This is a genomic window from Pseudomonas taiwanensis DSM 21245 (assembly GCF_000425785.1).
Taxonomy (GTDB): Bacteria; Pseudomonadota; Gammaproteobacteria; order Pseudomonadales; family Pseudomonadaceae; genus Aquipseudomonas; species Aquipseudomonas taiwanensis.
Map to the genome: position 1 here is coordinate 113,489 of NZ_KE384450.1, position 56,064 is coordinate 169,552.

Sequence of the window (56,064 nt, forward strand, 5' to 3'; positions counted from 1 at the left end):
GTACTTCTGGATGTTCGGCGCCACTTTGCACAGTTGCGGCACCTTGCGGGACAGGCGATCGATGTCACGCAGGTCGAAGGCCACTTCGGCCTCCTGGGCCGCGGCCAGCAAGTGCAGGATGGTGTTGGTCGAACCCCCCATGGCGATGTCCAGCATCATGGCGTTCTCGAACGCCTTGAAGTTGGCGATGTTGCGCGGCAGTACCGAATCATCGTTCTCGCCGTAGTAACGCTTGCACAGCTCGACGATGGTGCGGCCAGCGGTGAGGAACAGCTGTTCGCGGTCGGAGTGGGTAGCCAGGGTCGAACCGTTGCCCGGCAGGGCCAAGCCCAGGGCTTCGGTCAGGCAGTTCATTGAGTTGGCGGTGAACATACCGGAGCAGGAACCGCAGGTCGGACAGGCGCTGCGTTCATATTCGGCGACTTTTTCGTCGCTGGCCGACGAGTCGGCGGCGATGACCATGGCGTCGACCAGGTCCAGGCCGTGGCTGGCGAGCTTGGTCTTGCCGGCTTCCATTGGGCCGCCGGAGACGAAGATCACCGGGATGTTGAGGCGCAGGGCGGCCATCAGCATGCCGGGGGTGATCTTGTCGCAGTTGGAAATACACACGATGGCATCGGCGCAGTGGGCGTTGACCATGTACTCCACGGCGTCGGCGATGATCTCGCGGCTCGGCAGCGAGTACAGCATGCCGTCGTGGCCCATGGCGATGCCGTCGTCGACCGCGATGGTGTTGAACTCCTTGGCCACGCCACCGGCGCGCTCGATTTCGCGGGCGACCAGCTGGCCCAGGTCCTTCAGGTGCACATGGCCCGGGACGAACTGGGTGAATGAGTTGGCGATGGCGATGATCGGTTTCTTGAAGTCTTCGTCTTTCATCCCGGTGGCGCGCCACAGGGCGCGGGCGCCGGCCATGTTGCGGCCTTGGGTGGATGTCTTGGAACGATAATCAGGCATGAAGCACTCCTGGCGGCTGAATCAGGTCACAAAAAGGGGAGTGAGCTTCTCTTGTCCTTTGCGCCGCAGGCCGGTTGCCACTGGCACGGATGAGGCCGAAGACACTGCGGGATCGCCGCATGTTCGACCAGAGCTCATAAACCCGCCGGGGATGACTGGCGATGAATAGGTCGATTCTACACCGCTGGCGCCGCGAGGGAATGGCGATGTGTCTGGGCGGTGACTTTGACCGAATGGCCGGTCGTTTGTAGGACCGTTCTGAAATGCCTCCGGAGGGGCTGACACACCCAGCCTGGCTACCTATGATCCGCCGCGCCGCATGTGCGGCTTCACGAGAAATGACCTCAATGGACCTTCCCAGTTTCAGTTCGTACAGAACCTGCAAATTGGCACTGAGCGCGCCGTCGCCAGGGCTGCCGAGGGCTTGAGTCCGTATGACTGAGGTCTGCGGGCGCCTGGCGCGGCGTCTGGAGAACCTCATGCAACATCCAATCGATAACGACACCCTGCACCTGGACACCCGTGCAGCCCTCGAAGCAGAGCGGCGCGAAGCGACCGAAGACATTCACAAAGGCGCGTCGATCACCAATCATGTCGGCAACCTGCGGGATGCAACCCTTGGGCTGCTCTACCGCAAGCGCGTGCTATGGCTGGTGGTGCTGGTTTTCGGAAACCTGTTTTCCGGGGCTGGCATCGCGGCCTTTGAAGAAACCATCGCTGCCAACATCGCCCTGGTGTTCTTCCTACCCCTGCTTGTGGACAGCGGCGGTAATGCGGGGGCCCAGTCTGCAACGCTGATAGTGCGGGGGCTGGCGACCGGCGAAGTGGTCATGCGCGACTGGTGGCGGATGCTGGTCCGTGAGCTTGGTGTCGCTTTGGCACTTGGATGCACCATGGCATTGGCGGTGGCGTCGTTGGGCTTGTTGCGCGGAGGGCCGCTGATTGCCCTGGTGGTGGCCAGCAGCATGGTCGTGATCGTGCTGGTCGGTAGTCTGATCGGTATGAGCTTGCCGTTCCTGCTCAGCCGCTTCAGGCTCGACCCGGCCACAGCGAGTGGGCCGCTCATCACATCAATTGCCGATGCGGTGGGGGTGATGGTGTATTTCGGGGTTGCTTCGTTCGTTCTGGGCGTCTGAGACGCAGCGACCGATTCTTGAAAGGTCACCCATGGGCCAGTTCGAGAGCTGGCCCATGGGTGACCTTGGTTCTTTCAGGCTTTCATCAGCTGTTGGGCAGCAACCGGCACGTAATGCTCTTGATATAGCGGGTTTCGGCAATGGCCGGATGCACCGGGTGGTCCGGGCCTTGGCCGCCGCGTTCGAGCAGCTGCATGTTGCGGTCCAGGTGGCGGGCGCTGGTCAACAGGATGTTGTGCAGGTCGTCCTCGGGCAGGTGCATCGAGCAGGAGGCGCTGACCAGGATGCCGTCCTTGGTCAGCATGCGCATGGCCTGTTCATTCAGGCGGCGGTAGGCCGCTTCGCCGTTTTTCAGGTCCTTCTTGCGCTTGATGAACGCGGGTGGGTCGGCAATGATCACGTCGAAGCGTTCTTCGGCGGCCTTGAGCTCACGCAATGCCTCGAAGACATCGCCTTCGATGCAGGTGAGTTTTTCGCTGATACCGTTGAGCGCGGCATTGCGCTCCACGCCATCCAGGGCGAAGCCCGAAGCATCGACGCAGAACACTTCGCTGGCGCCGAAAGCGCCGGCTTGCACACCCCAGCCTCCGATGTAGCTGAACAGGTCGAGCACGCGCTTGCCCTTCACGTAGGGGGCCAGGCGTGCACGGTTCATGCGATGGTCGTAGAACCAGCCGGTCTTCTGGCCTTCACGTACCGGGGCCTCGAACTTCACGCCGTTTTCTTCCAGCGGCACCCAGTCCGGAACTTCGCCGTAGACGGTCTCGACGTAGCGCTGCAGGTCTTCTGCATCACGCGCGGCGGAATCGTTCTTGAACAGGATGCCGCTGGGCTTGAGCACCTGGACCAGTGCCGCGATGACGTCATCCTTGTGCAGTTCCATGGTGGCCGACGCCAGCTGAACCACAAGGATGTCGAAGAAGCGGTCGACCACCAGGCCTGGCAGCATGTCGGAATCGCCATAGACCAGGCGGTAGCACGGTTGCTCGAACAGGCGCTCGCGCAACGACAGGGCGACGTTCAGGCGATGCACCAGCAACGACTTGTCCAGCGGCAGCTTGGCATCGCGCGACAGCAGGCGGGCGCAGATCAGGTTGTTGGGGCTCAGCGCGACGATGCCCAGCGGTTTGCCGTTGGCTGCCTCGAGGACGGCCTGCTGTCCGGCCTGCAAGCCTTGCAGCGGGGTCGCATTGACGTCGACTTCGTTGCTGTAGACCCACAGGTGGCCGGCGCGCAGGCGGCGGTCGGCATTGGCTTTGAGGCGAAGGCTGGGCAGGGACATGACGTCGCTCCGGGAAAAAAAGAGCGGGATTATATCCTTTTGCTACGGGATCCGGGGCCAGGCGCGACAAAGTGGCGGCTGTACCGACAGGAATACGCGGCGCCGGCACGGTTCATCTGGGTTAGAATCCCCTCGACCTTCACGAGTGTGCACGTATGTCCCAAGAACTCAGCGCCGAGCAGATCCAGCAAGCCTTGCAAGGCATCACCATTCCGCCGCAACCGCAGATCATGGTCGATTTGCAGTTCGAGCAGTACATGCCTGACCCGGACCTGGAAACCATCGCCAAGCTGATTTCCCAGGACCCAGGCCTTTCGGGCGCCTTGCTCAAACTGGTGAACTCCCCGCAGTTCGGCCTCTCCAACAAGATTGGCTCGATCCAACGTGCGGTGAACCTGCTGGGCAGCCGCTCGATCATCAACCTGATCAACGCCCAGTCGATCAAGGGTGAAATGAGCGACGAAACCATCGTTACCTTGAACCGCTTCTGGGACACCGCCCAGGATGTGGCCATGACCTGCCTGACGCTGGCCAAGCGTACCGGTATCCAGGCCGTGGACGAGGCCTACACGCTCGGGCTGTTCCACGATTGCGGCGTACCGCTGATGCTCAAGCGCTTCCCCAACTACATGGATGTGCTTGAAGAGGCCTACGCCCAAGCCGGTGAAGAAACCCGCGTGGTCGATACCGAAAACCGGGCCTTCAACACCAACCACTCGGTGGTCGGCTACTTCACCGCCAAGTCCTGGCGCCTGCCAGAGCACATCAGCGGGGCCATCGCCAACCACCACAACGCCTTGGCGGTGTTCCGCGACGAATCCTCGCGCAATGCCCAGACCCAGCTGAAGAACCTGCTCGCGGTGCTGAAGATGGCCGAGCATATCTGCGCCTCGTATCGCGTGCTGGGTAATCAGGCCGTCGACCATGAGTGGAATGCGCTCGGCCCGCTGGTCCTCGATTACATCGGGTTGTCGGAGTACGACTTCGAGAACCTCAAGCAGACCCTGCGCGAGTTGGGGCACTGATTCATGCCTGAGTTACCAGAAGTCGAGACAACCCGACGTGGCATCGAGCCCCATCTGGTTGGCCAGCGTGTCAGCCGGGTAGTCGTGCGTGATCGGCGGCTGCGCTGGCCAATCCCTGAGGATCTGGACATACGCCTTTCGGGCCAGCGCATCCTCAGCGTGGAGCGACGCGCCAAGTACCTGCTGATCAACGCAGAGGTTGGCACCTTGATCAGCCACCTTGGGATGTCGGGGAACTTGCGCCTGGTCGAATTGGGGGCGCCGGCGGCCAAGCATGAGCATGTCGACATCGAGCTGGAATCGGGGCTGATGCTGCGCTACACCGACCCGCGCCGCTTCGGCGCGATGCTCTGGAGCCTCGACCCGTTCAATCACGAATTGCTATTGCGCCTGGGGCCGGAGCCGCTGACCGACCTGTTCGATGGCGAGCGCCTGTTCCAGCTTTCCCGCGGGCGCTCGATGGCCGTGAAACCGTTCATCATGGACAACGCCGTGGTGGTAGGGGTGGGCAACATCTACGCCACCGAGGCGCTGTTCGCCGCCGGTATCGACCCACGCAGAGAGGCGGGCGGCATCTCGCGGGCCCGTTACTTGAAGCTGGCCATCGAGATCAAACGGGTGCTGGCCGCAGCCATCGAACAAGGTGGCACGACGCTGCGCGACTTCATCGGTGGCGACGGGCAGCCTGGGTACTTCCAGCAGGAGCTGTTCGTGTATGGCCGAGGCGAACTGCCGTGCAAGGTGTGCGGGACGACCTTGCGAGAGGTTAAGCTGGGACAGCGGGCCAGCGTGTACTGCCCGCGCTGCCAGCGCTGAATTCCAAGGCTAGATCGCCGGCAAGCCGGCGATGGCGGCATCACGCTTTACCGGTGATCCGCCGGTACTTGGCCATCAGCTCATCATGGGTTTCTGGATGGGCCTCATCCAGCGGAATGCAATCTACCGGGCAGACTTGCTGGCACTGCGGCTCGTCGTAGTGGCCGACGCACTGGGTGCACAGATTGGGGTCGATCACGTAGATCTCTTCGCCTTGGGAGATTGCCTCGTTCGGGCACTCGGGTTCGCAGACGTCGCAGTTGATGCAATCGTCGGTGATGATCAGGGACATTGGGACTCCGGCCGGGGCTCACAGCCCGGGCATGTTCAACGCGGTAGGCACAATTGTGCCGCATTCGCGCCCGCAGTGCACGCGGGCGCGATGGTCAGGCGATGAGGGTTACTTCTTGAAGCGTTCGGTCAGGGCGTCGGCCACCGCTGGGTGGACGAACTTGCTGATGTCCCCGCCCAGCGCTGCGATCTCCCGGACCAGCGTCGAAGAGATGAACGAATAACGCTCCGATGGCGTCAGGAACAGGCTCTCGACATCGGGTGCCAGTTGCCGGTTCATGTTCGCCAGCTGGAACTCGTATTCGAAGTCGGACACTGCACGCAGGCCACGCAGGAAGACGTTGGCGTTCTGTTCCTTGGCAAAATGCGCCAACAGGGTGGAGAAGCCGATGACTTCGACATTGGGCAGGTGCTTGGTGACCTCACGGGCCAGCTCTACCCGTTGTTCCAGTGGGAACAGGGGGTTTTTCTTGGGGCTGGCCGCCACCGCGATGATCACATGGTCGAACAGGCGCGAAGCGCGTTCGACCAGGTCGCCATGGCCCTTGGTAATGGGGTCGAAAGTACCCGGGTACAACACTCGGTTCATCGCGTCATCCTGGCTGGAGTGCGTTGGGGAGTCGGATGGTAGCGCAGCGACTGCGCCCGGCCAAGTCGCGCGGCCGGAAGTTGGCACTATAGACAGAGGGGGCGCAGGTTGTCATGCGCCCTGTGCCAGCCGGGTAATCAGGGCATCGGTGAGCTTGGCGCTAATGGCGTAGACCGATAGCTGCGGGTTGGCACCGATGCTGGTGGGAAACAGTGAACCGTCGTGAATCGACAGGTTTTCCAGCTGGTGATGTCGGCCCAGGCTGTCGCACACCGCTTGGCGCGGGTCCTCGCCCAGCGCGCAGCCGCCCATGACGTGGGCGCTGCCAAGGCGGGTACGGAAAAGCTCCAGGCGCAGGCCATCGATCAGGGTCAGGGCCTGTTGCGGGTTGTCGACATAGCGGGCATCGCTATGTACGGGGGCTACCTGTCTCGCTCCAGCGGCGAACTGGATCTGCGCCATGCTTCGATAGGCCCGCCGCAGGCCGTCGCGCAGGTAGTCGGTGACGGGGTAGTCGAGCACAGGCGAGCCGTCGCCCCGCAGTTCCACTTCTCCCCCTTGGCTCTGCGGATGAAAACCGTCACGCAGCAACGCCAGCATGACATGGGTGTGGGGCAGGTCAGCCATGCGCTGGGCGTTCTCGGCGCCATACCCGCCCAGCAAGGTGCTGGCCAGGGCCGGGTGCAACGGTGGTACCTCCAGTTTGTAGCCCACAGGGCCGTCGGTACCGTCCTGCCACTGGAAGTGGTCGCTATAGATGGATTGCGGGGCGCCGTAATAAGGGTCGATGCGCGCGTCGAAGCGTGCTGCGCTGAAGTTCACCAAGTGCAGGAAGGTGCGTTTGCCCAGGCGCTTGTGCGGGTCGGGGGCTTGCGAGCGCAGCAGCAGGGCGGGGCTGTTGATGCCGCCGCCGGCGAGAACGAAGTGTCGGGCACGAACCGTGATCTGCCGGCCGTTGGGGTGCACTCCCTGAGCGTCGAGCGCCTGGCAGTGCAGTTGCACGATGCGTTCTCCGTTGTGTTCCAAGCGCACGGCCCGCGCCAGGTAAAGCAGCTCGCCCCCGTTGTCGAGGGTGGCCGGGATATGGGTCACCAGCATCGACTGCTTGGCATTGACCGGGCAGCCCATGCCGCAGTAACCCAGGTTCCAGCAGCCGCGCACGTTGCGTGGGATCACCGCCCAGCGGTAGCCTAGGCTTTCGCAGCCACGGCGCAAGACGTCATTGTTGGCATTCGGGGGCACGGCCCAGGGGGTGATTCCCAGTTGTTGCTCCACACGCTCGAACCACGGCTTCAGCACGTCCTCGGCCAGCCCTTTCACGGCATGTTCCCTGGCCCAGTGCGCCAGGGTCTGGGGCGGCGTACGGAAGCTGGAAGTCCAGTTGACCAGCGTGGTACCGCCCACTGCACGGCCTTGGAGGATAGTGATGGCGCCATCCTTGCTCATTCGCCCCAACCCTTCCTGATACAGACTGGCGTAGGCCTCATCCTCCAGCAGGTGGAAGTCGCTGCTGGTCTTGAGCGGGCCTTCTTCGATCAGCAGTACCTTGAATCCGGCTTCGGCGAGCATGTGCGCGCTGGTAGCGCCGCCCGCGCCGCTGCCGATGATGGCGATATCGGCCTGCAGGCTCAGGTCGTGCTCCAGACGCGAGCCGTCGTGGGTGATCCAGCCGCGTTCGAGGCCTTGACGAAACGGGTCGATGACAGGCATTGGCGATGCTCTTGTTGGGGGGTCAAATGTTCGGGGGGCCTGGGTAGCCGCACGCGGCCCAGGCTTCGGGCCGTTCGTACCAGGCCATCAGCAGCAGTTGCAGCAAGGATGAGTGGCCCATGCGTAGCAGGTTCAGCGAACTGTCCTGCCAGCGTTGCAGAAAGGCATTCACCTGCTGGGCGTCGGCCTGTTCCCAGCTACCCCAGATGCCTGTCAGTGGGCCGCGGGTGAGGGGCAGGCTCAGCACATCGAACAGCTGCCGGGTGAGCTTGAGCATCTCTGGCGACAATGCCGCCAACGTGTGATCGAGGCTGTGCAGCACCAGCTCCCGTGACGCTCGTGTACCCGCCAGCACCACGGGAATCAGGGCCTGAAGCACAGGCACATCGTCGTCTCGCAGCACCTGGAAGCCCGCCGCGGGCAATTGGGACGTGCAGCCGACCAGGCTGGTGGTGGCCAGAAACGCACTGGCGCCCAGGCTGAAACGCAGCAGATCGCGGCGATGCATGGGCGGCCCTCAGCGGATGAACAGCTTGTAGATCAAGCGCTGCACGGCTTTGCCATAGGGCGGGTAGATCAGTCGAGCCGTGTTCAGGCGCTGTTTGGCCAGCACTGCCTTGGCCTTGCTGAAGGTCTGAAACCCCTCCAAACCATGGTAGTGCCCCATCCCCGAGGGCCCGATACCGCCGAAGGGCAGGTCGTCCTGAGCGACATGCAGCAAGGTGTCGTTCAGGCACACGCCGCCCGAGTGGCTATGGCGCAGGACGTGCTCCTGTTCGCTGCGCTCGTAACCGAAGTAGTAAAGCGACAGCGGGCGCGGGCGCTGGTTGATGTAGCTGAGGGCGTCGTCGAGGGTGTCATAGGGCACCACAGGTAGCAGCGGGCCGAAGATTTCGTCCTGCATCACGATCATGTCGTCGTTCACACCCAGCAACAGGTGCGGCGGCAGGCGTCGGCCCTGCCGGGTTTCGTCCGGATACAGGTCGATGACCTGTGCCCCTTTGTGCCGGGCATCGTCCAGCAAGCCTTGCAGGCGTTGCAGTTGTCGCGGGTTGATGATTGCGCTGTAGTCGCGGTTGTCGGCAATCGTGGGATAGAAGCGTCGAACGGCGCGGCGGTAGGCATCGCTGAAGCCATCGAGCCGATCACGGGGCACAAGGACGTAATCAGGGGCGACGCAGGTCTGGCCAGCATTGAGGGTCTTGCCGAAGGCGATACGCTCGGCAGCGGCATCCAGCGGGACCGTGGCCGAGACGATGGCCGGTGATTTGCCGCCCAGCTCAAGCGTTACCGGCGTCAGGTTGTGGGCCGCGGCCAGCATCACCTGTCGACCGATGCTGGTGGCACCGGTGAACAGCAGATGGTCGAACGGCAGGCGGGCAAAAGCCTGGGCGACCTCGACCTCTCCCAGTACCACGCTGACCAGGTCGCTGGGGAACACCCGTTCCAGCGTTGTCTTGAGGGCCAGTGCGCTGGCGGGTGTGGCCTCGCTGAGCTTGAGCATGACGCGGTTGCCCGCTGCCAGGGCGCAGGTGAGCGGCCCGATGGCAAGGAACAATGGGTAGTTCCACGGCACGATCACGCCCACTACGCCCAACGGCTGGTACAACACCTGGGCCTTGGCGGGCTGGAAGGCGAGTCCAACCTTTCGGCGGCTTGGGCGCATCCAGCCGTGCAGGTGACGCTCGGCATGGCGCAGGCCCTGTACCGAGGGCAGCAGTTCCGCCAGCAGCGTTTCATCGGCACTACGGCCGTCGAAGTCGGTGTCGATCGCCGCGACCAACCGGTCCTGGTCCGCCAGCAGAGCCTCGCGCAGGCTCTTGAGCCACTGTCGTCGCTGGGCCTCAGGGGGCATGGGGTTGCCGGCGAATGCCTGGCGCTGGGCGGCGAACGTCGCCGCCAGGTCGGTGTCGGAATTCACGGGAGGCAAGGCGATGGACGAGGACATTTCGGCTCCGGCGCGGCTGAGAGTCTCTAGAGCCTATACTCTAATTCGTACGGTGGTACGAAAATTTCAAGCGGTGATCCGCTGCAATACACCGTAATATGCCCATTAATGGAAGCCCGCAGACTGGGAGCTGAGCATGGCCCCGCGCATAAAGACCCGAGAGCGCATCGTGCAGAGCAGCCTGGAGCTGTTCAACCAGCAGGGCGAGCGCAGCGTCAGCACCAATCACATTGCTGCATTCATGGAGATTTCGCCCGGAAACCTCTATTACCACTTCCCCAACAAGCAGGCGATCATCGCCCTGTTGTTCAGCCAGTACGAAGCGCTGGTGGACAGTTTCCTACGCCCACCCCAAGGCCGTGCGGCGACGGTGGAAGACAAGCGTTTCTATCTCAAGGCATTGCTGGCGGCGATGTGGAACTACCGATTCCTACACCGCGACCTGGAGCACCTGCTCGACAGCGACCCGGAGTTAGCCGCCCGTTACAGGCGTTTTTCCGAGCGCTGCCTGCGCCAGGGCCAGGCGATATACCGGGGCTTCGTCGATGCCGGGATCCTGACCATGGAATCGGCGCAGATCGAGTCGCTCACCATCAACGCCTGGATTGTGCTGACTTCCTGGGTGCGCTTTCTCAGCACCACTCGTGAACATTCCGCGCACCTGGGTGAAGAAGCATTCAAACGAGGTGTCTATCAGGTACTGGTGCTGGAGCTGGGGTTCGTGACCCGCGAGGCGCGCAGTGCCGTGGATGCGCTGTGCCAGGAATTCCATGTACCGTTCAACCAGGCCCTGGAGCCATGAACCAGGGCTTATCTGCCATTGTTCAGGAGACTGTCATGCCCTTAGCGCAATTGATCACCCCGCAGCAGCTGGCCGAGCGTCTGGACTCGCCCACGTTGGTGGTCCTCGATTGTCGTTTTGCCTTGGAAGATGTCGATTACGGCCAGCGCAGCTATGCCGGAGGTCATATCGCCGGGGCGCATTTCGCCGATCTGGAGCGCGATCTCAGTGGTCCGGTGACCAAGGGCAAGACGGGCCGTCATCCCTTGCCTGAGCCGCGCCGCCTGGTAGAGCGGCTGCGTGAATGGGGGGTGGACAATGACAGTGAAGTGGTGCTGTACGACGATGGACCGGGTGCGTTTGCCGCGCGTGCCTGGTGGCTGCTGGCTTGGCTGGGCAAGCGCGATGGCGTGTTCATCCTCGACGGTGGGCTCAAAGCGTGGCACGCCGCGCACCTGCCATTGAGCCTGGATCCTCCGCCCAAGCGCCAAGGGACCTTCACCGGCGAGCCGGACATGAAGTTGCTGATCGACGCCGGGCATCTGGCCAAGCGCTTGGGGAGCCCGGACCTGACCCTGCTGGATGCCCGGGCCTTGCCACGTTTTCGTGGTGAGGTGGAGCCGATCGACCCCGTCGCGGGGCACATTCCAGGGGCGCAATGTGCGGCCTTTACCGACAACCTGGGGGCGGATGGACGATTCTTGCCGGCAGAGCAGCTCAAGCAGCGCTATGCCGAGAAACTGGCGGGGCGTGAACCTGATCAGCTGGTGGCTTACTGCGGGTCGGGCGTAACGGCGTGCCACAACCTGTTCGCGCTGGCGTTGGCGGGGTATCCGTTGGGACGGTTGTATGCGGGGTCTTGGAGCGAATGGATCAATGACCCCGAACATGGCGTCGCTACAGGGGAGTGAGTCATCGGTTGCCGGGACTGTCGCCGGCAATGGCGCTACAGGCCTTCGACCAGCCACTGCGGAATCCGGCGCTCAAGGTAGTAACCCGGATTTCGCAGGCTGCCGTCGACGAACCCCACGTGCCCGCCACGGTGGTGTAACTCGAAGTGCGTTTGTGGCGCGAGTTCTTCGAGCCCAGGCAGGCTGTGGCTGGACACGAATGGGTCGTCGCTTGAGTGGATGATCAGCGTCGGAGTCCGGTTGGCGCCCAGAAAGTAGCGGCTCGATGAGCGCCGATAGTAATCGTGTGCGTCCTTGAACCCGTTCAGCGGCGCGGTAACCTTGCCGTCAAAGTCCCAGAAAGTGCGCAGGTTGCGCAGCGGTCCGAGCCGCGCCAACGCCTCAAGCCCTTCATCATGGCCACGGTCGCGGAAGTGTTTCTGCTTTTGCAGCACATAGGCGAGCATTTCCCGCATGAAATGTGCCTGGTAGACCTTCGAGAAGCCCTGCCCGATGCGGTCGGCGCACTGGTCCAGGCGAAACGGCACCGACACTGCCACCGCCGCCTCCAGCCCGCTGGCTGCGCCACTTTCGCCCAGGTACTTGAGCAATACATTGCCGCCGAGCGAATAGCCCACTGCGAACAGCAGCGAAAGCGGACGCTGGGCCCGCAGGTGGGCGACGATCTCGGCAAGGTCTTCACTGGCGCCTGAATGGTAGCTGCGCGGCAACAGGTTCGGCTCGCCCGAACAGCCTCGCCAGTTCACCGCCACGCTGGCCCAGCCACGCGCTTGCAGGGCACCCTGCAAGCCTTTGACATAGGGTGAGTGGGAGGACCCGGTCAGTCCATGCAGTACCAGTACCAGGGGGGCATCCGGCTGGTGCGGTCCATGCCAGTCAAGATCGATGAAGTCGCCGTCGGCCAGCCACAAGCGTTCACGGTCGCGTGGGAGCTCGGGCAGCTTGCGCCAAAGCGGCCCCCACAACGTCTGCAAATGAGGGTTGGACAGGCCGGCGGCCGGGCGGAAAGTGACGTTGAGGCTTGGCATGCTGGGCGGCTCGTGATGTGCCCACCTAGATTGCCATGAAACACCGCCACTGTATCTGCACTATTGGTCGGTGGACGGAAGATCGGGCAAGGGGCGTTGATCGGCGGTGGGGCCGACACTCACGAACACCCGGCGCGACCATTCGAGCCGGGTTTGCAACACCGCTCGAACCGCTTCCGGGGTCACTGCCTGCAGCTGCTCGATATAGAGGTTGGTGTGGTTGGCGGGCTGACCGTGTCGGGCTGCCCCGGCCAGGAGCGCGGCCAGTGTCTGGTTACCTGCCACGGCGCTCATGAACCGGCCGGCCAACTGATTTCTGGCTAGTTCGAGCTCCGCAGCGGTCGGCCCTTGAGCAATGAACGTTTCCAAGAGTTCTGCGACAAGTGACTGGGAGGCAGTGATGTAGGCCGAGGCGATTTCCCACTCGATGTTCAGCAATCCACCTGCTTCATGCGGCGTCAGCCGGCTGCTTGCGTCATAGGTCAGGCCACGTTTCAGGCGCAGTTCCCGGAGCAGCCTGGAATCCACCCCAGCCCCCAGCACTTCGCTTGCCAGTACAAGGGCCGGATAATCAGGGTCGTCTGGTCGAACGCTCATTGGGATGGCCAGCACCATCGCATTGCTGGCCCCCGCCAGCTCGACGTGTATCGTCTTGCTCGCAACCTGCGGCACCTCGGGAAGCTGAGCGGCTGCCCAGCCCTGAGGCAGTGCCTGGGTGATGCGCTGGACGATGGCTTCTGCTTGCTCACGGGTCAGGTCACCGACCATGGCGACACAGAGATTGTTGGCGCTGTAGGCGCGTCGATGAAAAGCCACCAGCTGATCGACAGTCGTCGTTTCGATGCCTTCTGGCGTAGTGCCCAGGGGATTGCCATAGGGGTGCCCGGCAAATAGATAGCGGTTGGCTTCCAATCGGGTGCGTAGCTGCGGCGTGGTGTGGCGCGATGCCTGGTAGGGAAGCAATTGCCCTTTCATTTTTGCTAACTCCGCAGAGGCGAAGGCGGGACTGGCGACCAGGGAGGTGAACAGTTCGATTGCCGGGTCGAGGACCTGCTCGGCGGTCAGGCAGCGCAGGGATACGCTCGAATGTTCGAGGCGGATGCTTGTCTTGACTTGCGCGCCCAGGCGCTCGATCTGGCTGGCGTACTGCGTGGCATCCAGCGCGGTGGTTCCCTTGTCGAGCATGTGCAGCGTCAAGGCGGCAACACCTGAAGTATCTCCATCGAGCGCGGTGCCTGCGTTGAAGTAGAGCATGAGGTCGACCATGGGCAGTTCAGGGCGGCGCACGAACCGTACTTGGGTGCCACTCTGCGTCCGCCAGGCTTGGACCTGGATGCGAATATCATCGAAATGGCTGAAATCCCGCCCTTGCACCGATTGCAGCGCAGTTGCATTCGAGTCGTTCATGGGCGCTCTTCCTCTTTCATGTAAGTAACGGTCAGCCGTTCATGGCTCAGGTAGCGATGGGCCACAGCTCGTACGTCTTCCGCAGTGACGCTTTGCAGAATCTCGGCCTCCCGGTCGAGCGAATGCGGATCGAGGCCGCTGGCGGCCATCTGGCCAATCGCACCGGCTTGCTCGCCGATGTCGTCACGGCCGAAGACGGTGTTCGCCAGCAGCCTTGCCTTTGCCCTCGAGATCTCCCGTGCCGTCGCGGGTGTTTGCCTGAGCAGCTCGATCTGCGCCCAGACGTGCTCCATCGCCTGTTCCGGCGAGGCCTGTTGCGGATTGTTGAAGAAGTAGAACGTGAGCAGGCTGTCACCTCGCAGCACATGCAAGTACTGCGAGCCCTTCGCATGCAGAATGTCGCGTTCGCGCATCAGACGTTGAACAAGGCGCGCGCCTCTGCCCTCGGTGAGCAGTTCGGGAATCAGCCGCAGGGCCAAGGCTTCGAGGTCGGAAGCGGCGGTCGACTGGCTCGGCACATTGAACGCCATGATCAGACCTTCACGCAGGCGAGGCAGGGTGATGGTCTGTGTGCGATGAACGGATGCGGTGGCTGGCTTCGGTCGTGCCTTGCTGGGCAGGCGGTTGGCGGGAATTGCACCGAAATAGTGCTCGACCCACCCGCGTAACCGATCCGATGTCGTGTCGCCGACGACCACCAGCGTTGCGTTGTTTGGGTGATACCAGCTCTGGTACCAGGTTCGGACAGCATCAGCGGTCATGTCGGCCAGATCCGGGGCGCGGCCGATGATGGGCGTGGCGTAAGGACCGCCCTGCAGCGCCAGTGTGTCGGCTTGCTCCAGAGCCTGAGCGAGGGGGCTGTTGTCCACTCGGGTGCGGCGCTCCGCCTTGACCACTTCGAGCTCGCGGTCGAAGGCCGCTGGTTCGAGCGTGGCGCTGGCCATGGAGTCCGCCATGGCCTCCAGAACGACTTCCAGGCGATTGCTGGGCAGGGTGACGGGAAAGTAGGTGGCGTCGTGCGTGGTGGCGGCGTTCGGTGACCCGCCGAGCGTGCTGATCAGCTTCGAGTATTGGCCGCCAGCAAGCTTGCTGCTGCCTTCGAACATCAAGTGTTCCAGCAGGTGAGACAGCCCGGAATGACCTGGCGGCTCGTAGCTGGCACCCACGTGGTACCAAAGCTGGGCGCTAACCAAGGGGGCACGGTGGTCCTCACGCAGATAGACCACCAGTCCGTTGGCTAGGACGAAATGCTGCAGCGGTGGCGCGCTGGTGGCAGCGGTGGATGTCAGAGTGGCCATGACCGAGTTGCTCCTGTGTGAAAGTCGAAACAGGAGCAGCTTGTTTGAATGGGGAGGCCCGTCTGCGTTACTTACTTATGGCGACGGGCCACAGGCCTCAGCCTCGCTGCCATAGGGCGTAATGCACCTGGCCGGTTTTCTTCTCTCGGTGCAGGCGCCAGTTGGCAGGCAATTGCAGGGTCGACGGGGCAGCTTCGCTCTCGGTATAGATCCACGCCTGTTCGCGCAGCCAGTTGCCTTGTTCCAGCAGATTGCAGGCGTTTGCCAGCAGGTCCTGGTGGAAGGGTGGGTCGAGAAACACCACATCGAACTGCTGCTTGGTCGGGCCTTGCAGGTAGCGCAGGGCGTCGGTCTGCAGGATCTGCCCGCGTGGGCAGCGCAGGATCTCCAGGTTGTTCTTCAGATTGCTGATGGCTGCCGGGTTGCTGTCCAGTGCCACGGCATCCTCCGCGCCACGGGACAAGGCTTCCAGTACCAAGGCGCCACTGCCGGTGAAGGCATCCAGCACCCGGGCGCCTTCGATGTAGGGCGCCAGCCAGTTGAACAGGGTTTCACGTACCCGGTCGGTGGTGGGGCGCAGGCCATCGCCTTCAGGTACCGCCAGGCGCCGGCTGCGCCACTCGCCGGCGATGATGCGCAGGTAGCCCTGGCCCTTGCTTTGGCCCTGGTTGGGGCGGGCGGGTGGGGTGGGTCTTGGCATTAATGCTCCGGTACGCCGAGCGGTGGCTCGGCGGGTTTATCAGTGGGGGCCGGCAGCGGCTTCTGCGCCACTTTCGGGCCAGCGGTGACGATAACCAATTTGTCGGCCGACAGGTGTTTGTTCATGGCCGCCTTGACCTGCTCGACGGTCAGGGCCTGGGACTGCTGCATGAAGTCCTCCAGCCAAGTCAGGGGCAAGTTGTAGAAACCGATAGCACCCAACTGGCCAACGATGCTCGCGTTGCTGGCGTTGGACAGTGGGAAACTGCCGGCCAGTTCGCGCTTGGCGTCATCCAGTTCCTGCTGCGTCGGACCGTTTTTCAGGTATTCGGCAAGGATGTCCTGGACCAGCTTTAGGGTGCCCTCGCTGAGTTCGGCGCGGGTTTGCAGGTTGATCATGAAGGGGCCGCGTACCTGCATTGGGCTAAACACGGAGTAGACCCCGTAGGTCAGGCCGCGCTTCTCGCGCACTTCGCTCATCAACCGGGTGCCGAAGGCCCCTCCGCCGAGGATCTGGTTGCCCAACGAAAGGGCTGGCCAGTCCGGGTCCTGACGGTCGATGCCCAGTTCGGCCAGCATCAGGTGAGTCTGCTTGGATGGGAAGTCGATATGGGTCAACCCAGCCTTGGGCTCCGCAGGCTCGGCGGGTTTCGCCAGCGCGGGGCCCTTGGGCAGGGCCGAGGACACTTGTTCGGCGATGGCTTCGGCCTCGCTGCGGCTGAGGTCACCAACCAGGGCTATGACCGCGTTACCGGCGGTATAGGCCTTGGCATGGAAGGCGCGAAGCTGTTCCAGCGTGATACCGGGCACACTCTGTGCCGTACCGTCGCTGGGGTGAGCATACGGGTGGTCACCATAGAGCTTGGCGAACAGGGCCTTGCCGGCGATCTTGCCAGGGTTCTGCTTTTCGTACTCGAAACCGGCCAGCAGCTGGTTCTTGATGCGCTTGAGAGCCTCTTCGGGGAAGGTCGGCTTGCCCGCCACTTCGGCGAACAGCTTGAGTGCAGGGTCACGCTTGTCCTTGGCACTCAGGCTGCGCAGCGAGGCCACTGCCATGTCGCGGTAGGAACCATTGCCAAAGTCCGCGCCCAGTCCCTCGAAGCCTTCGGCGATGGCGGTCACGTCCTTGCCGGCCACGCCTTCGTTGAGCATGGCGTTGGTCAGGGCGGCCAGGCCAGGGGTGTCGCCATCCTGGCTGCTGCCGGCGGCGAAGGTCACGCGCAGGTCGAACATGGGCAGCTCGCGGGCTTCGACGAACAGCACGCGGGCGCCTTCGGCGGTGGTCCAGTTCTGGATGTTCAGCTGACGCCGGCTTGGCGCCTTGCCGTCCAGATCGGCCAGCGATTGCAGAGTGTTTGCAGGGCGCGCCGCAGGAGGCTCTGCCTCGGACTGGGCCGGGCGCGCCAGGACAGCGGCCATCGCCACTACCAAGGCAATGATGCCCGTACCGATCAGCGTGTAGCGTGGTGCGCTGCGATCACTCATGAGCGGACTCCTCAGGCAGTACGTGGGCAACGCTCAGGCGTTCGCGGGTGAAATAAGTGCGTGCGGCGTTCTGCAGGTCTTGCGGTGTCACGCGCTTGAGCTCGTCCAGTTCGCTGTCGATCAGCTTCCAGGACAAGCCAACGGTCTCCAGTTGACCAATGGTGGTGGCCTGGCTGCTGATGGAATCGCGGTCGTAGACCAGACCGGCGATGACCTGGGCACGTACGCGCTCCAACTCTTCGGCGCTGGGCGGAGTGGTCTTGAGCTCGTCGAGCAGTTGCCAGATGCCTTTTTCCACTTCTTCGAGCGTTTTCTGCTTCTGCACGTTCGGAGTAGCCGAGATCAGGAACAGGCTGTCGCCGCGTGTGAAGGCGTTGTAGCTGGACGACGCGCCGGCGACCAATTCCTGGCCACGCTCCAGGCGTGCCGGCATGCGCGCGCTGTAGCCGCCGTCGAGCAGGGCCGAGATCAGGCGCAGGGCATGTACGGTGCGCGGGTCCTTGGCGGTGGCCAATCCAGGCACGTTGAACCCGTAGATCAGGCTTGGCAGTTGGGTGCGTACGTGCAGGGTCAGCTGGCGGTAGCCTGGTTTGGCCAACTCCAGCGGCAGCTTGGCCGATGGCACGGTGCGCTTGGGGATGCTGCCGAAATACTTCTGTGCCAGGCCCTTGACCTCATCGGCGGTGACATCGCCCACCACTACCAGGGTGGCGTTGTTCGGGGCGTACCAGGATTCGTACCAATGGCGGAGCTCCTCGACCTTCATGCGTTCGAGGTCGGCCATCCAGCCGATGGTCGGGGTGTGATAGCCGCTGGCCGGATAGGCCATGGCGCGAAACAGCTCGAACGCCTTCGAACTGGGTTGATCGTCGGTGCGCAGGCGGCGTTCTTCCTTGATGACCTCGATTTCGCGTGCGAACTCGTCGGCGGGCAGGCGCAGACTGGCCAGGCGGTCGGCTTCCAGCTCCATGGCCACCGGCAGCCGATCGCGGGCAAGTACCTGGTAGTAGGCGGTGTAGTCGTCGCTGGTGAAGGCGTTTTCCTCGGCACCGAGGTCCCGCAGGATGCGCGAGGCCTCGCCGGGTCCGATCTTGGCGCTGCCTTTGAACATCATGTGTTCGAGGGCATGGGACAAGCCGGTCTGGCCCGGTGTCTCGTAGCTGGAGCCAACCTTGTACCAGATCTGCGAGACCACCACCGGGGCGCGATGGTCCTCGCGAACGACCACTTTCAGGCCGTTGTCGAGGATGAACTCGTGGGTGGGTTGCACATCGGCGGCCAGGGCCGCGAGGGGCAGGCAGAGCGTGCCGAGCAACAGGCCAGCGGCGCGGCGGGCTAGAGCATTCATACGGTGTTTAACCTGTTCGGCGGCCCGCTGGGTTTAGCGTCAGTAGGCCAGGAGGTGCTAGGATACTGATCCGGTTGCCTGGCGACCATGCCTGTCGCCGTTCTGGCCTGCAGGACCTACGACAAAACATTGCGCATGAACCAGCCGGATTCAAAATAGTCTGTTCTGCGTTTAGAGAATTCCCGATGCGCCAAGTGCTGGCCCATCGCTACCCTGAGATAGCCGTCTTCCATGTTTGGTTCCAACGACGACAAAAAAGCGCCGGCCGAGGCTGGCGAGAAAAAAGGCCTGTTCAGCTGGTTTCGCAAGAAGCCGCAGCAACCTGTCGCCGAACAGCCACAAACGCCTGAGCCTCAAGCGCAGGAGCCGCAGGCCGCCGAGCCGGTAGCACCGCAGCCCGCCGTCGAGCAGCCTCCGGTCGCTCCGGTCGCTCCGGTCGAGCCGGTGTTGCCCGTGGTCGAAGCGTCCGTGCCCGAGCCGGTAGCGTCCCAACCGCTGCAGGCTCCGCAACCTGAGCCTGTGGCTTCCCAGCCCCTGCAGGCCGCGACGCCCGAGCCGGTCGCCTCCATGCCGCTGCAAGCGGCGCCAGTAGAGACTGCGCAGCCGGACGAGCCCGCGGCTCCGGTCAGCAACCTGGTGCTGCCGGTTGCCGAAGAGCCTGTGGCCTTGGTCCCGGACCTCGAACCGAAGGCGCCACCAGCCATCCCGGTGCGCCCCGCTGCGCAAACCCTGGCGCCTGCTGCCCCGGTCGCGGCTCCCGTGCCTGCATCTGCCCCGGCTCCGGTTGCGACCCCAGCACCAACGCCTGTCGAGCCCGAGCCCACCCCGGTCGTCGTCGAACAGTCCAAGCCAGGCTTCTTCGCTCGCCTCAAGCAGGGGCTGTCGAAGACCAGCGCCAGCATCGGCGAAGGCATGGCCAGCCTGTTCCTGGGCAAGAAGGCCATCGACGACGACCTGCTCGATGAGATCGAAACCCGCCTGCTGACCGCCGACGTGGGTGTCGAAGCCACCTCGACCATCGTTCAGAACCTTACCCAGAAGGTCGCCCGCAAGCAGCTGGCTGACGCCGATGCACTGTACAAGTCGTTGCAGGAAGAGCTGGCCGCCCTGCTGCGTCCGGTCGAGCAACCGCTGAAAGTCCAGGCCCAGAACAAACCCTACGTGATCCTCGTGGTCGGCGTGAACGGTGCGGGCAAGACCACCACCATCGGCAAGTTGGCCAAGAAGCTGCAGCTCGAAGGCAAGAAGGTCATGTTGGCCGCCGGCGATACCTTCCGCGCCGCCGCTGTGGAGCAGCTGCAGGTATGGGGTGAGCGCAACCAGATTCCGGTGATCGCGCAGCACACCGGCGCTGATTCGGCTTCGGTGATTTTCGACGCCGTGCAGGCCGCCAAGGCCCGTGGCGTCGATGTGTTGATCGCCGATACCGCGGGCCGCTTGCACACCAAGGACAACCTGATGGAGGAGCTGAAGAAGGTCCGTCGGGTGATTGGCAAGCTCGACGCCGAGGCGCCACACGAGGTGCTGCTGGTACTCGATGCCGGCACTGGACAGAACGCTATCAGCCAGGCCAAGTACTTCAATCAGAGCGTCGAACTGACCGGCCTGGCATTGACCAAGCTGGACGGCACCGCCAAGGGTGGGGTGATTTTCGCCCTGGCCAAGCAGTTCAACATTCCGATCCGCTTCATTGGTGTCGGTGAAGGCATCGACGACCTGCGCACCTTCGAGGCTGAACCCTTCGTCAAAGCCTTGTTCGCCGAGCGAGAGCACCCATGATCCGATTCGAGCAGGTTGCCAAGCGCTATCCCAATGGCCATGTCGGCTTGCATGAGCTGAGTTTCCGGGCGCGCCGGGGCGAGTTCCTGTTCGTCACGGGCCACTCGGGCGCGGGCAAGAGCACCTTGCTGCGCCTGCTGCTGGCCATGGAGCGTCCGACCAGCGGCAAGCTGATGCTGGCAGGCCAGGACCTGGGCCAGATCAGCAACTCGCAGATCCCGTTCCTGCGCCGGCAGATCGGCGTGGTGTTCCAGAACCACCAGTTGTTGTTCGATCGCACGGTATTCAACAACATCGCATTGCCGCTGCAGATTCTCGGGTTGTCCAAGGCCGAGATCGCCAAGCGCGTGGACTCGGCGCTGGAGCGTGTGTCACTGACTGACAAGGGCGAGCTGTTCCCAGCCGACCTGTCTACCGGTCAGCAACAGCGCGTGGGGATCGCCCGCGCCATCGTCCACCAGCCAGCCTTGCTGCTGGCCGACGAACCTACCGGTAACCTCGACCCACGTCTGGCCGCGGAAATCATGGGGGTGTTCGAGGACATCAACCGCCTGGGCACCACAGTTTTGATCGCCAGCCATGACCTGGCACTGATCGCGCGCATGCGCCACCGCATGCTGACCCTGCAGCGCGGTCGTTTGATCGGCGATGGGGAGGCCGGGCAATGAGCACTACACGTACACCGAAGGTGTCCGAACGGGTCGCACCCAAGGCTGCTGACCCTGCGCCAGCGAAGAAAAAGCCCGGCGAACACGACGATGACGGTCCGGATTTCCGCACCCTGCTGCACGCCTGGCTGGAAAGCCACCGCGCCAGCCTGGCCGACAGCCTGCGCCGCCTGGGCAAACAGCCGATCGGTAGCTTCTTCACCTGCCTGGTGATGGCCGTGGCATTGAGCATGCCCATGGGCTTGTCGCTGCTGTTGAAGAACGTCGAAAAACTGGGTGGCTCCTGGCAGCGTGCAGCGCAGATTTCGCTGTACCTCAAGCTGGATGCCGGCAGCAAGGCGGGGGAAGCCCTGCGTGACGATATCAAAGCCATGCCTGGGGTGGCCGATGCCCAGTATGTCAGTCGGGAGCAGGCGCTCGAGGAGTTCCAGCAGCAGTCCGGGCTGGGCGAGGCGCTGCGCGAGCTGCCCGACAACCCGCTTCCGGGCGTGGTGGTGGTGACCCCGACCGAAGTCGACAAGCCTGCTCTGGAGGCCCTGCGCCAACGTCTGTCCGAACTGCCTCGGGTCGAGGTGGCGCAGCTTGACCTGGTGTGGGTCGAGCGTCTGGCGGCGATCCTCAAGCTCGGCGACCGATTCGTCTTTGGCCTGGCCGTCATGCTGATTTCTGCGCTGCTTTTAGTAATCGGTAACACAATTCGTCTACATATTGAAAACCGTCGGGTCGAGATCGAAGTGATCAAGCTGGTCGGCGGCACCGACAGCTACGTACGCCGGCCTTTCCTCTACATGGGCGCCCTGTACGGGCTGGGTGCGGGCCTGCTGGCCTGGGGCATACTGGCTTTCGGCCTGAATTGGCTGAACGAGGCCGTTGTAGGGCTCTCCGGGCTGTATGGCAGTGATTTCGCGCTGGGGGGTGTGCCAGCGTCCGATGGTTTTTCGCTCTTGATTGGTGCGGTACTGTTGGGGTATATCGGTGCATGGATCGCGGTGGCCCGCCATTTGAACGAGCTGGCGCCACGATAGTTTTTTCGTGCCAGCATTGACATTTTTTTCATTTTGGAACTTGTACCGTCGTTCCGGGTCAATGTTGGCAGCGCTCACAAGGCGCGAGTTTTGAAAGTCGGAGGTTCTTGAATGACCACATCGTTGCAACCTGCCTATGCCCTGGTTCCTGGTGCAAACCTGGAAGCCTACGTGCACACGGTCAACAGCATTCCACTGCTGACTGTCGAGCAGGAGCGTGATCTGGCCGAGCGTCTCTACTATGAGCAGGATCTTGAGGCCGCTCGGCAAATGGTGATGGCCCACCTGCGTTTCGTGGTACACATCGCCCGTAGCTATGCCGGTTACGGGTTGGCCCAAGCTGACCTCATCCAGGAAGGCAACGTCGGCCTGATGAAGGCAGTCAAGCGCTTCAATCCGGAAATGGGCGTGCGCTTGGTATCGTTCGCGGTGCACTGGATCAAGGCAGAGATCCACGAATTCATCCTGCGCAACTGGCGCATCGTCAAGGTGGCGACCACCAAGGCCCAGCGCAAGCTGTTCTTCAACCTGCGCAGCCAGAAGAAGCGTCTGGCCTGGCTGAACAACGATGAAGTTCATCGTGTGGCCGAGAGCCTGGGTGTCGAGCCGCGTGAAGTGCGCGAGATGGAAAGCCGCCTGAGCGGCCAGGACATGGCGTTCGATCCAGCGGCCGAAGCCGACGATGACAGCGCCTTCCAGTCGCCTGCGCATTATCTGGAAGACCACCGTTACGACCCGGCTGTGCAGCTGGAGGATGCCGACTGGAGTGACAACTCCACCAGCAACCTGCACGAAGCCCTGCAAGGCCTGGACGAACGTAGCCGCGACATTCTCTACCAGCGCTGGCTGGCCGAGGAAAAAGCGACCTTGCATGAATTGGCGGACAAGTACAGCGTGTCGGCGGAGCGGATTCGCCAGCTGGAAAAGAACGCGATGAACAAGGTCAAGGCATTGATCACCGTCTGATCAAGCCTGCTTGCAGCGAAAAGCCGCTGTCCCGAGGAGGGGCAGCGGCTTTTTTGTGTGTTCGGATCCTGCCAATCGGCTTACGGCCTGCGGGAAGCGTCCAGCTGCATCAGGTAGCTGGGTCCGCCCAGCTGGCTCATCTGGCGGCGAATCCACCCGGCTCGGCTGGCCACATAGGCGCTCGGCCGGCTGGCGCTCCATTTGAGAGGGCTGGGCAGCACTGCGGCCAGTTGCGCGGCCTGCTGGCGGCTCAAGCGGCTGGCGTCGATGCCAAAGTGGTAGCGCGCCGCAGCCTGGGCGCCGAATACGCCTTTGCCCCATTCGGCGCTGTTCAGGTAGACCTCCAGGATTCGCTCCTTGGACCAGAACAATTCGATCAGCGCTGTAAACCAAGCCTCCAGCCCTTTGCGCAGCCAACTGCGCCCGGACCACAGGAACAGGTTCTTGGCGACTTGCTGCGTCAGGGTGCTCGCCCCGCGAATATTGCCGCCACGCTCGTTGTAGGCCAGCGCTGCCTGTATGGCGGGAATGTCGAAGCCCCAATGGCTGGCGAACTTCTGATCCTCGCCGGCAATGACCGCCACTTTGAGCTCATCGGAAATCCTATCCCATGGCTCCCAGTCACGCTGCAGGTCGATGGGTTCGCCATTGAACCAGGACTGGACCTTGCGTTCGACCATCAACGCCGTGCCTGGCGGCGGTACCCAGCGAAACACCAGCACCAGCACGACACTGCCGGCGGCGAACCAGAGCAGGGCGCGGGCGAAGCGGCGAAGGAAGGATGACAGCATGGTGATAGCTTGGCCGGACCGGTTGAACGGGCCATTATACAGACCCGATACAAGGAGTCGTCCCATGCTTCGCAGCTTCCTGATGCTCGCTGCCTTTTTCGGCTTTACCGGTGTCGCCCTGGGCGCATTCGCCGCGCACGGGTTGAAAAGCCGCCTGACGGCTGACTATTTGTCGGTCTTCCAGACTGGCGTCACCTACCAATTGGTGCATGCCCTGGCGATCCTTGGCGTGGCCGTGCTCTCGGCGCACCTGCCAGGGCGTCTGGTGGGTTGGGCGGGCGGTCTGTTCGCCGTGGGTATCCTGTTGTTTTCCGGCAGCCTGTATGTGCTTACCCTGAGTGGGTTGGGCAAACTGGGCATGATCACCCCCATCGGCGGTCTGTGCTTTCTCGCCGGTTGGCTGTGCCTGGGCCTGGCAGCCTGGCGTTTGGGTTGACCGAACGGTCCACTCTCACGACTAATGGTGTCCGCCGGCCTTGGGTTGAAGCGTCGATCAGCGCTAGAATGCGGGTCCCCAAAGCACAATGGTGGCCGTGCGCATGCGCATTCAACTGAACGGTGAACCTTACGAACTGCCCGCTGGCGAGAGCGTCGCGGCCCTGCTGACCCGCCTGGAACTGGCTGGGCGCCGGGTAGCGGTGGAACTCAACCTGGATATCGTGCCGCGTAGCCAGCATGACACCACGCTGCTCAATGACGGCGACCAGGTCGAAGTGGTCCACGCCATCGGTGGTGGTTAAGCCCGGTTTGGCAATTCACCTGCAAGTCCCGCAACCTTTTCCCGAGGAACAACGATGAGCAACGTTCGTAGCGACAAGCCTTTCACTCTGGCCGGACGTACTTTCCAGTCGCGCCTGCTGGTCGGTACCGGCAAGTACCGTGACATGGAAGAAACCCGCCTGGCCATCGAGGCCTCGGGTGCCGAAATCGTCACCGTCGCCGTGCGTCGCACCAACCTCGGCCAGAACCCAGGTGAGCCGAATCTGCTCGACGTGCTGCCACCGGATCGCTACACCATCCTGCCGAACACCGCTGGTTGCTACGACGCGGTAGAAGCCGTGCGCACCTGCCGCCTGGCGCGCGAACTGCTCGATGGCCACAACCTGGTCAAGCTGGAAGTGCTGGCGGACCAGAAGACCCTGTTCCCCAACGTGATCGAAACCCTCAAGGCCGCTGAAGTGCTGGTCAAGGACGGTTTCGACGTGATGGTCTACACCAGCGACGACCCGATCATCGCTCGCCAGCTGGCCGAAGCCGGCTGCATCGCGGTGATGCCGCTGGCTGGCCTGATCGGCACCGGCCTGGGTATCTGCAACCCTTACAACCTGCAGATCATCCTGGAAGAGTCCAAGGTTCCCGTGCTGGTCGATGCCGGTGTAGGCACTGCATCCGATGCCACCATCGCCATGGAAATGGGCTGCGAAGCTGTGCTGATGAACTCGGCCATCGCCCATGCCCAGCAACCGGTACTGATGGCTGAAGCCATGAAGCATGCCATTGTCGCGGGTCGGATGGCTTACCTCGCCGGGCGTATGCCAAAAAAACTCTATGCCAGCGCCTCTTCGCCGCTGGAAGGTCTGATCAAGTAAGAGCCCCTGATGACTGAATCGCAAGATACGCCGAGCACTGCTGACGGCGAAGCGCGCCCCCACCGCCGCATCAAGAGTTTCGTGATGCGCGCCGGGCGCATGACCGAAGGCCAGCAACGCGGCCTGGACCAGGGTGGCCCGTTGTTCATCCTGCCGCTGGCCGACAGCCCTGTGGACTACGACCAGGTGTTCGGCCGCTCGGCCCCGCGCACCCTCGAAATCGGCTTCGGCATGGGGCATTCCCTGCTGGAAATGGCTGCCGCTGCCCCTGAGCAGGACTTCATCGGTGTCGAAGTGCACCGTCCCGGTGTTGGCGCGTTGCTCAACGGCGTGCTGACCCAGGGCCTGAAGAACCTGCGGGTGTATGACTGCGATGCCATCGAAGTGCTCAACCGTTGCGTGGCCGACAACAGCCTCGACCGCCTGATGCTGTTCTTCCCCGACCCGTGGCACAAGGCGCGCCATCACAAGCGGCGCATCGTGCAGCTGGAGTTCGCCGAGCTGGTGAGGCGCAAGCTCAAGCCGGGTGGCGTGTTCCACATGGCCACCGACTGGGAACCGTACGCTGAGTACATGCTGGAAGTGATGAGCGCTGCACCGGGTTACCGCAACCAGGCCACCGATGGTGCCTACATTCCTCGTCCGCCAGAACGTCCGATCACCAAGTTCGAGCGCCGTGGTGAGCGCTTGGGGCACGGGGTTTGGGACTTGAAGTTCGAGAAGGTGGATTGATCGGCTGTTTCAGCCTTCATCTGCTGGCACTTGTAGGAATACAGGCGAAAAAACCGCCTTGAGAGAGGCGGTTTATGCAAGCGAAGGGACTGAGTATTCTTCGCTCAAGGAACTCACTGAAAACGCCCACTTGGCAACATCATCCTAGGCAGCCTAGGGTCAACGCTCAGAAACTTCCCGCAGAGCGTGTGTCTGGGGACCGTTTTGGCAGGTTCTAGCCCCGGCGATCAGCCACCACGCCAATCAATACCAGCACCACCAGAAGTACCGGTGCCAGCGCATAGTTGTTGAACTGGCCAAGCCCTTTCACCACCCATGGCGTGGCGTAGATCAGCGCCGCGCCGCTGCCAATCATCACCAGCAAGGCCATGAACGGCACACGCAGAGCGCCAGCCAGACCGCCCAGGCGTTGTTCCACCCAGCCTTTGATATCGGTGCCAAACAGCACCAGCAGGCAGCCTACCAGCGCCAGGGAGATTTCCGACAGGTTGCTGCGGCTCCAGCGAGAAACGGTCGCGAGCAGATCAAGTACCAGATCCATGGGTCATCCTTAGGTCAAGAAATACTGCAGCAGGTCATTGAGGAACAACTGGCCCCGCGGCGTGGCCACCAGTCGATCCGGTTCGACCTGCAAAAGGCCCTTTTGTTCGGCGGCGCTACGCGCATCGGCCAGCTGTTCCAGCGGCAGGCCGGTGCGCTGGGTGAACAGCTCGGCTTCAACGCCCTGGGTCAGGCGCAGGGCGTTCATCAGGAACTCGAACGGCAACTCGTCGGCTGGCAGTAGCTTCTCGCCGGCCTTGAACGGTTTGGCCAGGTTCAGGTAGTCCTTGGGCAGCCGGGTTTTCCAGGTTCGCAGGATGCGTCCGTCGGCGAAGGTCAGCTTGCCATGGGCACCTGCACCAATGCCGATGAAGTCGCCAAAGCGCCAGTAGTTGAGGTTGTGTCTGGCCGGTCGGCCCGGCTGGGCATAGGCGGACACCTCGTACTGGGCGAAGCCATTGCTGGCCATCAGGGCCTGGCCTGCCTCCTGGATATCCCAGAGAATGTCATCTTCCGGTAACTCGGGCGGCTGGTTCCAGAACACCGTGTTCGGCTCGACAGTCAACTGGTACCACGACAGGTGCGTCGGCCCCAGGTCGATGGCCTGGCGCAGATCGCCCAGTGCGTCTTCCAGCGACTGGTCAGGCAAGCCGTGCATCAGGTCCATGTTGAAGTTGTCGAAGCCTGCAGCCCGTGCCATGCCGGCAGCGCGGATCGCTTCATCGCCATTGTGGATACGCCCCAGTGCTTCGAGCTTGGCCGGCTGGAAGCTTTGCACACCGATGGACAGGCGGTTGATCCCGGTCTGTCGGTAAGCCTTGAACTTCTCCTGCTCGAAGGTGCCTGGGTTGGCCTCCAGGGTGATTTCGATATCCGCCGCGAACGGAATGCGCCGCTCGGCGCCACGCAGAAGGCGGCCTAGGGCGTTGGCGCTGAACAGGCTTGGGGTGCCGCCGCCGAAGAAGATCGAGCTGATTGGACGGCCTTGTACCGCCACCAACTCCTGGTCGAGATCGGTCAGCAGTGCGTCGACATAGGCTTCTTCCGGCAAATCAGGCCCGGCAGCGTGGGAGTTGAAGTCGCAGTAAGGGCATTTACGTACACACCATGGAATATGGATGTACAGCGCCAGCGGCGGTAGCACGGCGAAACCCGCCGCACCCGGCAGGTGCGGTCGGGTGGACAGCGTATCGGTCATGCCAGGCCCAGACGTTGACGCAGCAGGGCCATGGCGCGGGCGCGGTGGCTAAGCTGGTTCTTCTCTACAGGAGGCAGTTCGGCGCTCGAACAGTTGCGCTCCGGCACCCAGAACAGCGGGTCGTAGCCAAACCCATGTTCGCCACTGGCCTCGAACAGGATCTGTCCGTGCCACAGGCCTTCACACAGGATCGGCAGTGGATCGTCGGCATGACGCACAAGAGCCAGCACGCAGACGAACTGGGCGCCACGCTGCTCCTGTGGGACGTCTTTCAGGGCTTCGAGCAGCTTGGCATTGTTGGCTGCGTCGCCCTTGCCGTCGGCGTAGCGCGCCGAGTAGATGCCTGGTGCACCGCCAAGAAAGTCCACAGCCAGGCCCGAGTCGTCGGCCAAGGCCGGCAGGCCGGAGATGCGTGCTGCGTTACGTGCCTTGAGAATGGCGTTTTCGACGAACGACAGGCCGGTCTCTTCGGGTTCTACCTGGCTGAACTCGCCAATCGAGCGCAGTTGGACGGAGGCTCCAAGCATGGCTTGGAGTTCCTTGAGCTTGCCGGCGTTGTGGCTGGCCAATACGAGTTGCTGGAAATTCATCATTCGCCTGGGAACACTTCCTGGTTGAAGCTGAGTTTATGGCTGACGCCACCGGTTTCGACATTCACATCGAATGTCAGGGTCTCCGCCTGTTCGATCTTGAACTGGGCGATGTAGTACACGGCACCCCGGTCGGTGATTTGCTTGAACGACAACGGGCTGCTACGTCCGGTCAGGTCTTTCACCGTGCCGCTGACGACGGCTGTCGCTGGCTTGCTGGCCTTGAGTACGGCAATGTTCAGCACGCCTTGGTTCTTGCTGCGGGTAAGCCCGGTGGCGGCGGCGATTTCCGGTTGCAGCATGCTCGAGGTAAAGGCGCTGTAGTGGACCGTCACATCACCGAATACTTCCTTGCGATCGGGTTTGGCGGCATCGGCAGCCAGTACCGGCAGGGCCAGGCACAGGCTGATCAGGAACAGGGCGAGTCGACGCATGGTGCATTCCTCCGGTGGGCGTCAGACGGCCAGCTGGTGCTCCTGCAGGCCAGGGCTGCTAACGCGATAAATGCCGATTTCACCTAGAAGATTAGGCCAAAGCCGTCCACCCCACCCATTGCGGTGCAAATGGTCGACCGCCAGGCGGTCGAGAACCTTGGCGTGGCGTTCGCGGCACAGCTCTTCGAAGTCGGCGAAGGTGCAGAAGTGGATGTTCGGCGTGTTGTACCAGGTATATGGCATGAAGTCCGATACCGGCATGCGGCCTTTGGTCGCCAGGTACCAACGGCAGCGCCAGTGGCCGAAGTTGGGGAAGGTGATGATGCATTGGCGGCCCACGCGCAGCATCTCGTCGAGGATGCGGTCGGGGTATTCCACCGCCTGCAGGGCCTGGGTCATGATGACCACATCGAAGCTGTTGCTGGCGAAGTTGCCCAGGCCTTTGTCCAGGTCCTGCTCGATGACGTTGACCCCTTTGGCCACGCAAGCGGCGATGTTGTCGGCGTCGATCTCAAGGCCGTAGCCAGTGACTTGCTTGCGATCACGCAGCGAAGCCAGCAGCTCGCCATTACCGCAGCCCAGGTCGAGTACCCGGCTACCGGCGGGGATCCAGTCGTGGATGATTTCCAGATCGGCTCTCATGCTGTCCTCAGATGGCGATGCGGTTCATGTAGTTCGAGAAGCCCTGAATGTACCGAGGTGTCGGGATCAGGAAGGCATCGTGCCCATAGGGTGAGTCGATATCCAGGTAGCAGACGTTCTTGCGTGCGGCCATCAGGGCATCGACGATCTCCCGTGAGCGGGCCGGCGAGAAGCGCCAGTCGGTCGTGAACGACATGATGCAATAGTCGGCCTTGACGTGGGCCAGGGTCGCCGCGAGGTCGCCACCGTGGGCGGCGGCGGGGTCGAAGTAGTCCAGCGCCTTCGTCATCAGCAGGTAGGTGTTGGCGTCGAAGCGGCCGGAGAACTCTTCACCCTGGTAACGCAGGTAGCTCTCGACCTGGAATTCGACGCTGTGGAAGTCGTAGTTGAGCTTGTCGCTCTTGAGCTCGCGCCCGAATTTCTCACCCATCGAGTCATCGGACAGGTAGGTGATGTGGCCCACCATGCGGGCCAGCATCAGGCCGCGCTTGGGGATCACGCCCTGGTCCTGGAACGAGCCACCGTGGAACTCGGGGTCGGTGAGGATGGCCTGGCGAGCGACTTCGTTGAACGCGATGTTCTGCGCCGACAGCTTGGGGGCCGATGCGATGTCGACGCAATGGCGCACGCGGTCGGGGTAGGTGATGGTCCACTGCAAGGCCTGCATGCCGCCGAGGCTGCCGCCCACGACCGCGGCCCACTGCCGGATGCCCAGACGATCGGCCAGGCGCGCCTGGCTGTGTACCCAGTCTTCCACCGTGAGGACCGGGAAGTCGGCGCCATAAGGCTTGCCGCTGGCAGGGTTGATGCTGCTGGGGCCAGTGCTACCGTTACAGCCGCCCAGGTTGTTCAGGCTGACGACGAAGAAGCGGTTGGTATCGATCGGTTTGCCAGGGCCGATGCAACTGTCCCACCAGCCCGGCTTGCGGTCGGTGACGGCATGGTAGCCTGCGGCATGGTGATGGCCAGACAACGCATGGCAGATCAGCACGGCATTGCTCGCGCTGGCGTTCAGGGTGCCATAGGTCTCGAATACCAGCTCATAGCTGGCGAGGGAGCGGCCACAGGCCAAGGCCAACGGTTCATCGAACCGGGCAATTTGCGGTGTTACCAGACCGACGGAATCTTCGGGAAGGACAGTGGACATCGACCCTGCTCACGCTTGACGGAGGCGTAAGTCTAAAGAGCGCTACCCCTAGCGGCAAGCGAAGGCTTGCCGCCAGGTATCACCCAGGGTCAGATCATCCGCCACAGCTCTTGTGGCATGCCCGCGTAGGCCGCCAGCGGAGGCATGACGAACGACTGGACCACCTGGATGGCCAGGAAGGCGAAGATCGGCGAGATGTCCATGCCGCCAAGGTTCGGCACGATACGGCGGAACGGTGCCAGCACCGGCTCGCTGATCTGGTAGGCCAGTTCGGCGGCAGGGTTGTGGCTGTTCGGTGCGACCCAGGAAACGATCACCATCACGATCATCGCCACCCAGAAGATCTTCAGGAACAGCGAGGTGATACCGATGATCGCCCACATCAGCAGGTGCAGGATATCGCCGAAGGTCCCGTAGGTGACCATCAGCACGAAGCCCATCAGCAGTGCCTGGATGACCACCGACAGCAGCAGCGAGGATGTATCCAGGCCACCGACGCTGGGGATGATGCGGCGAATCGGCTTGAGCAGTGGCTGGGTAGCGCGCACCGCGAACTGGCACAGCGGGTTGTAGAAGTTGGCCTTGACCAGTTGCAGCACGAAGCGCAGCAGGACGATCACCAGGTACAGGCTGACCAGGGTCTGCACCACGAAAATCAAGGCGCCGGACAGTGCATTCATCAAAAGCTCCTTATTTGCCCAATTGTTCGGCCAGTTCGGCGGAACGTTTCGCCGCTGCTTCCAGCGCCTGTTCCACGATGGCTTCGAAGCCGTTTGCCTGGAACGACTTGATGGCCGCTTCGGTGGTGCCGGCAGGCGAGGTGACACGGCGGCGCAGTTCGGCGGCATCGACATCGCTGGATACGGCCATGTGTGCGGCACCCAGCGCTGTTTGCAGGGTCAGCTTGGAGGCGGTTTCGCGCGGCAGGCCGAGTTTTTCACCAGCGGCGGTCATGGCCTCAATCAGCAGGAAGAAATAGGCCGGGCCGCTGCCGGAAACAGCGGTTACCGCATCCAGTTGCTGTTCTTCATCGAGCCACAGGGCGATGCCAACGGCGGACAGCAGTTGCTCGGCCTGCTGGCGTTGCACGTCGGAGACTTCCTGGGTGGCATACAGGCCGCTCACACCCTGGCGCAGCAGTGCCGGTGTATTGGGCATGCAGCGCACAACCGGGCGCGGGCCGAGCCAGGCTTGCAGGCTGGCGCAGGTGATGCCGGCGGCGATGGAGACGATCAGTTGGCCTGCTTTGAGGTCAGGGGACAGCGCCTCGCAAACGGCCTTCATGACCTGCGGCTTGACGGCCAGGACGATCACATCGGCACCGTCGATGGCCTGGGCGTTTTTTTCGAAGGTTTCGATACCGTGCTCGGCCTGAACGCGGGCGCGGGTTTCGGCACCTGGGTCGCTGGCGCGGATCTGCGAGGCGTCCAGGCCCTGGGCGCGCAGGCCGCCGATCAGGCTGGCAGCCATGTTGCCGGCGCCGATGAAGGCAATACGTGTCTTGCTCATGTCAGGTCCTTGAGGGAAAGAGTGAGTAAAGCATGGAATCAGGCGGGGCCGTAATTGCGCGCGCCGAACAGGGCGGTGCCAATGCGCACCCAGGTCGCTCCCTGAGCGATGGCCGCTTCGAGATCGTGGCTCATGCCCATGGACAAGGTGTCGCAATCAAGGTCCAGGCCTTCCTGCAAACGGCGCAGGCTGGCGAAGGCCGCCTCCTGGGCTGCGCGGTCTTCGGTGGGTTCGGGAATCGCCATCAGGCCACGCAGGCGCAGGTTGGGCAGCGCAGCCACCGCCTTTGCCAGCGCAGGCAAGTCGGCCGGAGCGCAGCCAGACTTGCTGTCCTCGCCGCTGACGTTCACCTGCAGGCAGATGTTGAGCGGCGCTAGGCCGGCAGGCCGTTGTTCGGACAAGCGTTGAGCGATTTTCAGGCGGTCCACGGAATGTACCCAGTCGAAGTGCTCGGCGATGGCTTTGGTCTTGTTCGACTGAATGGGGCCGATGAAGTGCCAGATCAAGGGCAGGTCGCGCAGTTCGTCCTGTTTGGCCAGGGCTTCCTGCAGGTAGTTTTCGCCGACGTCGCGGACACCGGCGGCATGGATCTCGCGGATGGCACTGGCCGGTTTGGTCTTGCTCACGGCCAGCAGTTGGACGCTGGCCGGCTCACGGCCGGCAGCCCGTGCCGCGCTTTCGATGCGGTTGGCGAGGGCGGAAAGGTTGTCTGCTATGGTGGACATGGATCGCTGCCGTCGGCTCATGGGTCTGCGGCATTCTACCTGCTTGATGGTCTTTAGGGAGTCTCATGGACGTGACTGACCTCTTGGCCCGGGCGATGGCTGCAGGGGCGAGTGACCTGCACCTGGCCGCGGGCGACGTACCGCTGATTCGCCTGGATGGCGAGCTGCAACGCCTGGATCTGCCGCCGTTGTCGGCGACGGCGCTGCACGACGGGCTGGCGCCTTTGCTGGCCGAAGCGCAGTGTCGCCAGTGGGCGCAAGGTGATGAGCTGGACCTGGCGCTCGATCTCCCCTCGCTTGGGCGTATCCGCTTGAATCTGTTTCGCCAGTCGAATGGGCCTGCGGTGGCCATGCGGATCATTGCGCAACGAATCGCCACACTCGAAGCGTTAGGCCTGACAGAAGTGTTTCGAGCTTTTGCCCAACATACCGATGGCCTCGTCCTGGTAGGTGGGCCGACCGGTAGCGGGAAGTCCAGCACGCTGGCCGCGCTGGTCGACCAGCTCAATCGCGAGCGCTCGCTGCACATCATCACATTGGAAGACCCTATCGAAGTTATCCACAGTTGCCAGCGCAGCCTGGTCAACCAGCGCGAGATCGGACGCCACTGTCGTGACTTCGCCCAGGGGTTGCGCAGTGCACTGCGCCAAGACCCGGATGTCATCGTGATCGGCGAACTGAGGGATCTCGAAACGATTCGTCTGGCGCTCCGGGCTGCCGAGACGGGGCATCTGGTGCTGGCGACCGTCCATACCCGGTCGGCGATCAACAGCATCGACCGTCTGGTGGAGGTGTTTGCCGCCGAGGAGAAGCCGTTGGTCAGGGCCATGCTGGCCGAATCGCTGCGCTTGGTGGTAGCGCAGGTGCTGGTGAAACGAAGAGGTGGCGGCCGGGTGGCGGCGCGGGAAGTGTTGGTGGCGACGCCCGCTGTGCGTAACCTGATCCGAGAGGGGCGAGCGGCGCAGTTGCAGTCCGTGATGCAGTCGGGGGCGGCGGCGGGGATGAAGACGATGGAAGGAGCGATGGAGGCGTTGAGGGCAGAAGGGCTGATCGACGCGTTGTAGCGGCCTATTCGCCGACAAGCTGGCGCCTACAGGTTGTTGTGCGTTCTGCAGGTGCTGGCTTGTCGACGCTGAGGTTTAGCGCTTGGCCAGCGCCAATTGCTGCTGTTGCTTGGGCAAGACCCGCTTGGCCACTACATAGTGCTTCTGCCAGTAAGGTTTGCTCAGGGTGTCGATGCTCACACGCTTGCCGCGGCGCGGTGCATGGATGAAGCGGTCGTTCCCCAGGTAGATCGCCACGTGGTTGACGCGGCGGCTCTTGATGTTGAAGAAAATCAGGTCGCCTGGCTTGAGGTCGCTCTTCGCCACCTTCACGCCCTGGCCCTGAGCCATCGCATTGGAGGTGCGCGGCAGGTCGACGTCGGCCACATCGTTGAAGGCGTATTTCACCAGCCCACTGCAGTCGAAGCCCTTGGTCGGGCTGCTGCCACCCCAGCGATAAGGGGTGCCCAGGACATTGACTGCCCGGCTGAGCACATTGCTGCTCTGCTTGGGCGACATCGCTGCCACCGGCTGGTATTGAGCGTTGGCGACGTTGCTGGGACGCACGCGCAGGTTGGCCTGCTTGGTCGGCGCATGTTTCACCGTGGCATTGGTGGTGTAGCCAGTGAAACCGTTGGGAAGACGTTGCTCACGATTGGTGGCGTGGGCGGCCAGGGGCAATAATAGGCAGAGGGTCAGCCATGTCTTGAACAAAGGCGGCATAGTTGAAGCTCTTATGAATGTTTTGTGTGTGTTGGCGCGCAACTTTATAACAGCTTTTTGACCACGTTCTGATCCGTTGGTCGATTGTCATGCTGCCGTACGTCGGCCTGCGCCGAAAAAGTCACATTTTCCGTTAGAAAATTTTTGGATAACCCACGGGGGCTATGAATGAACAGTTATCAACAGGGGGCGCCGTTCCACGATACCCACAGCAAGGTACTCGGCTATCTGCTCTGGATTTTCGGCTTCACCGGGTCGCACCGCTTCTACTACGGCAAACCGATCACCGGGACGATCTGGTTCTTCACCTTGGGCCTGCTGGGCATCGGCTGGCTGATTGACCTGTTCCTGATCCCGTCGATGGATCGCGAGGCCGACCTGCGGTTTCAGTCGGGGCGGGTGGACTACAACCTTGCCTGGATCTTGCTGACGTTCCTGGGGATCTTCGGTGCACATCGCCTCTACCAGGGCAAATGGATCAGCGCGATCATCTACTTCTTCACCGGCGGGCTGTTCCTGTTGGGCGTGCTGTATGACTTCTGGACGCTGAACAGCCAGATCTCGCAGGTCAACGCCGAGCGCCGCTGATAGAAAAAAGGCCTTGTCGCGTTGGGCGGCAAGGCCTTTCTTCACTGGCGGGTTTGTCGCTGCTGCAGCAACAGGTTGCTGAAGCCAGCCCCTGCCAATTGCTTTTGGGCCACGGTCAGCTGTTCACGGTTGCTGAACGGCCCGACCAGCACGCGGTACCAGGTCTCTTCCTTGACTGTGCCGGACTCCACCTTGACCGCTTGGCCGAGCAGAATGATCTGCGCCCGCACCTTGTCGGCATCGGCCTGCTTGCGGAACGAGCCTGCCTGCAGGAAGAACTGGGTGGTGGCCGCAGGCTTGATCACTGGTGGTGCCGGAGGCGGCGTTTGCCCCATCAGGGCTGCCTGGGCGCGGGCGGTGTCGATCTTGGCGGCTTCAGCGGGTGTGACCGGGGTCACCGGCTGTGCCGGTACTGGGGGTGTCTTTTCCGGTACAGCCTCCGGTGGCACGATCACCTCGGACTCTGGCAGCAGGGTGTAGAAGTCGTACTTCGGTTTCACTGGCTGCTGTGGGGTGACCGGAGCCGTCTTGCTGGCTTCTGCCACCTTTTCTGGCTTCTGCTGTTCCGGCTTGGTGCGCTTGATGTCGCCGCCACCTGGTTCAAGCTTCATCAGGAAGACAATGAAGGCACCCACGGTCAGACCGACCGCCAGCCATACCCAGCCTGGGATCGGCTGCTTGGTCGGCGCCTGTTGACGGCTCGCGCCGCGCTTGGGAGCAGGTTTTTTCTTGGCAGCCAACTTACATGCGCTCCAGGGTTTCCAGGCCGAGCAGTTCCAGACCTTGTTTCAGGGTGCGGCCGGTCAGTGCGGCCAGGCGCAGGCGGCTTTGCTGCTGTTCCGGGTTCTCGGCAGCCAGGATCGGGCAGTTCTCGTAGAAGCTGGAGAACAGGCCGGCGAGGTCGTACAGGTAGCTGCACAGTACATGCGGAGTGCCTTTGTCGGCGACGTTGTTGAGGATTTCGCCGAACTGCGCCAGGCGTGCGGCCAGGTCCTGCTCGTGGGGCGCCTGCAATACGATCTTGCCCTCGACCTCGTCAAAGCCTTTGCCGAGCTTGCGGAAAACGCCGGCTACGCGGGTGTAGGCGTACAGCAAGTAGGGGGCGGTATTGCCTTCGAAATTGAGCATCAATTCGAAGTTGAAGCTGTAGTCACTGGTGCGGTGCTTGGACAGGTCGGCATATTTGACAGCGCCGATACCCACCACTTCGCCGATGTGGCGCAGATCGTCCTCGGCCAGGCTTGGGTTCTTTTCCTTGACCAGGGTGTAGGCGCGCTCCTTGGCTTCGGTAAGCAAGTCGATCAGCTTCACGGTGCCGCCGTCGCGGGTCTTGAATGGACGGCCATCGGCGCCGTTCATGGTGCCGAAGCCCATGTGTTCCATTCGCATCGGATGGCCGACGAAGCCGGCACGGCGGGCCACCTCGAACACTTGGTTGAAGTGCAGGGCCTGGCGCTGGTCAACGAAGTACAGGGCGCGATCGGCCTTGAGCACGTTGCTGCGGTAGCGCACTGCAGCCAGGTCGGTGGTGGCGTACAGGTAGCCGCCGTCGGCTTTCTGCACGATTACCGGCAGAGGTTCGCCTTCGCTGTTCTTGAATTCCTCGAGGAACACGCATTGTGCGCCCTGGTCTTCGACCAGCAGGCCCTTGGCCTTGAGGTCGGCGACCACATTGGCCAGGTCATCGTTGTAGGCGCTTTCGCCCATCACGTCGGCCATGGTCAGTTTGACGTTGAGCAACTCGTAGGTTTTCTGGCAGTGCGACAGCGAGATGTCCTTGAAGCGTGTCCACAGCGCCATGCAATCCGGGTCGCCGGCTTGCAGCTTCACGACCAGGCCACGGGCGCGGGTAGCGAACTCTTCGGATTCGTCGAAACGTTTTTTGGCGGCGCGGTAGAAGTTTTCCAGGTCCGACAGTTCGTCGCTGGTGATTGGGTTTTCTTCCAGATACGCCAGCAGCATGCCGAACTGGGTCCCCCAGTCGCCCACGTGGTTCTGGCGGATCACGTCATCGCCGAGGAATTCCAGCACGCGCGCGACACTGTCACCGATGATGGTCGAACGCAGGTGGCCGACGTGCATCTCCTTGGCCAGGTTCGGCGCCGACATGTCGATCACGACCTTTTCCGCCGGCCCCGCCTTGTGCACGCCCAGGTGGGCATCGGCCAATGCGGCGTCCAGGCGGTTGGCCAGGGCGTCGGTGTTCTGGAAGAAGTTCAGGAAGCCTGGGCCGGCGATCTCGACCTTGCTGATGTCGGCGCTGGCCGGCAGCGCATCGATCAGCTTTTCGGCCAGGTCGCGGGGCTTCATGCCCGCAGGCTTGGCCAGCATCATGGCGATGTTGCTGGCGAAGTCGCCGTGGGTCTTGTCCCGGGCGTTTTCCACCTGGATCGCCGGCGACAGCCCTTCAGGCAGCACACCGTCGGTGACGAGTTGGGTGAGGGCTTGCTGGATCAGCTGGCGAATGGTGTCTTTCATGGGGTTCTCTTTTCGACCGCAAGCGCGGTGGAGCGCCTGGATGCGCAGGTGGAAAAACTGGGCATTATCCGTTGCTGGGGCCGGGTTGCCAACCTTTGCGCGGCAACCTTAATAAAGGTCGACTGGATCGACATCCAGTGACCAGCGTACCTGACGCCCGCTCGGCATCTGCTCCAACACTAGCAACCAGGCGCTGATCAGTCGATGCAAGGGGGCGCGGGTGTTGGCCTGGATCAAGAGTTGAGCGCGGAAGCGTCCCGCGCGGCGCTCCATCGGTGCAGGCACTGGGCCCAACAGCTCGATACCAGGCAGGGCCTGCTCGGCAACCAGTCGCTCGGCTGCGGCGCACGCCTCGTCGAGGAAGCTTTCTGCCTGGCCCGGTTTGTGGGCTTCGGCACGCAGCAGGGCGAGGTGGGAATACGGCGGAAGGCCCGCCGTGCGGCGCTCGCTCAGGGCCTGTTCGGCGAAGGCGAAATAGCCTTGCTCGGTCAGTTGCACCAGCAGCGGATGATCGGCCAGGTGGGTCTGGATGATGACCTTGCCTGGCTCCTCCGCACGGCCAGCACGGCCTGCTACCTGGACGATCAACTGCGCCATGCGCTCGCTGGCGCGGAAATCGCCGGAAAACAATCCGCCATCGGCATCGAGAATGGCAACCAGGGTCACCCGCGGGAAGTGGTGACCCTTGGCCAGCATCTGGGTGCCTACGAGAATGCTCGGCTGGCCGCGCTGGATGGTGGTGAAAAGGTTGTGCATGGCGTCCTTGCGAGCGGTGCTGTCGCGGTCGACGCGCAGGATCGGGTAGTCCGGGAACAGAACCTTCAGGCGCTCTTCGGCCCGCTCGGTACCGGCCCCCACAGGGCGCAGGTCGACGTGATTGCACTGCGGGCACTGCTGCGGCAGGCGCTCGTCATAGCCGCAGTGGTGGCAGCGCAGGACACCGGAGCGCTGGTGCACGGTCATGCGGGCATCGCAGCGCGGGCATTCGGACAACCAGCCGCAGTCATGACACAGCAGGGTGGGGGCAAAGCCGCGCCGATTGAGGAACACCAGCACCTGCTGGCCGGCTTCCAGGGTCTGGCGGATGGCCTGCTGCAGTGGGCCACTGATGCCACTGTCCAATGGCAGGCTTTTCACATCCAGGCGCAGCATGCGCGGGGCGCGGGCGCCGCCGGCGCGCTGGTTCATGCGGAGCAGGCGGTAGCGTCCGGTCAGGGCGTTGTGCAGGGTTTCCAGCGAAGGTGTCGCGGAGCCGAGTACGATCGGGATGTTCTCTTGATGCGCCCGTACCAGCGCGAGGTCGCGGGCGTGATAGCGCAGCCCTTCCTGCTGTTTATAAGAGCCGTCGTGCTCCTCGTCGATGATGATCAGGCCTGGGTTCTTCATCGGCGTGAACAAGGCCGAGCGCGTTCCGATGATGATGTCGGCTTCGCCATCACGGGCGGCCAGCCAGGCGTCGAGGCGCTCGCGGTCGTTGACGGCCGAATGCAGCAAGGCGATGCGGGCATTGAAGCGTTGCTCGAAGCGCGCCAGGGTCTGTGGGCCCAGGTTGATCTCCGGAATCAGCACCAGTGCCTGCTTGCCGGCCTCCAGGGTTTCGCGGATCAGTTGCAGGTAGACCTCGGTCTTGCCGCTGCCGGTGACACCAGCCAGGAGAAAGGCGGCGAAGCTGCCAAAGCCCTCGCGCACGGTGTCGAAGGCCTCGCGCTGCTCTTCATTGAGCGGCAGTTCCGGCTGAGCCAGCCAGTGCTCATGCCGTGCCCCGGGCAGATGGCGGCGGACCTCGACCTGGACCAGGTCCTTGGCCAGCAGCAGGTCCAGGCTGTCCTTGTTCAGGTTGAGTTTGCTCAACAGGCTATGGGCCACGCCGTGCGGATGCTGGGCCAGTGTCTTGAGTGCATCACGCTGGCGCGGAGCACGGGCGATGCGTGGGTCTTCCAGGCGCGCGCCAGGGGCGACGTGCCAGAAGCGCTCCTGGCGCATCTCGGCCGGTTCACCCTGGCGCAGCAGGGAGGGCAGCGCCCAGCTCAGGGTGTCGCCCAAGCTGTGCTGGTAGTACTGGGCGGTCCACAGGCACAGCTTGAACAGGGCAGTGGGCACGGGTGAGACCGGGTCGAGCAGGGTAATCGCCGGCTTTAGCTTGTCAGCGGGCACTTCGCTCTGGTCGCAGACCTCCACCAGCACGCCGATGATTTCGCGCCGGCCGAATGGCACGCGAATACGCATGCCAGGCTCCAGTACCTGGCGCGCCATGCTCGCCGGTGCCCGATAGTCGAACAGGCGACGCAAGGGAGAAGGGAGGGCAAGGCGCAGTATGACGTCGGACACGCGGAAGGTCTCGGCAGGGTATTTCAACGAGTGGCGAGACTAGCAGACGACCGTCGGTGCAAGCGACAACTTGCGCTGACGCTGTGCTCTGGTATTATTCGCCGCCTAATTACGTGCGGTATTCAACAATTGGTGTTGGGTGGCGGCACGCAGCTCGAGGAAGTGACCATGAAAGCAGATATTCATCCGAACTACGAAGTAGTTGCAGTCACCTGCAGCTGCGGCAACAAATTCGAAACCCGTTCGACCCTGGCCAAGCCGCTGGCGATCGACGTGTGCTCCCAGTGCCACCCGTTCTACACTGGTAAGCAGAAAGTCCTGGACACCGGTGGTCGCGTACAGAAGTTCGCCGATCGCTTCGGTATGTTCGGTACCAAGAAGTAATCATGCGCATGGCGAATCCTTCGGGCTTCGCATTGCTGCAAAAAAAGGCGCCCCTTGTGGGCGCTTTTTTTGTGGGCGCGATGTGGCATTTTCCGGCTCTGGCGTTCTGCCCGCTGCCGGAAAACCCGCAGATGGTAGCCGTGCGACAGATCGTCGATGGCGATACCTTGCGCCTGACCGACGGTCGCAGTGTGCGTCTGATCGGTATCAATGCCCCGGAGATTGGGCGCCAAGGGCGCAGCAGTGAGCCTTACGCCGAAATGGCCAGGCAACGCCTGCAGGCGTTGGTCAAGGCCAGTGATGGCCGCGTAGGCCTGGTGCCGGGTGTCGAGGCAAAGGACAGGTACGGCCGCACCTTGGCCCATGTCTACGGCCGCAATGGCGACAATTTCGAAGCTCGTTTACTCAGCGAGGGGCTTGGCTATCGTGTCGCGGTCGCGCCCAATGTTCGCCTCGCCGGTTGCCAGCAGAGCGCCGAACAGGCAGCGCGTGCTTCCGGAGCGGGGTTGTGGCGACGTTCACCGGTGGTGCGCGGTGGCGATGTCAAACGGTCCGGGTTTGCCGTGATCGGCGGCAGAATCACCGGCATCGAGCGCAATCGCGGTGGTGTCTGGCTCGAACTCGACGATGCGCTGGTGCTGCAGGTTCCCGCTCGTCTGCAACGCAACTTCCCTTCGAGCTTCTTCGATAACCTCAAGGGACGCCAGGTCGAAGCGCGTGGCTGGGTGCTGGACCGTTCCCGCAAGGGGGGGCTTAAGCCAGGGCAGCGACGCTGGGTGTTGCCATTGACTGATCCGAGCATGCTGGAGCGCGTTTCACGGTGAAATAATTGTAGACATTTCGCTATCAGATTGTACACACTGGAAGCCGTATCCACCGTGGGTTGTAGCGTAAAGTCGTAGGCTAAAGGCCTTGACACAAGTGACTGACCAGTCTTGTGGCTCCCCGGCTCTTTGCGTATCCTCGGCGGTCCGTCAGAACAGTAAATAGCGGAATGCCCACCATGTCAGACCTGAAAACCGCCGCTCTCGAATATCACGCTCAACCTCGTCCGGGGAAACTGAGCGTCGAGCTCTCCAAGCCAACTGCCACCGCCCGCGACCTCGCCCTGGCCTACAGCCCAGGTGTTGCCGAGCCCGTGCGCGAGATCGGCCGTGATCCGGAGCTGGCCTACAAATACACCGGCAAGGGCAACCTGGTTGCGGTGATCTCCGATGGCACTGCCATCCTCGGTCTGGGTGACCTCGGCCCACTGGCGTCCAAGCCGGTCATGGAAGGCAAGGGTGTTCTGTTCAAGCGTTTCGCTGGTATCGATGTATTCGACATCGAAGTCGACTCCGAAAGCCCACAGGCGTTCATCGACACCGTCAAGCGTATCTCCATCACCTTCGGTGGTATCAACCTCGAAGACATCAAGGCGCCTGAGTGCTTCGAGATCGAGCGCACCCTGATCGAGCAGTGCGATATCCCGGTCTTCCACGATGACCAGCACGGCACCGCTATCGTGACTGCCGCTGGCATGATCAACGCCCTGGAAATCGCCGGCAAGAAACTCGAAGATGCCAAGATCGTCTGCCTGGGTGCTGGTGCCGCCGCTATCTCCTGCATGAAGCTGCTGGTCAGCATGGGTGCCAAGGTCGAGAACATCTTCATGATCGACCGTAGCGGCGTGATTCACGCCGGTCGTGACGACCTGAACCAGTACAAGGCTCAGTTCGCCCACGCCACCGACAAGCGCACGCTGGCCGATGCCCTGGATGGTGCCGACGTGTTCGTTGGTCTGTCCGGTCCGAACCTACTGAGCGCTGAAGGCCTGAAGTCGATGGCAGCCAACCCGATCGTGTTCGCGTGCTCGAACCCTGATCCGGAAATCTCCCCAGAGCTGGCCCACGCCACCCGCAGCGATGTGATCATGGCGACCGGTCGTTCCGACTACCCGAACCAGGTCAACAACGTGCTGGGCTTCCCGTTCATCTTCCGTGGCGCTCTGGACGTTCGTGCCAAGCGCATCAACGAAGAAATGAAGATCGCCGCCGCCGTCGCCCTGAAAGACCTGGCCAAGCTGCCGGTGCCGAAGGAAGTCTGCGAAGCCTACGGTGTTGAAGGTCTGGAGTTCGGCCGTGAGTACATCATTCCGAAGCCGCTGGATGCACGTCTGATCACCGTCGTTTCCGATGCCGTGGCCAAGGCTGCGATCGAATCCGGCGTGGCTACCCTGCCGTATCCGAAGCACTACCCGCTGAAAAGCGTGGATGAAGTGTTCAACGGCTGATCCAGTCGTAGCGATGTGAAAAAGCCCTGGCTCGCGAGAGTCGGGGCTTTTTTTCGCTTGAGTTTTGTGGGGGTGTAAATCGAGCGGCGCATCGCGAGCAGGCGCGATAAAAGGCGCTTGCGCGCATCTACCACTGACGTACTGGCCCGAAACAGACGTAGGAGCGAGCCTTGCTCGCGATGCGCCGCGCGGGCGGCGCTCGATTCACGTACCGCCGCGGCGCTAGGCAAGCACCCGAACGGGCTTAGAACAGATCCATCGGCGCTGCTTCATCCGCTGGCAGCGGGCTACCTGGCGCTGCGCCATTGCCCAGTTCATCCACCGAGGGCGGTGAGTCTTCGGCCTTGAACAGCTCGAAGTAGGCGTTCGGCGTGCTTGGCGAGGCGGCACGACCGCTGATGGGGTCGACCCGCAGGCTGAGAATGCCTTCCGGCTCGGCCGGCGCATGGTTGGGCTTGTCCTTCAGCGCCGCGCCCATGAAGTTCATCCAGATGGGCAGGGCCACGGTGCCGCCATATTCGCGGCGGCCAAGGGTTTCCGGCTGGTCGAAACCGACCCATACCGTGGTGATGTAGTCGGCGTTGTAACCAGAGAACCAGGCGTCCTTGGACTCGTTGGTAGTACCGGTCTTGCCTGCCAGGTCGGTACGGCCCAGGGCCAGCGCACGACGGCCGGTGCCTCGCTTGATCACGTCCTGAAGCATGCTGGTCAGGATGTAGGTGGTGCGGCCATCAATGATCTGCTCGGCAGCCACCGGTGCTTGTGGGGTCGGTGCGACCTGGCCGTAGCTGGACGGTGCTTCACCTGGCATCGCGGCCGTGCTGATCGGCTGCTCCGGCGCAGCCAGACCTGCATGGTCTTCGGCGCCTTGCGGGACGCGTGCCGGATTGGCGGTGAACAGGGTCTCGCCGTTGCGGCTCTCGATGCGCTCGATCAGGTAGGGGTTGATCTTGTAGCCGCCATTGGCAAAGGTGCTCCAGCCGGTGGCGATTTCCATGGGCGTCAGGGTTGCGGTCCCCAGCGCCAGCGACAGGTTGCGCGGCAAGTCCTGCTTGTTGAAGCCGAACTTGGCGATGTAATCGATGGTGCGGTCCACGCCCATCGCCTGCAGCAGGCGGATCGACACCAGGTTTCGCGACTTGTACAGGGCTTCGCGCATGCGAATCGGCCCCAGGAACGTGTTGGTGTCGTTCTTCGGACGCCAGACCTTGTCCAGGTACTCATCGACGAACACGATCGGCGCATCGTTGACCAGGCTGGAGGCGGTGTAGCCGTTGTCCAGCGCAGCGCTATAGATGAAGGGCTTGAAGCTCGAGCCCGGTTGGCGCTTGGCCTGCATCGCGCGGTTGTAGTTGCTTTGCTCGAACGAGAAGCCGCCGACCAAGGCGCGGATCGCGCCGTTGTAAGGGTCGAGGGTCACCAGAGCGCTTTGTGCGCCGGGAACCTGGCTGAACTTGAGCTTGCCATCATCCAGGCGCTGCAGGCGCACCAGGTCGCCGATCTGGGCGACATCGGCCGGCGATTGAGGCGCACGACCCTGGGAGTTGGTGTTGATGAACGGGCGGGCCCATTTCATGGTGTCCCAGGAGACTTCTTCTTCCTGGCCGCCACGGGTGAGCACTTTCAGGCCGCTCTTCTCGACCCGGGTAACGATGGCAGGCTCAAGCCCGCCCAGGGTGCGCTGCTTGTTAAGCTCTTGCAGCCAGGCTGCCTGGGTCTTGCCCGGGAAACGTGCCTCGGGGCCGCGGTAGCCGTGGCGCTCATCGTAATCGGAAAGCCCATTGAGGACGGCCTTGTTGGCCATTTCCTGCATGTCGCTCGGCACCGTGGTGGTCACCCGGAAACCTTCGGTATAGGCATCGCTGCCGTAGCGGCCAACCATCTCGGCGCGGGCCATCTCGGCGATGTAGGGTGCATTCACCTCGGGCGTCGGCACGTGGTAGCTGGCGTTCAACGGTTCGGCCAGGGCGGCCTGGTAGCTTGCCTCGTCGATTTTGCCGAGCTTGTACATGCGGCCGAGAATCCAGTCGCGGCGCTCCTTGGCGCGTACCGGGTTGGCCAGCGGGTTGAAGCGAGACGGAGCCTTGGGCAGGCCGGCGATCATTGCCATTTGTGCCAGGCTCACGTCACGGATCGACTTCCCGTAGTAAACCTGAGCGGCGGCCTCGATGCCGTAGGCGCGGTTACCCAGGTAGATCTTGTTGACGTACAGCTCGAGGATCTCGTCCTTGGTCAGTTCGCGTTCGATCTGCAAGGCAAGGAGGATCTCGTTGGTTTTACGCGAGAAGCTGCGCTCGCTGGTGAGGAAGTAGTTCTTCGCCACCTGCATGGTGATGGTGCTGCCGCCGGTCTGGATGTGCCCGGACTTTACCAGCTGGCTCGCAGCGCGCATCAGGCTGCTTGGGTCGACGCCATAGTGGTTGAGGAAATTGTCGTCCTCGGCAGACAGAAGCGCCTGAATGAACTGTGGGGGAATTTCCGCGAAACGAATCGGCGAGCGGCGCATTTCGCCGAACTCGGCAATCAGCTTGCCGTCGCTGCTGTACACCCTGAGCGGGATCTGCAACTGGATACTTCTGAGCGATTCGACCGAGGGCAGGCTGGGACTAAGATACAGAAACGCACCGCTCACACCGAGTACGAGCGCGCAGGTGACTGCGACGAGTGACCACCAGAAGAACTTCAGCAGGCGTATCAAGGCTTTTGGGTGTCCAGGTTGAGGAGTGAATTGCGCGTGGGTCCGGCGGACAAAAAACGCTGGGCATTATAAGCATTTTTCGTCTTTCCGGGTGACCGGCCGGGTGGCTTGCGCAACCGTCCGGCCCATCAGGCCAGGTTGTGGTCTGCCCATTGAAGCAAGGAAACAAGGATGTTTGGACGCTTCGGCAAGGATGCCGGTTCATTGTTGGGGGTGGAAATCACCTCGGATTCCGTACGAATGCTGCAACTTCAGCGGCGACGTGGGCGCTGCCAGGTGCTGGGGTGGGCCGTAGAGCCAATCGATCTGCCTTCGGTGGGCGAACAGCTGGCGGATTCCGAGCGGATCGTGTCGGCTTTGCGGCGGGCCCATCGGCGAACAGGCATTCGTCAACGCCAGGTTGCCATGGCCCTGCCGGCGAACCAGGTGATCTGCAAGGTGTGCCAGTTGCCCGCAGGTCAGTCTGAAACCGAGCTCGAAGCGCAATTGCTGCTCGATGCCGATCAATTGTTTCCCTTCCCGCTTGAAGACCTGGCGTTGGACTTTCAGATATTGGGTGCTTCTCCGGTGCAGCCCGGTACGCTGGACGTCATGGTGGTGGCTTGCAGGCAGAGCGCCCTCGACCCGTTCGAGGCGCTGTTCCTCGATGCCGGCCTGGTGCTTGAGGTGGTGGAGGTCGACAGCCTGGCCTTGCAGCGGATGCTGCCGAAGCCCGGTGCCGATGATCTGGCTTTGGTCCGGATCGAGAGGGGCAGTGCGACCTTGCATTACTGGCCCCAAGGCGCGTTGCCGCAACGCCGGGAGGTGCAGTTAGCGCCGCCCGCCACCCGGGAGCAGGTGCGCTGTGCCGTGCAGCAGCTGCTGGACGAGCATGTGTCGGTCAGCGACATTCTGGTCGCCAGTCATGCCCCTCCCGAGCCAGGGCTGTTCCCTGAGTGGCGGACGCAGCGTGTGGCCCCTTGCCGGCGACTTCCGCCAAGGCCTGGCCTGGGTAATTGCAGCGAGACGTTGGTCCTTGCCTATGCCCTGGCGTTAGGAGGTATGGGTCAATGCCGCGCCTGAACCTGCTGCCTTGGCGTGAACGGCATCGACAGGCCGCGCTCAAGCGATTCAAGGTCTCCTTGGTTGCCAGTGGGGCCCTGGCTTTGTGCCTGGTGATCGCGCTCGATCAGCTCGCTCGCCAGCGTGTGCAGCGTCAACTTGCGCTCAACCAGCACAAGGAGGCGAAGCTTGCCGAGTTGGGTGAGCGAATGCAGTTGCTTGAGGAATCCCAGGCGGCCCTTGCGTCACTGCGCGAACAGCTCCAGGCGCTGGAAGGGCTACGGGCGGAGCAAGGTGTCCTGCAGGCCGTGTTCGTCGATCTGGAACGCGCTATTGCGCAGGGCGTTCAACTGACCGAGCTGAAGCTCGTGGATGGGCGACTGCGGATCGTCGGGCTCGCGGGGTCTGGTGCGCTGCTGGCCCAGTTGCTGCGCGATCTGGAGCGCTCATCGGTGTTGCTCGATCTTCAGCTGCACAGGGTCAGGAGCGTGCCGGGTGGTGACGAATTCTTGCTCGTGGCTCAGGTGCGAGCGTCCTGGTCATGAGGAGGCTGCAGGCAGTGGACTGGCAGGGGCTCGTGGGGCGCTCCACGGCTTTCAGGGTGCTTGTGCCCGTCGGTCTGGCGTTGACGGTGCTCATGCTGGGTGGCTTGCTCAGGTGGCCGGAGCTGCGTGAGCGCCAAGGCTTGCAGCTGGCCAGGCACGCGCAGTTGGAGCAAGAGCATCGGTCCAGGGTCGGGCAGTTGCAAACGCTGGCTGGTGCGCAGGAGGCGCTCAGCGATGCCGAGCGGCGTTTGGATCAGGCGCGCTGGAGCCTTGCAGCCGGCGAAGGCATGAGTGACCTGCTCGATCGGTTGGTGACTTCCGGGCATACGCAGGGGTTGCACATCGAACAACTGGATGTGCTCGATCACGTCATGCAGGCCGGCTACCGCCAGACGCCTTTGAATGTGCAGGTGGTGGGGCGCTACTCGGTGGTGCGGCAATGGCTGGACGACTGGCTCGGCCAAGTGCGCCTGTTACGGCCCGCTGATATGACGTTGTCAGCGGTAGAAGGTCGCCCAGGGATGTTACGACTGCGCTTGCAAGTGCACACCTACCATGCCGAAGCGCCCGAGCCGGCCAATGAGTGGCTGGCCCAAATACCTGCAAAGGCCCAACCCCTGGCTCCAGTGGTCGATCCGTTTGCCGCGTGGTCGAGTCGTTCGCCTCGGGTCGGGCTGGAGGGCATGCCTCTGGCGCAACTGGAAATGGTCGGCAGTCTTGCGCGTGGACATACATACGAAGCCTTGTTGCTGGCTGCTGGGCAGCTGCACCGCGTGCGTGCCGGTGACCGGCTGGGGCGAGACGAAGGCATTGTGGTGCGAATCGACGAACGATCGACGCAAGTGCGCGAGCGCCTCTACCTGGGCGGCGCCTGGCAGGCGCGTACGGTTGTTCTGGCGATGCGCAAGCGCCTGGAAGAGGGGAGCAGGGAAGACGATGAAATGCCTGTTGAGGTGGATCGCGGCGGCGTTGTTGGTAGTCCCGCCGGTCATGGCGGCGCCTGACCGGGGGGAGCCGCTGTCGCTGAATTTCCAGGATGTGCCCGTGCGCTCAGTGTTGCAGGTGATGGCCGACTACGCGGGCATCAACCTGGTAGCCAGCGATGCCGTGCAAGGCAACATCACGTTGAGATTGCAGGATGTGCCGTGGGATCAGGCGCTGGAGCTGGTGTTGCGCAGCAAGGGGCTGGGCCGTCGCCAAGAGGGCAATGTGTTGCTTGTGGCGCCGGCCGCCGAGTTGGCCGAGCAGTCCCGGGGCGAGCGGATCGGGCAGGAGCTGGAGGCTCAGTTGCAGCCCCTGAGCCGGGCATTGCTGCCCATCCACCATGCCAAGGCTTCTGAACTTGTCGAGTTGCTCCAGGCGACCCTGGCGGACGACGGTATTCTGACCGGTCGCGGCAGCCTGGCGGTCGATGCGCGTACCAACACGCTGATCGCCCACCAGCCAGCCGATAGGCTGGCCGAATTGCGCAGATTGGTGGCCGAACTGGACGTGCCGCTGCGGCAAGTGGCGATCGAGGCGCGCATCGTCGAGGCCAATGTCGACTACGAAAAGAGCCTGGGCGTGCGCTGGGGTGGACCGCTGTATGGCGAAACGGCGCAGTTGGGTCGTGATTTGTTCGTTGACTTGGGGGTAGACAGGGCGACCTCCGGGGTGGGGTTGGGCTTGCTGCGCGCGGAAGTGCTGCTGGATCTTGAGCTCAGTGCCATGGAGAAAAGCGGCAACGGCGAAATCATCTCGCAGCCCAAGGTGGTGACGGGCGACAAGGAAACCGCCAGAATTCTCAAAGGCACCGAAGTGCCATATCAGGAGACCAGCAAGAGCGGCGCCACGTCTGTCGCTTTCCGCGAGGCATCGTTGTCCCTCGAGGTCACGCCGCAGATCACCCCAGACGGCAAGGTGATCATGGCAGTCAGAGTGACCAAGGACGAGCCGGACTACGTCAACGCCTTGAACGACGTGCCTCCGATCCGCAAGAACGAGGTCAATGCCAGGGTTCGTGTAGCTGATGGCGAAACGATAGTGATCGGCGGAGTCTATTCGACCACGCAAAACAAAGTGATCGACAAGGTGCCATTTTTTGGCGATCTGCCGTATGTTGGGCGGCTGTTTCGACGCGATGCATTACAAGAGAAAAAATCCGAGCTGCTGGTCTTCCTGACTCCGCGTATCATGAGTGACCAGGCGATTGCTGTGAGTCGTTGATTCTGTGCGAAATTTGATACTTGTGGGGCCCATGGGCGCTGGAAAGAGCACCATCGGGCGCCTGTTGGCCAAAGAGTTGCGCCTGCTGTTCAAGGATTCCGACAAGGAAATTGAATTGCGAACCGGCGCCAACATCCCGTGGATCTTCGACAAAGAGGGCGAACCGGGCTTTCGTGACCGTGAGCAGGCGATGATCGCCGAGCTCTGCGGCCTCGATGGCGTGGTCCTGGCGACCGGCGGTGGTGCTGTGTTGCGCGAAGCCAACCGTCAGGCCCTGCATCGGGGCGGGCGGGTCATCTACCTGCATGCGTCGGTCGAGCAACAGGTCGGCCGGACAGCGCGGGACCGGAATCGCCCGTTGTTGCGCACAGCCAATCCGGAAGCGACCCTGCGAGCCTTGCTCGAAGCTCGCGACCCGCTCTACCGTGAAATCGCTGACGTGGTGGTGGAAACCGACGAGCGGCCGCCACGCATGGTCGTGCTCGATATCCTGGAGCGCTTGCAGCAGTTGCCGCCCCGGTAAGCCGGGACTATTCTCGGCGTCCGGCGCCGAGGCGAGGTTCAACGTCACCGCGTGGGTCGCTCTACCGACGCCGCGCCAAAGTACATTGTGGGGATACATGCAGACACTAAAGGTCGACCTGGGTGAGCGTAGCTACCCGATCTACATTGGCGAAGGCCTGTTGGACCAGCCTGAATTGCTGGCACCCCACATTGCCGGGCGGCAAGTCGCCATCGTCTCCAATGAGACCGTCGCGCCTCTGTACCTCGAACGCCTTGCCAATACCCTGGGCGCCTACTCGGTGCTTCCTGTGGTGTTGCCGGACGGCGAGGCCCACAAGAACTGGGAAACCCTGCAACTGATCTTCGACGCGCTGTTGACCGCCCGCCATGACCGTCGTACCACCGTGGTAGCCCTGGGTGGCGGCGTGATCGGCGACATGGCCGGTTTTGCGGCCGCCTGTTACCAGCGTGGTGTCGACTTCATCCAAGTGCCCACCACCCTGTTGTCGCAGGTCGACTCCTCCGTAGGTGGCAAGACAGGGATCAATCACCCGCTGGGCAAGAACATGGTCGGTGCCTTCTATCAGCCCAACGCGGTGCTGATCGACACCACCAGCCTCAAGACCTTGCCCCAGCGTGAGCTGTCCGCCGGCCTGGCTGAAGTGATCAAGTACGGCCTGATCTGCGACAAGCCTTTCCTGGACTGGCTCGAACAGAATATGAAAGCCCTGCGCGCCCTGGAGCCTGCGGCCTTGACCGAAGCCATCCGTCGCTCCTGTGCGGCCAAGGCGGCCGTGGTCGGTGCCGACGAGCGCGAGTCCGGCGTACGGGCGACCCTGAACCTTGGGCATACCTTTGGCCACGCCATCGAAACCCACATGGGTTATGGTGTCTGGCTGCACGGCGAAGCCGTGGCAGCGGGCACGGTAATGGCCCTGGAAATGTCCATGCGCCTTGGCTGGATCGACCAGCCGGCGCGGGACCGCGGAATCCGCCTGATGCAGGAAGCAGGTTTGCCGGTGGTGCCACCACAGGAAATGACCCCGGCGCATTTCATGGAGCATATGGCGGTCGACAAGAAGGTGCTCGACGGTCGCCTGCGTCTGGTGCTGTTGCGCCAGCTGGGTGAAGCCGTGGTAACCGACGACTATCCGAAAGAGATTCTTCAGGCCACGCTGTCGGCGGACTACCGCGCGATCGTGGCCCAGCTTTGAGGTTGTGACAGCGCAATGACCAGTTTGCATGCCGATGAGGCGTTTCTCGACCATTACCAGTTGAGCCACGATCCGTTCGCGCCGCGTGTGCCCGGCTTCAAGTTCTTCCCGGCCCAACGCAAGCCGGTGCTCGGGCAATTGCATCACTTGGCCCGTTATAGCCATTTGATGCTGGTCGTCACAGGTCCTGTAGGCAGCGGCAAGACCCTGCTGCGCCAGGCACTGGTGGCCAGCACCAACAAACAGTCCGTGCAAAGCGTGGTGGTTTCCGCCCGCGGTGCCAGCGATGCCGCCAGCGTGCTCGGGCAAGTCGCGCAGTCGCTGAGTGTGGCCCAGCCGGAGGTGCAGGCTATCCTGTCCCAGGTGGTGCAGCTGGCGCTGACCGGGCAAGAAGTCTACTTGCTGGTGGACGATGCGGAACAACTCGACGAGTCGGCACTCCAAGCGTTGCTGGAATTGGCAGCGGGCATGCCGGAAGGGCGTCCGCATGTGTTCCTGTTCGGCGAGCCGTCCCTGATTGCCGGGTTGGAGGCAATCGAAGTCGAGGAAGAGCGTTTCCATATCATCGAGCTTGCGCCCTACAGCGAGGAGGAAACCCGCGAGTACCTGGAGCAACGCCTGGATGGTGCTGGCCGGGGCATCGAGGTGTTCACCCGTGAACAGATCGTCGATATCCATGAAAACTCCGACGGCTGGCCTGGCAACATCAACCAGGTCGCCCGCGATACTTTGATCGAAGCCATGATCGCCAGCCGTGGAACGGCCAAGCGACCAACCATGGGGTTCAAAATGCCTAAGAAACACGTGCTCGCGCTGTCCGCTGTGGTTGTGGTCGCCGTTGCGGCCGCGGTTCTGATGCCGAAGAAAAGCGACAAGGCGCCCGCCGAAGCCCCTGCCGCACAGGCGCAGTTGCCGTTGGGCGAAGGTCAGCCGGGGGCTGCGCAGTCGAACAATGGTGGCCCGGCCATCGAGTTCTCCGGTACGTCCCAGCCGATGCCGCTGCCGCTGGTAGGGCAGTCGCAGCCAGTGATGCGTGAGCCGCTGGCTCAGGCCGCGGGCATGGGTGAGGGTGAGGAAGGCAGCCCGGCTGGCGACACCGCGCTGCAACCGGGCACTCCCCCTACAGTGACGACCATCGCACCGCCCCAGGGCGTGGCTGCTGGCCCTGCGCCGACGCCCGCGCAACCTGTCACCACGGCTCCGGTGCAGCCGGTTGCGCCTGCGCAGAAGCCTGTTGCAACCCAGCCTGCCAAACCGGTTGCGCCTACCAAGCCAGCCCAGGCACCGACCCAGGTCGCTGCGGCCAAGCCGGCCGCCAAGCCGGCCGCCAAGCCGGCCGAAAAACCGGCAGCCGGTGGCAGTGGCAACAGCGGCTGGTACGCGGGCCAGAAACCTGGCAACTATGTGGTGCAGATCCTTGGTACCAGCTCCGAGGCATCGGCACAGGCGTTCGTCAAGGCGCAGGGTGGCGACTATCGCTACTTCAAGAAAAACCTGCAGGGCAAACCGCTGTACGTCGTCACTTATGGCAACTTCGCCAACCGCGATGCAGCGGTTGCGGCAATCAAGAACTTGCCAGCCAAGGTCCAGGCTGGTAAACCTTGGCCACGTACCGTCGCCAGCGTCCAACAAGAGCTGGCCTCGGCCCGCTGAAACCTTCCGGGCGGCAACACCCCGCCGCCCAGTTGCTGAGCGACCACTGACATTCGACTAGCCTGCTGCGCCTGAGCGCGGCAGGCTTTTCTGTCCCAGACTGCCGGCCACAAGCCAATCTTGCAGTCATGGCTGAAACGCTTCAGACTCGAGCCAGGCCGCTATCACGGCGCATGGCGCAAAAACATTCAAAATTGCGACATAAATTTTCAATGGTGAGACATGAAAATTTGTGAGTATCACTGTCGCTGTGCAACAATGGTTTTCCATGGCCACCGCAAAAAAGCTGGCGTTTGATCGGCGTGGATGGTAAGTGGTTGTACTAAAAAGAGATTTGCCTCCGGTTGAGAGGTGAACCTGGTGAGAAAGTGTCTATGAAAACAGGTCTGTACCATCCCGAAGAATTCAAGGACAACTGTGGTTTCGGCCTGATCGCCCATATGACGGGCGAGCCGAGTCACCACCTTCTGCAAACCGCCATGCAGGCGCTGACCTGCATGACCCACCGTGGTGGGATCAACGCCGACGGCAAGACCGGTGACGGTTGCGGTCTGCTCATGCAGAAGCCCGATCAATTCCTGCGTGCCGTCGCCCAGGAGCACTTTGCCGTCGAACTGCCCAAGCAGTACGCCGTCGGCATGGTGTTCTTCAACCAGGATCCGGTCAAAGCCGAAGCCGCCCGTGCCAACATGGACCGCGAAATCCTCGCGGCTGGCCTGAAGCTGGTTGGCTGGCGCAAAGTCCCGATCGACACCAGCGTGCTTGGCCGCCTGGCCCTGGAGCGCCTGCCGCAGATCGAACAGGTGTTCATCGGCGGTGAAGGCCTGAGCGACCAGGAATTCGCGATCAAGCTGTTCAGTGCCCGTCGCCGCTCGTCCGTGGCCAACGCCCATGATGCCGACCACTACATCTGCAGCTTCTCGCACAAGACCATCATCTACAAAGGCCTGATGATGCCGCGTGACCTTGCGGCGTTTTACCCAGACCTGAGCGACGAGCGCCTGCAGACCGCGATCTGTGTGTTCCACCAGCGCTTCTCCACCAATACCCTGCCGAAATGGCCGCTGGCGCAGCCGTTCCGTTTCCTCGCCCACAACGGCGAGATCAATACCATCACTGGCAACCGCAACTGGGCCATGGCCCGTCGCACCAAATTCGCCAATGACCTGATCCCCGACCTCGAAGAGCTTGGCCCACTGGTCAACCGCGTCGGTTCCGACTCCTCGAGCATGGACAACATGCTGGAGCTGATGGTCACCGGTGGCATCGACCTGTTCCGCGGCGTGCGCATGCTGGTGCCGCCAGCCTGGCAGAACGTCGAGACCATGGATGCCGACCTGCGCGCCTTCTACGAATACAACTCCATGCACATGGAGCCGTGGGACGGCCCGGCCGGCATCGTCATGACCGAAGGTCGCCACGCGGTCTGCCTGCTCGACCGTAACGGCCTGCGTCCTGCACGTTGGGTGACGACCAAGAACGGCTACATCACCCTGGCTTCGGAAATCGGCGTGTGGGACTACAAGCCGGAAGACGTGCTGGCCAAGGGCCGTGTCGGCCCGGGTCAGATCTTCGCCGTCGATACCGAGACTGGCCAGATCCTCGACACCGATGCCATCGACAACCGTCTGAAGTCGCGTCACCCATACAAGCGCTGGCTGCGTCAGCACGCCCTGCGTATCCAGGCGACCCTGACCGACGACCAGGGCGTGGCCAGCTACGATGCTGACCAGCTCAAGCAATACATGAAGATGTTCCAGGTCACCTTCGAAGAGCGTGACCAAGTGCTGCGTCCGCTCGGCGAGCAGGGCCAGGAAGCGGTCGGCTCGATGGGCGACGACACGCCGATGGCCGTGCTGTCCCAGCGCGTGCGTTCGCCTTACGACTTCTTCCGCCAGCAGTTCGCCCAGGTGACCAACCCACCGATCGACCCGCTGCGCGAAGCGATCGTGATGTCCCTGGAAATCTGCCTGGGTGCCGAACGCAACATCTTCCAGGAGTCCCCGGAGCATGCTTCGCGGGTGATTCTCAGCTCGCCGGTCATCTCGCCCGCCAAATGGCGTTCGCTGATGAGCCTGGAGCGCGAAGGTTTCGACCGCCAGCTGATCGACCTCAACTATGAGGAAAGCGTCGGTCTGGAAGCAGCCATCCGCAATATCGCCGACCAGGCTGAGGAAGCGGTGCGCAGCGGCAAGACCCAGCTGGTGCTGAGCGACCGCTACATCGCCCCGGGCAAGCTGCCGGTGCATGCCTCCCTGGCCGTTGGCGCGGTGCACCACCGCCTGACCGAGCAAGGCCTGCGCTGCGACAGCAACATCCTGGTGGAAACCGCCACCGCCCGTGACCCGCACCACTTCGCCGTGCTGCTGGGCTTCGGCGCCTCGGCTGTCTACCCGTACCTGGCTTACGAAGTGCTGGCCGACCTGATCCGCACCGGTGAAGTGCTGGGCGACCTGGACGAAGTGTTCAAGTACTACCGCAAAGGCATCTCCAAAGGCTTGCTCAAGATCCTGTCGAAGATGGGTATCTCGACCATCGCCTCATACCGTGGCGCCCAGCTGTTCGAAGCGGTGGGCCTGTCCGAGGAAGTGGTTGGCCTGAGCTTCAAAGGGGTCTCCAGCCGGATCAAGGGCGCGCGCTTCGTCGACCTCGAAGGTGACCAGAAGCTGCTGGCGGCCGAAGCCTGGAGCGCGCGCAAGCCGATCCAGCAAGGCGGCTTGCTGAAGTTCGTCCACGGCGGCGAATACCACGCCTACAACCCAGACGTGGTCAACACCCTGCAGGCTGCCGTGCAGCAGGGCGACTACGCCAAGTTCAAGGAATACACCACGCTGGTCGACCAGCGCCCGGTGTCGATGATCCGTGACCTGCTGAAGGTGAAGGTGGCCGACCAGCCGCTGCCGCTGGATCAGATCGAGCCGCTGGAGGACATCCTCAAGCGCTTCGACTCCGCAGGTATCTCGCTGGGTGCGTTGTCGCCAGAGGCCCACGAGGCGCTGGCCGAGGCCATGAACCGTCTGGGCGCGCGCTCCAACTCCGGTGAAGGCGGCGAGGACCCATCGCGCTACGGCACCATCCGCAGCTCCAAGATCAAGCAGGTGGCCACCGGCCGTTTCGGTGTGACCCCCGAGTACCTGGTCAACGCCGAAGTGCTGCAGATCAAGGTCGCCCAAGGCGCCAAGCCCGGCGAAGGCGGCCAGCTGCCAGGTGGCAAGGTCAACGGCCTGATCGCCAAGCTTCGCTATGCGGTTCCTGGCGTGACCCTGATCTCGCCACCACCGCACCACGACATCTACTCGATCGAAGACCTCGCGCAACTGATCTACGACCTCAAGCAGGTCA

54 protein-coding genes (2 of these 54 only partly in view) are annotated in these 56,064 nt (G+C 62.8%); 26 read left to right on the plus strand and 28 right to left on the minus strand.

Annotation, left to right across the window (positions count from 1 at the left end):
* A protein-coding gene (gene ilvD / locus H620_RS0119460; RefSeq protein ID WP_023378176.1) for a dihydroxy-acid dehydratase crosses the window boundary here: on the minus strand, positions 1-957 show its 5' portion. Its footprint begins 885 nt before the window's first position; 957 of the gene's 1,842 nt are visible here — the first part of the coding sequence; the start codon lies at positions 955-957; the stop codon falls past the left edge of the window.
* 479 nt (positions 958-1,436) lie between these two features.
* On the opposite strand from ilvD, the gene H620_RS26005 reads away from it, so the two are divergent.
* On the plus strand, positions 1,437-2,093 hold the full coding sequence (locus H620_RS26005; RefSeq protein ID WP_081669746.1) for a magnesium transporter: 657 nt from the start codon (positions 1,437-1,439) through the stop codon (positions 2,091-2,093).
* Positions 2,094-2,178: 85 nt separating this feature from the next.
* On the opposite strand, the gene H620_RS0119470 is transcribed toward H620_RS26005, so the two are convergent.
* Positions 2,179-3,375, minus strand: a complete 1,197-nt coding sequence (locus tag H620_RS0119470) for a class I SAM-dependent rRNA methyltransferase (protein WP_027907895.1) — start codon at positions 3,373-3,375, stop codon at positions 2,179-2,181.
* 209 nt (positions 3,376-3,584) lie between these two features.
* On the opposite strand from H620_RS0119470, the gene H620_RS0119475 reads away from it, so the two are divergent.
* Together H620_RS0119475 and mutM are read left to right on the plus strand one after the other, a co-directional pair.
* On the plus strand, positions 3,585-4,400 hold the full coding sequence (locus H620_RS0119475) for an HDOD domain-containing protein (protein ID WP_177325253.1): 816 nt from the start codon (positions 3,585-3,587) through the stop codon (positions 4,398-4,400).
* 3 nt (positions 4,401-4,403) lie between these two features.
* Entirely contained in the window at positions 4,404-5,216 is an 813-nt protein-coding gene (mutM, locus tag H620_RS0119480; protein ID WP_023378180.1) for a bifunctional DNA-formamidopyrimidine glycosylase/DNA-(apurinic or apyrimidinic site) lyase, read from the plus strand.
* A gap of 40 nt (positions 5,217-5,256) precedes the next feature.
* Here mutM and H620_RS0119485 read toward each other — a convergent pair whose 3' ends face one another.
* The 5 genes from H620_RS0119485 to H620_RS0119505 all read right to left on the minus strand — a co-directional run bounded on the left by H620_RS0119485 (position 5,257) and on the right by H620_RS0119505 (position 9,754).
* Positions 5,257-5,508 carry a YfhL family 4Fe-4S dicluster ferredoxin gene (locus H620_RS0119485; RefSeq protein ID WP_023378181.1) on the minus strand — a complete coding sequence of 84 codons (252 nt, stop codon included), beginning with the start codon at positions 5,506-5,508 and terminating at the stop codon, positions 5,257-5,259.
* A gap of 108 nt (positions 5,509-5,616) precedes the next feature.
* A complete protein-coding gene (gene coaD / locus H620_RS0119490; protein ID WP_023378182.1) occupies positions 5,617-6,096 on the minus strand; it encodes a pantetheine-phosphate adenylyltransferase in 480 nt (159 codons plus the stop codon).
* 111 nt (positions 6,097-6,207) lie between these two features.
* Positions 6,208-7,806, minus strand: a complete 1,599-nt coding sequence (locus H620_RS0119495) for a GMC family oxidoreductase (protein WP_027907896.1) — start codon at positions 7,804-7,806, stop codon at positions 6,208-6,210.
* A gap of 22 nt (positions 7,807-7,828) precedes the next feature.
* Positions 7,829-8,314 carry a hypothetical protein gene (locus tag H620_RS0119500; protein WP_023378184.1) on the minus strand — a complete coding sequence of 162 codons (486 nt, stop codon included), beginning with the start codon at positions 8,312-8,314 and terminating at the stop codon, positions 7,829-7,831.
* Positions 8,315-8,323: 9 nt separating this feature from the next.
* A complete protein-coding gene (locus H620_RS0119505) occupies positions 8,324-9,754 on the minus strand; it encodes a coniferyl aldehyde dehydrogenase (protein ID WP_027907897.1) in 1,431 nt (476 codons plus the stop codon).
* 136 nt (positions 9,755-9,890) lie between these two features.
* On the opposite strand from H620_RS0119505, the gene H620_RS0119510 reads away from it, so the two are divergent.
* Entirely contained in the window at positions 9,891-10,556 is a 666-nt protein-coding gene (locus tag H620_RS0119510; RefSeq protein ID WP_023378186.1) for a TetR/AcrR family transcriptional regulator, read from the plus strand.
* Between the two features lie 35 nt (positions 10,557-10,591).
* The gene (locus tag H620_RS0119515) at positions 10,592-11,446 is read left to right on the plus strand and encodes a sulfurtransferase (RefSeq protein WP_023378187.1); all 855 of its coding nucleotides are present in this window, start codon (positions 10,592-10,594) and stop codon (positions 11,444-11,446) included.
* A 35-nt stretch (positions 11,447-11,481) separates the two neighbouring features.
* On the opposite strand, the gene H620_RS0119520 is transcribed toward H620_RS0119515, so the two are convergent.
* The 6 genes from H620_RS0119520 to H620_RS0119545 form a co-directional block, all read right to left on the minus strand.
* Entirely contained in the window at positions 11,482-12,474 is a 993-nt protein-coding gene (locus H620_RS0119520; protein ID WP_027907898.1) for a hydrolase, read from the minus strand.
* 60 nt (positions 12,475-12,534) lie between these two features.
* Complete coding sequence (locus H620_RS0119525; RefSeq protein ID WP_027907899.1) at positions 12,535-13,881, minus strand: M16 family metallopeptidase; 1,347 nt, start codon at positions 13,879-13,881, stop codon at positions 12,535-12,537.
* Positions 13,878-15,179, minus strand: a complete 1,302-nt coding sequence (locus H620_RS0119530) for a M16 family metallopeptidase (protein WP_023378190.1) — start codon at positions 15,177-15,179, stop codon at positions 13,878-13,880. Before H620_RS0119530 ends, H620_RS0119525 begins: the two co-directional genes overlap by 4 nt.
* Positions 15,180-15,276: 97 nt before the next feature.
* A complete protein-coding gene (gene rsmD / locus H620_RS0119535) occupies positions 15,277-15,879 on the minus strand; it encodes a 16S rRNA (guanine(966)-N(2))-methyltransferase RsmD (protein WP_023378191.1) in 603 nt (200 codons plus the stop codon).
* On the minus strand, positions 15,879-17,363 hold the full coding sequence (locus tag H620_RS0119540) for a M16 family metallopeptidase (RefSeq protein WP_027907900.1): 1,485 nt from the start codon (positions 17,361-17,363) through the stop codon (positions 15,879-15,881). The genes rsmD and H620_RS0119540 overlap by 1 nt, the downstream gene beginning before the upstream one ends.
* On the minus strand, positions 17,356-18,711 hold the full coding sequence (locus H620_RS0119545) for a M16 family metallopeptidase (protein WP_023378193.1): 1,356 nt from the start codon (positions 18,709-18,711) through the stop codon (positions 17,356-17,358). The genes H620_RS0119540 and H620_RS0119545 overlap by 8 nt, the downstream gene beginning before the upstream one ends.
* Before the next feature lie 231 nt (positions 18,712-18,942).
* Here H620_RS0119545 and ftsY point away from each other — a divergent pair, with 231 nt between their 5' ends.
* The 4 genes from ftsY to rpoH all read left to right on the plus strand — a co-directional run bounded on the left by ftsY (position 18,943) and on the right by rpoH (position 23,149).
* The gene (ftsY, locus tag H620_RS0119555; RefSeq protein WP_027907901.1) at positions 18,943-20,490 is read left to right on the plus strand and encodes a signal recognition particle-docking protein FtsY; all 1,548 of its coding nucleotides are present in this window, start codon (positions 18,943-18,945) and stop codon (positions 20,488-20,490) included.
* Positions 20,487-21,158 carry a cell division ATP-binding protein FtsE gene (gene ftsE, locus H620_RS0119560; RefSeq protein WP_023378195.1) on the plus strand — a complete coding sequence of 224 codons (672 nt, stop codon included), beginning with the start codon at positions 20,487-20,489 and terminating at the stop codon, positions 21,156-21,158. The genes ftsY and ftsE overlap by 4 nt, the downstream gene beginning before the upstream one ends.
* On the plus strand, positions 21,155-22,183 hold the full coding sequence (gene ftsX / locus H620_RS0119565; RefSeq protein WP_023378196.1) for a permease-like cell division protein FtsX: 1,029 nt from the start codon (positions 21,155-21,157) through the stop codon (positions 22,181-22,183). Before ftsE ends, ftsX begins: the two co-directional genes overlap by 4 nt.
* Before the next feature lie 111 nt (positions 22,184-22,294).
* Positions 22,295-23,149 carry an RNA polymerase sigma factor RpoH gene (rpoH, locus tag H620_RS0119570; protein WP_023378197.1) on the plus strand — a complete coding sequence of 285 codons (855 nt, stop codon included), beginning with the start codon at positions 22,295-22,297 and terminating at the stop codon, positions 23,147-23,149.
* A gap of 80 nt (positions 23,150-23,229) precedes the next feature.
* Here rpoH and mtgA read toward each other — a convergent pair whose 3' ends face one another.
* Positions 23,230-23,940: a monofunctional biosynthetic peptidoglycan transglycosylase gene (gene mtgA, locus H620_RS0119575; RefSeq protein WP_027907902.1), complete on the minus strand. Its 711-nt coding sequence runs from the start codon at positions 23,938-23,940 to the stop codon at positions 23,230-23,232.
* A gap of 64 nt (positions 23,941-24,004) precedes the next feature.
* Between mtgA and H620_RS0119580 the strand changes: the two genes are divergently transcribed.
* The 4 genes from H620_RS0119580 (at position 24,005) to trmB (ending at position 26,261) form a co-directional block, all read left to right on the plus strand.
* Complete coding sequence (locus tag H620_RS0119580; protein ID WP_023378199.1) at positions 24,005-24,376, plus strand: DUF423 domain-containing protein; 372 nt, start codon at positions 24,005-24,007, stop codon at positions 24,374-24,376.
* 103 nt (positions 24,377-24,479) lie between these two features.
* Entirely contained in the window at positions 24,480-24,680 is a 201-nt protein-coding gene (gene thiS, locus H620_RS0119585; protein WP_023378200.1) for a sulfur carrier protein ThiS, read from the plus strand.
* Positions 24,681-24,734: 54 nt separating this feature from the next.
* Positions 24,735-25,529, plus strand: coding sequence for a thiazole synthase (locus tag H620_RS0119590; RefSeq protein ID WP_023378201.1), 795 nt, complete (start codon positions 24,735-24,737; stop codon positions 25,527-25,529).
* Between the two features lie 9 nt (positions 25,530-25,538).
* Positions 25,539-26,261, plus strand: a complete 723-nt coding sequence (trmB, locus tag H620_RS0119595; protein ID WP_027907904.1) for a tRNA (guanosine(46)-N7)-methyltransferase TrmB — start codon at positions 25,539-25,541, stop codon at positions 26,259-26,261.
* A 214-nt stretch (positions 26,262-26,475) separates the two neighbouring features.
* Here trmB and H620_RS0119600 read toward each other — a convergent pair whose 3' ends face one another.
* From H620_RS0119600 to H620_RS0119640, 9 genes are all read right to left on the minus strand, one after another.
* The gene (locus H620_RS0119600; protein ID WP_023378203.1) at positions 26,476-26,802 is read right to left on the minus strand and encodes a DUF3392 family protein; all 327 of its coding nucleotides are present in this window, start codon (positions 26,800-26,802) and stop codon (positions 26,476-26,478) included.
* 9 nt (positions 26,803-26,811) lie between these two features.
* Positions 26,812-27,999 (minus strand): radical SAM family heme chaperone HemW, encoded by a 1,188-nt coding sequence (gene hemW / locus H620_RS0119605; RefSeq protein ID WP_027907905.1) that lies wholly within the window; start codon positions 27,997-27,999, stop codon positions 26,812-26,814.
* A complete protein-coding gene (rdgB, locus tag H620_RS0119610; RefSeq protein WP_023378205.1) occupies positions 27,996-28,592 on the minus strand; it encodes an RdgB/HAM1 family non-canonical purine NTP pyrophosphatase in 597 nt (198 codons plus the stop codon). Before rdgB ends, hemW begins: the two co-directional genes overlap by 4 nt.
* Complete coding sequence (locus H620_RS0119615) at positions 28,589-29,023, minus strand: DUF4426 domain-containing protein (RefSeq protein ID WP_023378207.1); 435 nt, start codon at positions 29,021-29,023, stop codon at positions 28,589-28,591. Before H620_RS0119615 ends, rdgB begins: the two co-directional genes overlap by 4 nt.
* A gap of 21 nt (positions 29,024-29,044) precedes the next feature.
* A complete protein-coding gene (gene metW / locus H620_RS0119620) occupies positions 29,045-29,665 on the minus strand; it encodes a methionine biosynthesis protein MetW (RefSeq protein ID WP_023378208.1) in 621 nt (206 codons plus the stop codon).
* A gap of 7 nt (positions 29,666-29,672) precedes the next feature.
* Positions 29,673-30,812, minus strand: coding sequence for a homoserine O-succinyltransferase MetX (gene metX / locus H620_RS0119625; protein ID WP_027907907.1), 1,140 nt, complete (start codon positions 30,810-30,812; stop codon positions 29,673-29,675).
* 89 nt (positions 30,813-30,901) lie between these two features.
* Positions 30,902-31,492, minus strand: coding sequence for a YggT family protein (locus H620_RS0119630; protein ID WP_023378210.1), 591 nt, complete (start codon positions 31,490-31,492; stop codon positions 30,902-30,904).
* Between the two features lie 10 nt (positions 31,493-31,502).
* Entirely contained in the window at positions 31,503-32,321 is an 819-nt protein-coding gene (proC, locus tag H620_RS0119635) for a pyrroline-5-carboxylate reductase (protein ID WP_023378211.1), read from the minus strand.
* 38 nt (positions 32,322-32,359) lie between these two features.
* A complete protein-coding gene (locus tag H620_RS0119640; RefSeq protein WP_023378212.1) occupies positions 32,360-33,046 on the minus strand; it encodes a YggS family pyridoxal phosphate-dependent enzyme in 687 nt (228 codons plus the stop codon).
* A 65-nt stretch (positions 33,047-33,111) separates the two neighbouring features.
* Between H620_RS0119640 and H620_RS0119645 the strand changes: the two genes are divergently transcribed.
* Positions 33,112-34,110, plus strand: a complete 999-nt coding sequence (locus H620_RS0119645; protein WP_027907908.1) for a type IV pilus twitching motility protein PilT — start codon at positions 33,112-33,114, stop codon at positions 34,108-34,110.
* Between the two features lie 75 nt (positions 34,111-34,185).
* Here the strand turns inward: H620_RS0119645 and H620_RS0119650 are convergent, their stop codons facing one another.
* Positions 34,186-34,812, minus strand: coding sequence for a C40 family peptidase (locus tag H620_RS0119650; protein WP_023378214.1), 627 nt, complete (start codon positions 34,810-34,812; stop codon positions 34,186-34,188).
* A gap of 168 nt (positions 34,813-34,980) precedes the next feature.
* On the opposite strand from H620_RS0119650, the gene H620_RS0119655 reads away from it, so the two are divergent.
* Positions 34,981-35,400 (plus strand): NINE protein, encoded by a 420-nt coding sequence (locus tag H620_RS0119655; RefSeq protein WP_023378215.1) that lies wholly within the window; start codon positions 34,981-34,983, stop codon positions 35,398-35,400.
* A gap of 41 nt (positions 35,401-35,441) precedes the next feature.
* Here the strand turns inward: H620_RS0119655 and H620_RS0119660 are convergent, their stop codons facing one another.
* The 3 genes from H620_RS0119660 to H620_RS0119670 all read right to left on the minus strand — a co-directional run bounded on the left by H620_RS0119660 (position 35,442) and on the right by H620_RS0119670 (position 40,206).
* Positions 35,442-36,140 (minus strand): SPOR domain-containing protein, encoded by a 699-nt coding sequence (locus H620_RS0119660; RefSeq protein WP_023378216.1) that lies wholly within the window; start codon positions 36,138-36,140, stop codon positions 35,442-35,444.
* A 1-nt stretch (position 36,141) separates the two neighbouring features.
* Entirely contained in the window at positions 36,142-37,878 is a 1,737-nt protein-coding gene (gene argS, locus H620_RS0119665; protein WP_023378217.1) for an arginine--tRNA ligase, read from the minus strand.
* Between the two features lie 108 nt (positions 37,879-37,986).
* The gene (locus H620_RS0119670) at positions 37,987-40,206 is read right to left on the minus strand and encodes a primosomal protein N' (RefSeq protein ID WP_023378218.1); all 2,220 of its coding nucleotides are present in this window, start codon (positions 40,204-40,206) and stop codon (positions 37,987-37,989) included.
* 168 nt (positions 40,207-40,374) lie between these two features.
* Between H620_RS0119670 and rpmE the strand changes: the two genes are divergently transcribed.
* From rpmE to H620_RS0119685, 3 genes are all read left to right on the plus strand, one after another.
* On the plus strand, positions 40,375-40,590 hold the full coding sequence (gene rpmE / locus H620_RS0119675; protein ID WP_023378219.1) for a 50S ribosomal protein L31: 216 nt from the start codon (positions 40,375-40,377) through the stop codon (positions 40,588-40,590).
* A gap of 2 nt (positions 40,591-40,592) precedes the next feature.
* Positions 40,593-41,414 carry a thermonuclease family protein gene (locus H620_RS0119680; RefSeq protein WP_023378220.1) on the plus strand — a complete coding sequence of 274 codons (822 nt, stop codon included), beginning with the start codon at positions 40,593-40,595 and terminating at the stop codon, positions 41,412-41,414.
* 179 nt (positions 41,415-41,593) lie between these two features.
* Positions 41,594-42,862 carry a malic enzyme-like NAD(P)-binding protein gene (locus tag H620_RS0119685; RefSeq protein ID WP_023378221.1) on the plus strand — a complete coding sequence of 423 codons (1,269 nt, stop codon included), beginning with the start codon at positions 41,594-41,596 and terminating at the stop codon, positions 42,860-42,862.
* 244 nt (positions 42,863-43,106) lie between these two features.
* On the opposite strand, the gene H620_RS0119690 is transcribed toward H620_RS0119685, so the two are convergent.
* Entirely contained in the window at positions 43,107-45,557 is a 2,451-nt protein-coding gene (locus H620_RS0119690) for a penicillin-binding protein 1A (protein WP_374374102.1), read from the minus strand.
* 174 nt (positions 45,558-45,731) lie between these two features.
* On the opposite strand from H620_RS0119690, the gene pilM reads away from it, so the two are divergent.
* From pilM to gltB, 8 genes are all read left to right on the plus strand, one after another.
* The gene (pilM, locus tag H620_RS0119695) at positions 45,732-46,622 is read left to right on the plus strand and encodes a type IV pilus biogenesis protein PilM (RefSeq protein WP_027907910.1); all 891 of its coding nucleotides are present in this window, start codon (positions 45,732-45,734) and stop codon (positions 46,620-46,622) included.
* Positions 46,610-47,146 (plus strand): PilN domain-containing protein, encoded by a 537-nt coding sequence (locus H620_RS0119700; RefSeq protein WP_023378224.1) that lies wholly within the window; start codon positions 46,610-46,612, stop codon positions 47,144-47,146. The genes pilM and H620_RS0119700 overlap by 13 nt, the downstream gene beginning before the upstream one ends.
* A 56-nt stretch (positions 47,147-47,202) precedes the next feature.
* Positions 47,203-48,150, plus strand: coding sequence for a pilus assembly protein PilP (locus H620_RS0119705; protein WP_244880974.1), 948 nt, complete (start codon positions 47,203-47,205; stop codon positions 48,148-48,150).
* Entirely contained in the window at positions 48,137-49,351 is a 1,215-nt protein-coding gene (locus tag H620_RS26010) for a type IV pilus secretin PilQ (RefSeq protein WP_049818832.1), read from the plus strand. The genes H620_RS0119705 and H620_RS26010 overlap by 14 nt, the downstream gene beginning before the upstream one ends.
* Positions 49,352-49,355: 4 nt before the next feature.
* Positions 49,356-49,874 carry a shikimate kinase AroK gene (aroK, locus tag H620_RS0119715; RefSeq protein ID WP_023378227.1) on the plus strand — a complete coding sequence of 173 codons (519 nt, stop codon included), beginning with the start codon at positions 49,356-49,358 and terminating at the stop codon, positions 49,872-49,874.
* A 97-nt stretch (positions 49,875-49,971) separates the two neighbouring features.
* Positions 49,972-51,069 (plus strand): 3-dehydroquinate synthase, encoded by a 1,098-nt coding sequence (aroB, locus tag H620_RS0119720; RefSeq protein ID WP_023378228.1) that lies wholly within the window; start codon positions 49,972-49,974, stop codon positions 51,067-51,069.
* Between the two features lie 15 nt (positions 51,070-51,084).
* Positions 51,085-52,722 carry an AAA family ATPase gene (locus tag H620_RS0119725; RefSeq protein ID WP_027907912.1) on the plus strand — a complete coding sequence of 546 codons (1,638 nt, stop codon included), beginning with the start codon at positions 51,085-51,087 and terminating at the stop codon, positions 52,720-52,722.
* A 374-nt stretch (positions 52,723-53,096) separates the two neighbouring features.
* Positions 53,097-56,064, plus strand: partial view of a glutamate synthase large subunit gene (gltB, locus tag H620_RS0119730; protein WP_023378230.1) — the 5' portion only. 1,478 nt of this gene lie beyond the right edge of the window; 2,968 of the gene's 4,446 nt are visible here — the first part of the coding sequence; it begins with the start codon at positions 53,097-53,099; the stop codon falls past the right edge of the window.

Excerpts from the sequence above, each read along its gene's own strand:
- H620_RS0119655 (WP_023378215.1), top strand. The coding sequence starts at position 34,981 with ATGAACAGTTATCAACAGGGGGCGCCGTTCCACGATACCCACAGCAAG.
- H620_RS0119485 (WP_023378181.1), bottom strand. The coding sequence starts at position 5,508 with ATGTCCCTGATCATCACCGACGATTGCATCAACTGCGACGTCTGCGAA.
- H620_RS0119500 (WP_023378184.1), bottom strand. The coding sequence starts at position 8,314 with ATGCATCGCCGCGATCTGCTGCGTTTCAGCCTGGGCGCCAGTGCGTTT.
- H620_RS0119630 (WP_023378210.1), bottom strand. The coding sequence starts at position 31,492 with ATGAATGCACTGTCCGGCGCCTTGATTTTCGTGGTGCAGACCCTGGTC.
- ftsY (WP_027907901.1), top strand. The coding sequence starts at position 18,943 with ATGTTTGGTTCCAACGACGACAAAAAAGCGCCGGCCGAGGCTGGCGAG.
- mtgA (WP_027907902.1), bottom strand. The coding sequence starts at position 23,940 with ATGCTGTCATCCTTCCTTCGCCGCTTCGCCCGCGCCCTGCTCTGGTTC.
- H620_RS0119510 (WP_023378186.1), top strand. The coding sequence starts at position 9,891 with ATGGCCCCGCGCATAAAGACCCGAGAGCGCATCGTGCAGAGCAGCCTG.
- H620_RS0119530 (WP_023378190.1), bottom strand. The coding sequence starts at position 15,179 with ATGGCCACTCTGACATCCACCGCTGCCACCAGCGCGCCACCGCTGCAG.
- H620_RS0119520 (WP_027907898.1), bottom strand. The coding sequence starts at position 12,474 with ATGCCAAGCCTCAACGTCACTTTCCGCCCGGCCGCCGGCCTGTCCAAC.
- H620_RS0119515 (WP_023378187.1), top strand. The coding sequence starts at position 10,592 with ATGCCCTTAGCGCAATTGATCACCCCGCAGCAGCTGGCCGAGCGTCTG.
- H620_RS26010 (WP_049818832.1), top strand. The coding sequence starts at position 48,137 with ATGGCGGCGCCTGACCGGGGGGAGCCGCTGTCGCTGAATTTCCAGGAT.
- H620_RS0119645 (WP_027907908.1), top strand. The coding sequence starts at position 33,112 with ATGGACGTGACTGACCTCTTGGCCCGGGCGATGGCTGCAGGGGCGAGT.
- ftsX (WP_023378196.1), top strand. The coding sequence starts at position 21,155 with ATGAGCACTACACGTACACCGAAGGTGTCCGAACGGGTCGCACCCAAG.
- H620_RS0119525 (WP_027907899.1), bottom strand. The coding sequence starts at position 13,881 with ATGAACGACTCGAATGCAACTGCGCTGCAATCGGTGCAAGGGCGGGAT.
- coaD (WP_023378182.1), bottom strand. The coding sequence starts at position 6,096 with ATGAACCGAGTGTTGTACCCGGGTACTTTCGACCCCATTACCAAGGGC.
- H620_RS0119680 (WP_023378220.1), top strand. The coding sequence starts at position 40,593 with ATGCGCATGGCGAATCCTTCGGGCTTCGCATTGCTGCAAAAAAAGGCG.
- H620_RS0119650 (WP_023378214.1), bottom strand. The coding sequence starts at position 34,812 with ATGCCGCCTTTGTTCAAGACATGGCTGACCCTCTGCCTATTATTGCCC.
- ftsE (WP_023378195.1), top strand. The coding sequence starts at position 20,487 with ATGATCCGATTCGAGCAGGTTGCCAAGCGCTATCCCAATGGCCATGTC.
- rsmD (WP_023378191.1), bottom strand. The coding sequence starts at position 15,879 with ATGCCAAGACCCACCCCACCCGCCCGCCCCAACCAGGGCCAAAGCAAG.
- H620_RS0119540 (WP_027907900.1), bottom strand. The coding sequence starts at position 17,363 with ATGAGTGATCGCAGCGCACCACGCTACACGCTGATCGGTACGGGCATC.
- argS (WP_023378217.1), bottom strand. The coding sequence starts at position 37,878 with ATGAAAGACACCATTCGCCAGCTGATCCAGCAAGCCCTCACCCAACTC.
- pilM (WP_027907910.1), top strand. The coding sequence starts at position 45,732 with ATGTTTGGACGCTTCGGCAAGGATGCCGGTTCATTGTTGGGGGTGGAA.
- H620_RS0119615 (WP_023378207.1), bottom strand. The coding sequence starts at position 29,023 with ATGCGTCGACTCGCCCTGTTCCTGATCAGCCTGTGCCTGGCCCTGCCG.
- H620_RS0119685 (WP_023378221.1), top strand. The coding sequence starts at position 41,594 with ATGTCAGACCTGAAAACCGCCGCTCTCGAATATCACGCTCAACCTCGT.
- hemW (WP_027907905.1), bottom strand. The coding sequence starts at position 27,999 with ATGACCGATACGCTGTCCACCCGACCGCACCTGCCGGGTGCGGCGGGT.
- H620_RS26005 (WP_081669746.1), top strand. The coding sequence starts at position 1,437 with ATGCAACATCCAATCGATAACGACACCCTGCACCTGGACACCCGTGCA.
- aroB (WP_023378228.1), top strand. The coding sequence starts at position 49,972 with ATGCAGACACTAAAGGTCGACCTGGGTGAGCGTAGCTACCCGATCTAC.
- H620_RS0119700 (WP_023378224.1), top strand. The coding sequence starts at position 46,610 with ATGCCGCGCCTGAACCTGCTGCCTTGGCGTGAACGGCATCGACAGGCC.
- H620_RS0119640 (WP_023378212.1), bottom strand. The coding sequence starts at position 33,046 with ATGTCCACCATAGCAGACAACCTTTCCGCCCTCGCCAACCGCATCGAA.
- H620_RS0119590 (WP_023378201.1), top strand. The coding sequence starts at position 24,735 with ATGAGCAACGTTCGTAGCGACAAGCCTTTCACTCTGGCCGGACGTACT.
- H620_RS0119505 (WP_027907897.1), bottom strand. The coding sequence starts at position 9,754 with ATGTCCTCGTCCATCGCCTTGCCTCCCGTGAATTCCGACACCGACCTG.
- H620_RS0119600 (WP_023378203.1), bottom strand. The coding sequence starts at position 26,802 with ATGGATCTGGTACTTGATCTGCTCGCGACCGTTTCTCGCTGGAGCCGC.
- H620_RS0119545 (WP_023378193.1), bottom strand. The coding sequence starts at position 18,711 with ATGAATGCTCTAGCCCGCCGCGCCGCTGGCCTGTTGCTCGGCACGCTC.
- mutM (WP_023378180.1), top strand. The coding sequence starts at position 4,404 with ATGCCTGAGTTACCAGAAGTCGAGACAACCCGACGTGGCATCGAGCCC.
- proC (WP_023378211.1), bottom strand. The coding sequence starts at position 32,321 with ATGAGCAAGACACGTATTGCCTTCATCGGCGCCGGCAACATGGCTGCC.
- metW (WP_023378208.1), bottom strand. The coding sequence starts at position 29,665 with ATGAGAGCCGATCTGGAAATCATCCACGACTGGATCCCCGCCGGTAGC.
- rpmE (WP_023378219.1), top strand. The coding sequence starts at position 40,375 with ATGAAAGCAGATATTCATCCGAACTACGAAGTAGTTGCAGTCACCTGC.
- trmB (WP_027907904.1), top strand. The coding sequence starts at position 25,539 with ATGACTGAATCGCAAGATACGCCGAGCACTGCTGACGGCGAAGCGCGC.
- rdgB (WP_023378205.1), bottom strand. The coding sequence starts at position 28,592 with ATGATGAATTTCCAGCAACTCGTATTGGCCAGCCACAACGCCGGCAAG.
- rpoH (WP_023378197.1), top strand. The coding sequence starts at position 22,295 with ATGACCACATCGTTGCAACCTGCCTATGCCCTGGTTCCTGGTGCAAAC.
- thiS (WP_023378200.1), top strand. The coding sequence starts at position 24,480 with ATGCGCATTCAACTGAACGGTGAACCTTACGAACTGCCCGCTGGCGAG.
- H620_RS0119725 (WP_027907912.1), top strand. The coding sequence starts at position 51,085 with ATGACCAGTTTGCATGCCGATGAGGCGTTTCTCGACCATTACCAGTTG.
- H620_RS0119580 (WP_023378199.1), top strand. The coding sequence starts at position 24,005 with ATGCTTCGCAGCTTCCTGATGCTCGCTGCCTTTTTCGGCTTTACCGGT.
- H620_RS0119495 (WP_027907896.1), bottom strand. The coding sequence starts at position 7,806 with ATGCCTGTCATCGACCCGTTTCGTCAAGGCCTCGAACGCGGCTGGATC.
- metX (WP_027907907.1), bottom strand. The coding sequence starts at position 30,812 with ATGTCCACTGTCCTTCCCGAAGATTCCGTCGGTCTGGTAACACCGCAA.
- H620_RS0119470 (WP_027907895.1), bottom strand. The coding sequence starts at position 3,375 with ATGTCCCTGCCCAGCCTTCGCCTCAAAGCCAATGCCGACCGCCGCCTG.